Source organism: Bradyrhizobium sp. NBAIM14 (genome assembly GCF_020193895.1).
Lineage (GTDB): Bacteria > Pseudomonadota > Alphaproteobacteria > Rhizobiales > Xanthobacteraceae > Bradyrhizobium > Bradyrhizobium yuanmingense.
The window spans coordinates 55,759-112,048 of record NZ_JADYVQ010000015.1 but is presented as its reverse complement, the minus strand read 5'-3'; the positions used below and the strand labels follow the sequence as shown (position 1 = coordinate 112,048).

Annotated in this window: 50 protein-coding genes, 1 tRNA gene and 1 pseudogene (1 of these 52 cut by a window edge); 29 read left to right on the top strand and 23 right to left on the bottom strand. The window is 65.6% G+C overall.

The genetic code is table 11. From position 1 onward, the window contains the following. Window positions 1-501: 501 nt before the first annotated feature. Complete coding sequence (locus I6F28_RS27735) at window positions 502-840, bottom strand: hypothetical protein (RefSeq protein WP_225142176.1); 339 nt, start codon at window positions 838-840, stop codon at window positions 502-504. 16 nt (window positions 841-856) lie between these two features. Then, window positions 857-1,363, bottom strand: coding sequence for a hypothetical protein (locus I6F28_RS27730; RefSeq protein WP_109145267.1), 507 nt, complete (start codon window positions 1,361-1,363; stop codon window positions 857-859). A 146-nt stretch (window positions 1,364-1,509) separates the two neighbouring features. On the opposite strand from I6F28_RS27730, the gene I6F28_RS27725 reads away from it, so the two are divergent. Beyond that, a complete protein-coding gene (locus tag I6F28_RS27725) occupies window positions 1,510-2,316 on the top strand; it encodes a lytic murein transglycosylase (RefSeq protein WP_225142174.1) in 807 nt (268 codons plus the stop codon). A 146-nt stretch (window positions 2,317-2,462) separates the two neighbouring features. On the opposite strand, the gene I6F28_RS27720 is transcribed toward I6F28_RS27725, so the two are convergent. Further along, complete coding sequence (locus I6F28_RS27720; RefSeq protein WP_225142172.1) at window positions 2,463-3,290, bottom strand: SDR family NAD(P)-dependent oxidoreductase; 828 nt, start codon at window positions 3,288-3,290, stop codon at window positions 2,463-2,465. Window positions 3,291-3,411: 121 nt separating this feature from the next. Between I6F28_RS27720 and I6F28_RS27715 the strand changes: the two genes are divergently transcribed. The 4 genes from I6F28_RS27715 (at window position 3,412) to I6F28_RS27700 (ending at window position 7,009) form a co-directional block, all read left to right on the top strand. Then, the gene (locus I6F28_RS27715) at window positions 3,412-3,786 is read left to right on the top strand and encodes a response regulator (RefSeq protein ID WP_036009616.1); all 375 of its coding nucleotides are present in this window, start codon (window positions 3,412-3,414) and stop codon (window positions 3,784-3,786) included. A 44-nt stretch (window positions 3,787-3,830) separates the two neighbouring features. Continuing rightward, entirely contained in the window at window positions 3,831-4,442 is a 612-nt protein-coding gene (locus tag I6F28_RS27710; RefSeq protein ID WP_225142169.1) for a LysE family translocator, read from the top strand. Between the two features lie 707 nt (window positions 4,443-5,149). After that, complete coding sequence (locus I6F28_RS27705; RefSeq protein ID WP_225142167.1) at window positions 5,150-6,349, top strand: GGDEF domain-containing protein; 1,200 nt, start codon at window positions 5,150-5,152, stop codon at window positions 6,347-6,349. Between the two features lie 33 nt (window positions 6,350-6,382). Continuing rightward, the gene (locus tag I6F28_RS27700) at window positions 6,383-7,009 is read left to right on the top strand and encodes a peptidoglycan recognition protein family protein (protein WP_225142166.1); all 627 of its coding nucleotides are present in this window, start codon (window positions 6,383-6,385) and stop codon (window positions 7,007-7,009) included. A gap of 120 nt (window positions 7,010-7,129) precedes the next feature. Here I6F28_RS27700 and rpoH read toward each other — a convergent pair whose 3' ends face one another. Together rpoH and I6F28_RS27690 are read right to left on the bottom strand one after the other, a co-directional pair. After that, a complete protein-coding gene (gene rpoH / locus I6F28_RS27695) occupies window positions 7,130-8,029 on the bottom strand; it encodes an RNA polymerase sigma factor RpoH (protein WP_036009602.1) in 900 nt (299 codons plus the stop codon). Window positions 8,030-8,247: 218 nt separating this feature from the next. Further along, window positions 8,248-9,255, bottom strand: coding sequence for an RluA family pseudouridine synthase (locus I6F28_RS27690; protein ID WP_225142164.1), 1,008 nt, complete (start codon window positions 9,253-9,255; stop codon window positions 8,248-8,250). On the opposite strand from I6F28_RS27690, the gene I6F28_RS27685 reads away from it, so the two are divergent. The 3 genes from I6F28_RS27685 (at window position 9,254) to I6F28_RS27675 (ending at window position 11,665) form a co-directional block, all read left to right on the top strand. Then, a complete protein-coding gene (locus I6F28_RS27685; protein WP_225142161.1) occupies window positions 9,254-9,598 on the top strand; it encodes a hypothetical protein in 345 nt (114 codons plus the stop codon). The two genes, I6F28_RS27690 and I6F28_RS27685, sit on opposite strands and share 2 nt — an antisense overlap. A gap of 57 nt (window positions 9,599-9,655) precedes the next feature. After that, window positions 9,656-9,730: transfer RNA gene (locus I6F28_RS27680), tRNA-Glu, on the top strand. A gap of 117 nt (window positions 9,731-9,847) precedes the next feature. Then, complete coding sequence (locus tag I6F28_RS27675) at window positions 9,848-11,665, top strand: DEAD/DEAH box helicase (protein ID WP_225142159.1); 1,818 nt, start codon at window positions 9,848-9,850, stop codon at window positions 11,663-11,665. A 320-nt stretch (window positions 11,666-11,985) separates the two neighbouring features. On the opposite strand, the gene I6F28_RS27670 is transcribed toward I6F28_RS27675, so the two are convergent. From I6F28_RS27670 to I6F28_RS27655, 4 genes are all read right to left on the bottom strand, one after another. Next, window positions 11,986-12,405, bottom strand: coding sequence for a CBS domain-containing protein (locus I6F28_RS27670; protein ID WP_036009620.1), 420 nt, complete (start codon window positions 12,403-12,405; stop codon window positions 11,986-11,988). A gap of 177 nt (window positions 12,406-12,582) precedes the next feature. After that, complete coding sequence (locus I6F28_RS27665) at window positions 12,583-13,053, bottom strand: aminoacyl-tRNA deacylase (protein ID WP_036009608.1); 471 nt, start codon at window positions 13,051-13,053, stop codon at window positions 12,583-12,585. Between the two features lie 189 nt (window positions 13,054-13,242). After that, entirely contained in the window at window positions 13,243-14,226 is a 984-nt protein-coding gene (locus I6F28_RS27660; RefSeq protein ID WP_051056989.1) for an alpha/beta hydrolase, read from the bottom strand. Between the two features lie 155 nt (window positions 14,227-14,381). Beyond that, complete coding sequence (locus tag I6F28_RS27655) at window positions 14,382-14,813, bottom strand: hypothetical protein (RefSeq protein WP_057027741.1); 432 nt, start codon at window positions 14,811-14,813, stop codon at window positions 14,382-14,384. Window positions 14,814-15,650: 837 nt separating this feature from the next. Here I6F28_RS27655 and I6F28_RS27650 point away from each other — a divergent pair. The 3 genes from I6F28_RS27650 (at window position 15,651) to I6F28_RS27640 (ending at window position 19,094) form a co-directional block, all read left to right on the top strand. Beyond that, complete coding sequence (locus I6F28_RS27650) at window positions 15,651-17,216, top strand: amidohydrolase family protein (RefSeq protein ID WP_275945381.1); 1,566 nt, start codon at window positions 15,651-15,653, stop codon at window positions 17,214-17,216. A gap of 3 nt (window positions 17,217-17,219) precedes the next feature. Next, window positions 17,220-18,149 (top strand): CobW family GTP-binding protein, encoded by a 930-nt coding sequence (locus tag I6F28_RS27645; RefSeq protein WP_225142157.1) that lies wholly within the window; start codon window positions 17,220-17,222, stop codon window positions 18,147-18,149. An 87-nt stretch (window positions 18,150-18,236) separates the two neighbouring features. Further along, complete coding sequence (locus tag I6F28_RS27640) at window positions 18,237-19,094, top strand: DUF1989 domain-containing protein (RefSeq protein WP_524536122.1); 858 nt, start codon at window positions 18,237-18,239, stop codon at window positions 19,092-19,094. Between the two features lie 37 nt (window positions 19,095-19,131). Here the strand turns inward: I6F28_RS27640 and I6F28_RS27635 are convergent, their stop codons facing one another. Continuing rightward, window positions 19,132-19,509 carry a tautomerase family protein gene (locus I6F28_RS27635; protein ID WP_109145972.1) on the bottom strand — a complete coding sequence of 126 codons (378 nt, stop codon included), beginning with the start codon at window positions 19,507-19,509 and terminating at the stop codon, window positions 19,132-19,134. A 158-nt stretch (window positions 19,510-19,667) separates the two neighbouring features. On the opposite strand from I6F28_RS27635, the gene I6F28_RS27630 reads away from it, so the two are divergent. Further along, a complete protein-coding gene (locus I6F28_RS27630) occupies window positions 19,668-20,267 on the top strand; it encodes a TetR/AcrR family transcriptional regulator (protein ID WP_036009632.1) in 600 nt (199 codons plus the stop codon). Between the two features lie 3 nt (window positions 20,268-20,270). Here the strand turns inward: I6F28_RS27630 and I6F28_RS27625 are convergent, their stop codons facing one another. Both I6F28_RS27625 and I6F28_RS27620 read right to left on the bottom strand, forming a co-directional pair. After that, window positions 20,271-20,741 carry a hypothetical protein gene (locus tag I6F28_RS27625; RefSeq protein WP_225142242.1) on the bottom strand — a complete coding sequence of 157 codons (471 nt, stop codon included), beginning with the start codon at window positions 20,739-20,741 and terminating at the stop codon, window positions 20,271-20,273. A gap of 14 nt (window positions 20,742-20,755) precedes the next feature. Then, on the bottom strand, window positions 20,756-21,151 hold the full coding sequence (locus tag I6F28_RS27620; RefSeq protein WP_225142154.1) for a hypothetical protein: 396 nt from the start codon (window positions 21,149-21,151) through the stop codon (window positions 20,756-20,758). Between the two features lie 399 nt (window positions 21,152-21,550). On the opposite strand from I6F28_RS27620, the gene I6F28_RS27615 reads away from it, so the two are divergent. From I6F28_RS27615 to I6F28_RS27595, 5 genes are all read left to right on the top strand, one after another. After that, entirely contained in the window at window positions 21,551-23,233 is a 1,683-nt protein-coding gene (locus tag I6F28_RS27615) for a methyl-accepting chemotaxis protein (RefSeq protein WP_225142153.1), read from the top strand. Between the two features lie 12 nt (window positions 23,234-23,245). Next, the gene (locus I6F28_RS27610) at window positions 23,246-23,917 is read left to right on the top strand and encodes an aspartate/glutamate racemase family protein (protein WP_225142152.1); all 672 of its coding nucleotides are present in this window, start codon (window positions 23,246-23,248) and stop codon (window positions 23,915-23,917) included. Window positions 23,918-24,064: 147 nt separating this feature from the next. Next, complete coding sequence (locus I6F28_RS27605) at window positions 24,065-25,786, top strand: AMP-binding protein (RefSeq protein WP_225142151.1); 1,722 nt, start codon at window positions 24,065-24,067, stop codon at window positions 25,784-25,786. 8 nt (window positions 25,787-25,794) lie between these two features. Next, a complete protein-coding gene (locus I6F28_RS27600) occupies window positions 25,795-29,100 on the top strand; it encodes an acetyl-CoA carboxylase family protein (protein ID WP_225142150.1) in 3,306 nt (1,101 codons plus the stop codon). Between the two features lie 96 nt (window positions 29,101-29,196). Further along, window positions 29,197-31,050 (top strand): sigma-54-dependent Fis family transcriptional regulator, encoded by a 1,854-nt coding sequence (locus I6F28_RS27595; RefSeq protein WP_225142149.1) that lies wholly within the window; start codon window positions 29,197-29,199, stop codon window positions 31,048-31,050. A 174-nt stretch (window positions 31,051-31,224) separates the two neighbouring features. Here the strand turns inward: I6F28_RS27595 and I6F28_RS27590 are convergent, their stop codons facing one another. Continuing rightward, a complete protein-coding gene (locus I6F28_RS27590) occupies window positions 31,225-31,779 on the bottom strand; it encodes a flavin reductase family protein (RefSeq protein WP_036009648.1) in 555 nt (184 codons plus the stop codon). Window positions 31,780-31,894: 115 nt separating this feature from the next. Then, a complete protein-coding gene (locus tag I6F28_RS27585) occupies window positions 31,895-32,992 on the bottom strand; it encodes an LLM class flavin-dependent oxidoreductase (RefSeq protein ID WP_157284997.1) in 1,098 nt (365 codons plus the stop codon). Window positions 32,993-33,209: 217 nt separating this feature from the next. Between I6F28_RS27585 and I6F28_RS27580 the strand changes: the two genes are divergently transcribed. The 3 genes from I6F28_RS27580 (at window position 33,210) to poxB (ending at window position 36,618) form a co-directional block, all read left to right on the top strand. Further along, the gene (locus I6F28_RS27580; protein WP_225142148.1) at window positions 33,210-34,124 is read left to right on the top strand and encodes a 2-dehydro-3-deoxygalactonokinase; all 915 of its coding nucleotides are present in this window, start codon (window positions 33,210-33,212) and stop codon (window positions 34,122-34,124) included. Window positions 34,125-34,139: 15 nt separating this feature from the next. Then, window positions 34,140-34,772: a 2-dehydro-3-deoxy-6-phosphogalactonate aldolase gene (locus I6F28_RS27575; RefSeq protein ID WP_225142147.1), complete on the top strand. Its 633-nt coding sequence runs from the start codon at window positions 34,140-34,142 to the stop codon at window positions 34,770-34,772. A gap of 109 nt (window positions 34,773-34,881) precedes the next feature. Further along, entirely contained in the window at window positions 34,882-36,618 is a 1,737-nt protein-coding gene (gene poxB / locus I6F28_RS27570) for a ubiquinone-dependent pyruvate dehydrogenase (protein WP_225142146.1), read from the top strand. A gap of 2 nt (window positions 36,619-36,620) precedes the next feature. On the opposite strand, the gene I6F28_RS27565 is transcribed toward poxB, so the two are convergent. Together I6F28_RS27565 and I6F28_RS27560 are read right to left on the bottom strand one after the other, a co-directional pair. Continuing rightward, window positions 36,621-36,980 carry a hypothetical protein gene (locus I6F28_RS27565; protein WP_225113897.1) on the bottom strand — a complete coding sequence of 120 codons (360 nt, stop codon included), beginning with the start codon at window positions 36,978-36,980 and terminating at the stop codon, window positions 36,621-36,623. A gap of 68 nt (window positions 36,981-37,048) precedes the next feature. Further along, window positions 37,049-37,957: a PaaI family thioesterase gene (locus I6F28_RS27560; protein ID WP_225126717.1), complete on the bottom strand. Its 909-nt coding sequence runs from the start codon at window positions 37,955-37,957 to the stop codon at window positions 37,049-37,051. A gap of 136 nt (window positions 37,958-38,093) precedes the next feature. Here I6F28_RS27560 and I6F28_RS27555 point away from each other — a divergent pair, with 136 nt between their 5' ends. Continuing rightward, the gene (locus I6F28_RS27555) at window positions 38,094-38,414 is read left to right on the top strand and encodes a hypothetical protein (RefSeq protein WP_036009675.1); all 321 of its coding nucleotides are present in this window, start codon (window positions 38,094-38,096) and stop codon (window positions 38,412-38,414) included. Between the two features lie 232 nt (window positions 38,415-38,646). Here I6F28_RS27555 and I6F28_RS27550 read toward each other — a convergent pair whose 3' ends face one another. Beyond that, a complete protein-coding gene (locus I6F28_RS27550) occupies window positions 38,647-40,119 on the bottom strand; it encodes an amidase (RefSeq protein WP_225142144.1) in 1,473 nt (490 codons plus the stop codon). A 116-nt stretch (window positions 40,120-40,235) separates the two neighbouring features. Continuing rightward, window positions 40,236-41,345 (bottom strand): cyanuric acid amidohydrolase, encoded by a 1,110-nt coding sequence (gene atzD, locus I6F28_RS27545; protein WP_225142143.1) that lies wholly within the window; start codon window positions 41,343-41,345, stop codon window positions 40,236-40,238. 242 nt (window positions 41,346-41,587) lie between these two features. Here atzD and I6F28_RS27540 point away from each other — a divergent pair, with 242 nt between their 5' ends. After that, a complete protein-coding gene (locus tag I6F28_RS27540) occupies window positions 41,588-43,924 on the top strand; it encodes a Tex family protein (protein WP_225142141.1) in 2,337 nt (778 codons plus the stop codon). Window positions 43,925-43,963: 39 nt separating this feature from the next. Here I6F28_RS27540 and I6F28_RS27535 read toward each other — a convergent pair. Continuing rightward, window positions 43,964-44,320 (bottom strand): annotated as a pseudogene (locus I6F28_RS27535) (response regulator transcription factor); the annotation flags it as partial. Next, window positions 44,317-45,183 (bottom strand): S1C family serine protease, encoded by an 867-nt coding sequence (locus I6F28_RS27530; protein ID WP_225142139.1) that lies wholly within the window; start codon window positions 45,181-45,183, stop codon window positions 44,317-44,319. The pseudogene I6F28_RS27535 and the gene I6F28_RS27530, both read right to left, overlap by 4 nt. A gap of 191 nt (window positions 45,184-45,374) precedes the next feature. Between I6F28_RS27530 and I6F28_RS27525 the strand changes: the two genes are divergently transcribed. The 4 genes from I6F28_RS27525 to I6F28_RS27510 all read left to right on the top strand — a co-directional run bounded on the left by I6F28_RS27525 (window position 45,375) and on the right by I6F28_RS27510 (window position 51,004). Beyond that, window positions 45,375-46,340, top strand: a complete 966-nt coding sequence (locus tag I6F28_RS27525) for a VOC family protein (protein WP_036009665.1) — start codon at window positions 45,375-45,377, stop codon at window positions 46,338-46,340. Between the two features lie 63 nt (window positions 46,341-46,403). After that, window positions 46,404-47,279, top strand: a complete 876-nt coding sequence (locus tag I6F28_RS27520) for a dihydrodipicolinate synthase family protein (protein WP_036009666.1) — start codon at window positions 46,404-46,406, stop codon at window positions 47,277-47,279. Window positions 47,280-47,446: 167 nt separating this feature from the next. Next, window positions 47,447-48,553, top strand: a complete 1,107-nt coding sequence (locus tag I6F28_RS27515; protein ID WP_036009668.1) for a S1C family serine protease — start codon at window positions 47,447-47,449, stop codon at window positions 48,551-48,553. 126 nt (window positions 48,554-48,679) lie between these two features. Then, a complete protein-coding gene (locus tag I6F28_RS27510) occupies window positions 48,680-51,004 on the top strand; it encodes a xanthine dehydrogenase family protein molybdopterin-binding subunit (RefSeq protein WP_225142137.1) in 2,325 nt (774 codons plus the stop codon). A 213-nt stretch (window positions 51,005-51,217) separates the two neighbouring features. Here the strand turns inward: I6F28_RS27510 and I6F28_RS27505 are convergent, their stop codons facing one another. Genes I6F28_RS27505 through I6F28_RS27495 form a run of 3 tightly spaced genes read right to left on the bottom strand, consistent with a single transcriptional unit; the run spans window position 51,218 to window position 54,436 of the window. Then, on the bottom strand, window positions 51,218-52,414 hold the full coding sequence (locus tag I6F28_RS27505) for an acyl-CoA dehydrogenase family protein (protein ID WP_225142135.1): 1,197 nt from the start codon (window positions 52,412-52,414) through the stop codon (window positions 51,218-51,220). A gap of 13 nt (window positions 52,415-52,427) precedes the next feature. Then, the gene (locus tag I6F28_RS27500; RefSeq protein ID WP_225142133.1) at window positions 52,428-53,576 is read right to left on the bottom strand and encodes an acyl-CoA dehydrogenase family protein; all 1,149 of its coding nucleotides are present in this window, start codon (window positions 53,574-53,576) and stop codon (window positions 52,428-52,430) included. A 5-nt stretch (window positions 53,577-53,581) separates the two neighbouring features. Further along, the gene (locus tag I6F28_RS27495) at window positions 53,582-54,436 is read right to left on the bottom strand and encodes an enoyl-CoA hydratase (protein ID WP_036009680.1); all 855 of its coding nucleotides are present in this window, start codon (window positions 54,434-54,436) and stop codon (window positions 53,582-53,584) included. A 143-nt stretch (window positions 54,437-54,579) separates the two neighbouring features. Here I6F28_RS27495 and I6F28_RS27490 point away from each other — a divergent pair, with 143 nt between their 5' ends. From I6F28_RS27490 to I6F28_RS27480, 3 genes are all read left to right on the top strand, one after another. Next, window positions 54,580-55,188: a LemA family protein gene (locus I6F28_RS27490; protein WP_036009681.1), complete on the top strand. Its 609-nt coding sequence runs from the start codon at window positions 54,580-54,582 to the stop codon at window positions 55,186-55,188. Window positions 55,189-55,319: 131 nt separating this feature from the next. Continuing rightward, window positions 55,320-56,234 (top strand): TPM domain-containing protein, encoded by a 915-nt coding sequence (locus I6F28_RS27485; RefSeq protein ID WP_036009682.1) that lies wholly within the window; start codon window positions 55,320-55,322, stop codon window positions 56,232-56,234. Window positions 56,235-56,239: 5 nt separating this feature from the next. Next, a protein-coding gene (locus I6F28_RS27480; RefSeq protein WP_036009684.1) for a TPM domain-containing protein crosses the window boundary here: on the top strand, window positions 56,240-56,290 show its 5' portion. 447 nt of this gene lie beyond the right edge of the window; the window shows 51 of its 498 coding nt (coding positions 1-51); the start codon lies at window positions 56,240-56,242; the stop codon falls past the right edge of the window.

Here is a 56,290-nt window from a genome sequence, read left to right as displayed (position 1 = left end):
CTTGTCCTCGATCAGGACGCCGCAGTCAAATGACTTTCGGGATTGTGACCTTCGCGATCGTCGCCACGCCCTTCAATAAACGGCGGGCCGAAGCCCGCCGTTTATCTTTTCAGCGTCGCCCGGGGCTGGCAGGGCGACAACCTAAAATAGAAGGCTATAGAAGGCGCGCCGCGATGGCAAGGTAAATCGTCGCGCGACGATGTCGCAGCAGGCGCATCAGATATGCAGTTGATGGATATCGCGATTTCCCACAATTTCGAAAATCAGATGCTTTGGATCCTCGAAGTACTTTGTTCATCTTGCTGCGCTCTCGGAAGGCCACGAGAGCGCGCGGGCGTCAGCGTCTGGAGTCTTGCGATGTTGGCACCATACCACTGTTTTGCCCGACGGTCAACGTTGATTCGGAAAAATCGCAAAGATCACATCAAGACTTCTACTGTGCATGGGGTTGTTTTTGCGGTTTTGTTTCGGCGCCGACGCGCACGCTTCGCGCTGCGCGCCTCAATCCCGCCGGCGGTGCACCAGCTCCTGCACGGCGAGCCGCGATCCCCGTCCGCCGCCTTTGTTGCTACGCTCCTTGCGTCCCTGCGCCATGATCGCGCTGCCCATCGCGGCCGAGCCGAAGGTGATGAGGAAGGAAGCGAGCAGCAGCACGAGCGCAATGGCAGGTGCGCGGTCGGCGAAGATCAGCTCCCGCAGATGCCCGGGATTGAGCCAGAGCAGGCCGCCGACCAATAGCACGGCGGCGCAGGCGCCGATCGCGAGATTGATGGCGAGCAGGCGAAATAGCGGGATGCGGAGGAGCGAGCGGGTTGATGGAGGCTGCTGGCGATTGGGCATGGCGATGACGTTCCCCTCACGCCGCCGGCGCGGCGCGCGCGGCCTGCTGTCGCTCCATCATGGTCTGCCACAACGTCGCGATGCTCTGTTGCGTCTGCGGCGCGATCAGGCAATGGCCCTCATTGTCGAAGCCGCAGAACCGCACGGAAGCGTCCTTCTTCACCTCGGTTAGCGCCTGGTTGATCATCTCGAGACACGTCATGACCTCGCTGACGTCCGAGAGGCGCGTGTGATGCAGGAGGTCCATCAGGCGGAACGTCATCACCGCGGGGCGGCCGAAGCTGATGCCGGGGCGGCCGAGCTCGAACAGCACGTTCACGGCCGGAAGCGCGCCGCGGATGTGCTCGAGCACGCCGGCCATGTCTTCCACGCTGCAGGCGACGAGGTGGGGGACTTGCGGCGGCGCGGCCGCCGGCGTCCGTGGCGCAAGGCCGAGCGCGGCGATCACCTCCTGCTCGATCCATTGCCGCACTGGTGCTGGCGCATTGCGGATCTGCTCGGCGCTCAAGGTTATTCCGGTCATGTGTGGTTCTCCTGCTCGGCTCAGTCTAGAAAGCACGGCGTGAGACGGTTTGATGCGGATCAAGCCTTGTGCTTTGACGCTCACGGCGTTCCCGGGCATGATCCGCGCGCTGCTTCGCACTGGAATTCTCTGGGGGATTGCTCCACATGCCGAGACTGCTTCTCGCTGCCGCCTTCATCTTGTCTTTGGCCGGCGGATCGGCGCAGGCCGCCCGCTGCGGCGGCGACTTCAACGGCTTCATCGCCAGCATGGCGCAGGAGGCTCAGGCCGCCGGCGTCTCGGCGAGCGTGACCAATGCGGCGCTCGGCGGCGTTGCGCCCGACCCTGCGGTTCTCGCCTTCGACCGGCGCCAGCGCTACACCTTCAACAAGACCTTCGAGCAGTACGTCTCGACCCGGGTCGGCCCCGGCCGCATCAATGGCGGGCGCGCGATGCTGCAGCGGCATGCCGCGCTGCTCTCGCGCGTCGAGCAGAAGTTCGGCGTGCCCCGTTATATCCTGGTCGCGATCTGGGGGCTGGAGAGCGATTTCGGCAAGGGCGACACCGGCAAGCTGCCGGTGGTCCGCACGCTGGCGACGCTCGCGCATGATTGCCGCCGCACCGATCTGTTCCAGGGCGAGCTGCTGGCCGCGCTCAAGATCGTGCAGCGCGGTGACCTGCAGCTGCGCGACATGATCGGCGCCTATGCCGGCGAGATCGGCCAGACCCAGTTCCTGCCATCGTCCTACATCAAGTACGGCGTCGATTTCGACGGCGACGGCCATGTCGATCTCCGCCACAGCATCCCCGACGTGCTCGCCTCGACCGCGAACCTCCTGCACACGAGCGGCTTCAAGATGGGCCAGCCTTATGGCGAGGGAACGCCGAACTTCGAGGCGATGCGCGAGTGGAACAGGGCGGTGGTGTACCGCAAGACCATCGGCTATTTCGCCGATCGGCTGATGGGGCAGTGACCACATCCTCGGTGTCATCACCCGCGAAGGCGGGTGATCCAGTATTCCAGAGACGGCGCGGCTAGAGCCGAGAAGCCACGGCGTACTGGATTCCCCGCCTTCGCGGGGAATGACAGCGGTGGGTGTGGAGGCCGTTGCGCTCCTGGCTACTTTTCTATCCCCTTCGCCAGCCGCCGCTGCAGCGGCGCCCAATAGGTTCCCGGACGGAAGCGCTGCAGCAGGTCCATGAAGCGGGCGTCGTTGCCGATCAGGATGCGCGGCTCGTTCCGCTCGATGCCCCTGATGATGCGCAGTGCCGCGTCCTTCGGCGAGGTCTTCGCCGCGTTCTCGAACCGCTCGATCGATTGCGCGCGGCGGGCATTGTCGGTGACGCCGACGCCGGTGCGGGCGTTGCGCGCGATCGCGGTGGCGATGCCGCCGGGATGCACGACCGACAGCTTCACCGCGCTGCCCGCGACGCTGAGCTCGTGCCGGACGCTCTCCGAGAAGCCGCGCACCGCGAACTTCGCCGCGGCATAGGCCGATTGGCCCGGCGGGGCGATGATGCCGAAGATCGAGGAGAGGTTGACGATGTGGGCCTCACTCATCGTCTTCAGGTGCGGCAGGAAGGCGCGTGTGCCGTGCACCACGCCCCAAAAATTGATGTCGAACAGCCAGTCCATCTGGGCCTGGTCGATCTCCTCGAACGTGCCCATCAGCGCAACGCCGGCATTGTTGACGACGATGCCGAGGGAAGGATGCGCGGCGACCGCCTCGCTTGCGAACTGCGCGATGTCGCTCGGCTGGCCGACGTCGACGCGATGCAGGCTGACCTTGCGCGCTGTTCCGATCTCCGCCGCGAGCGCCTTCAATCCACCCTCGTCGCGATCGGCCAGTGCGAGGTCGCAGCCGCGTTGCGCGAGCTCGATCGCCAGCGCCCGGCCGATGCCGCTCGCGGCTCCCGTGATGGCGGCGGCGCCCCGAATCGTCGTCATGAGTTCCCCCGTCAAGTCCCCGATGATGGAACTATGAATTACTTTTTTTTGAAATGAAACCGAACCCACGTCCGCCTGGGTTTTTAACATCCGTTATGAGGGCATGCATTGGGAGCCGCCGATGGGACAAGCGACGCCATTACGCGCGACAGCGCTGATCGTTGAAGACGACGCCATGCAGCGGGAGATGCTTTGCGTCCTCCTGGAGGAGAGCGGCTACCAGGTCATCCAGTGCGAAAGCGCCGAGGCCGCCGAGCGCGTGCTCGACAAGAACGCCGGCGCGCTCTGCCTGATGCTGACCGACGTCCAGCTGGCCGGCCGCATGAACGGCGTCGAGCTCGCGCATGTCGCCAAGGACCGCAATCCGAAGCTCGACGTCGTCGTCACCTCGGGCCGGCCCTTGAAGCAGGCCCTGCCCGACGGCGCCAAGTTCTGGGCCAAGCCCTGGGCGCCGCTCGACGTGCTGCGCGAGGCCGAGATCGCTCAGCTGTCCTGACGCGCCCGCTTTCTCGCAGCGCGCTGCGGTGATAAGGTCGGCCCATGACCTGGTCCTTCCTGCTCACCTCGCTCATCGTCGTCGCTTCCCCCGGCACCGGCGTGCTCTACACGCTCGCTGCGGCGCTGACCCGCGGTTCGCGCGCCAGCGTGGCGGCCGCCTTCGGCTGCACGCTCGGCATCGTGCCGCACATGGCGGCGGCGATGCTCGGTCTTGCCGCCGTGCTCCACACCAGCGCGCTCGCCTTCGCCGCGCTGAAATGGTGCGGCGTCGCCTATCTGCTCTACATGTCCTGGCAGGCGCTGCGCGAGACCGGGGCGCTGGCGGTTGGCGGCGACATCCGCGAGCGGTCGAGCAGCCGCGTCATCGTCACCGGCTTCCTGATCAACATCCTCAATCCAAAACTGTCGATCTTCTTCCTCGCCTTCCTGCCGCAATTCGTCGCGGCGGACGAGGCCCATGTGCTGGCGCGCATGCTGGAATTGAGCGGCGCCTTCATGGTGATGACCTTCGCGGTGTTCGTCCTCTACGGCTTCTGCGCCGCCGCGGTGCGCGAGCGCGTCATCTCCCGCCCGGCCGTCATGGCCTGGCTGCGCCGCTCCTTTGCCGCCGGCTTCGCCGCGCTCGGCGCCAAGCTGGCGTTGTCGGAGCGATAGCTTCTTCTTTACCTCTCGAAAGGTCTCGTCATGCCCGGGCTTGTCCCGGGATCCACGCTCTTCGGACTGTGCGGCAAGGCGTGGATGGCCGGGACAAGCCCGGCCATGACGCTGTTAGAGCGGGTACACTTCGAACTCTCGCACAATAAAAAAGCGGGCCTTGCGCCCGCCACCTTCGATCGACCCGACGCCCGGGCGGAGCTCACTCCACCCGGGCAAAGAAACAGAAGCCTCGTTACTTCTTCTTCGCCTTCTTGGCCTTTTTCGCCTTCTTCTTCGCCGCCTTCTTCGCTTTCTTAGCCATAGTATCCTCTCAAGGGTTAATGGTGGAACGCGACACGAGGGTGCTCGGCGGAGGGCCAGCCTCGCAACATCCTCGACGACAAACTCAGCAGATTCGGAGCCGGCTGCCCCGCGTCGTCACATCCGTGTCATCCTGTTATCCACAGCTCAGATGCACTTTCGGGTGATTTTTGGCGCGAATCCGCTCCACGCGTCAGCACGGCCATCGGCCGCGACAGCCTTAACGATCCGGCAATAGCCGCGTGCCGTTCATGAATCCAAAACCAAGGGCGCGTTTTCGCGAGCCGCAGTGAGACTCCATTAAGCGCAACCATCGCATTGTCTTCCGCAAGAAAACGGGGATGGGTCATGGACGGACGGCTGCCGGGATCGGGGGGCGGGACGCTGCGCGTGCTGTACGCGTCATGCTGAACGTACCGACATTGTGGACGGTCTTCGTCGTCAACTTCCTGGCGCTCGGCGTGATCTGGGCCTACGTGACGCGTTCCTATCCGAATTTCGCGGCTGCGCGGTTCTGGATGGCATCGGCCTTCGTCGGTGCCGCCGGCGCGATGACGGCCTTGATCCGTCTGTTCGTCGCCTCTCCGCTGCCGCTGCTGCTCGGCGCCGGCGGTGTCATCGCTGCGAGCTGCCTTGCCGCCATGGGAATTCAGCGCTTCTACGACCGGCCGGTCTCGTGGCGCCTGATGACCGCGACAGGGTGCTTGAGCCTTGCCGGCGTCGTGCTCTTCATGGTTGGATTCGAGCACATGCAATTGCGCATGCTGAGCTACACGCTCGGTCAGGCCCTGCCGCTGGTGCTGGCGCTGCGTCTGTTGTTGTCGCCGGAAGGCCGCGTCAGTCCGGGCGCCAAGCTGTCCGGCATCGTCATCCTCAGCATCATTGCGATTCTGCTCTCGCGCACCGCGGGCAATCTGCTTGGCTATGATCTCTCGGCGCGCGCCGGCGGCCAGGCCCATGCGATCATGGTGCTCGGGCTGCTGTTCCTGTCGATGACCCTTAATTTCGGCTTCCTGCTGATGGCGATGGACAGCTTGCGAGGCGAGGTCGCCGACCTCGCGTTGCTCGACGATCTCACCGGCGTTGCCAACCGGCGGCATCTCTTGCAGCGCCTGACCGAGGAATGCGCCCGTTCGGAGCGCAGCGGTGAGCCGTTCTCGCTGCTGGTGATCGACCTCGACGGCTTCAAGACCATCAACGATACCCATGGCCACGCCGCCGGCGATGCCTGCCTCAAGCACTTCACCTTGATGGCGCAGACGCGCTTGCGGCCCGGTGACATGCTCGCCCGCACCGGCGGCGACGAGTTCTGCATCGTGCTGCCGTCCTCGTCCCTGCGCGAGGCGGCCGCGATCGCCCGCCGCGTGCTCGAGGTCTGCCGTCAGGATGCCGCCAGCTGCAGCGGCCGCGACATTCCGATCGCGATCTCGATCGGGGTTGCCGAGTGGGACCGCGGCATCGGGCAATTCCCGGACCGCCTGATGGCCAATGCCGACCACGCCCTCTATGCCGCCAAGAAGAACGGCAAGAACGATTTTGCGGTCTATGACCCCGCCCCGCCGCTATCGCCCGAGTCTGTCGGGACGGTGAGGACATTCGCGTAAAGCCTGTTAGGCTTGGGTCGCATTGGACCCCGCATGATGATATTTCGCCTGCTCGCGGCCGCGTTAGCCGCTCTCCTTCCGATCGTCCCCGCCGCTGCTGCGGATGCCGAACTCGCCAGGCTCGCGCGCGCCTCCGGCACGCCCGACATCCCCGGCTTGAAGATCGTCTGGCTGGCGCCGTGGGGCGAGGTCCGCAACGCAAAACCCTGGCGCAACATCATCGTGCACCAGACCGAGGGACCGGCGGGCTCGGCCCGCGGCGGCGCGCAGGCGCAGGCGAAGAACCCGACGCGGCGCGGCGTCACGGTCTGGGTCGAGACCGACGGCACGGTCTATTGGGCGGTCGCCGAGAACCTCGTGCCGACCCACGGCGACGGCGCCAACCGCAACGACAACAAGTACATCGACAACCGTCCGACCTACCGCCAGGTGGTGCGCGACAATTCGATCGGCGTCGAGTTCGCCGGCAATTATCCCGACGTGACGGCGGGGCCGACGGAGGCACAGGTCGCGGCGTGGAAGATCCTCGTGAAAGTGCTGCGCGCGCGCTACGACATCCCGCTCGAGCGGGTCTACGCGCACAACTGGATCGACTACAAGGACGCCCGCTATTGCGAAGGCTGCACGCTCGCGACGATGGCAAGGCAATGGGGGGAGTAGGCGGTGTGCCCACACGCACCGCTATCGGGCGCAGTTCGCATCCCACCAACAAAAAGCCGGCGTTGCCGCCGGCTTTTCGTCTCTTTCGATCCGCCAATCTCTGGCGCTGAGCCGCCGCGCTTAATGCGCGGCTTCCAGCGCGGCCTGTTCGGCCTTTGCGATCGTGCCCTTGACCGCGGACTGCACCTTCTCGAAGGCGCGGACCTCGATCTGGCGGACGCGCTCGCGCGACACGCCGAACTCGGCAGCAAGGTCTTCCAGCGTCATCGGCTCATCGGCGAGGCGGCGGGCCTCGAAGATGCGGCGTTCGCGCGGGTTGAGCACGCCCATGGCGCCGTTCAGCGCGTCACGGCGGTGATCATACTCCTCGTGCTCCGCCATCATGGCTTCCTGGTTGGGCGTGTTGTCGACCAGCCAGTCCTGCCATTCGCCGGCTTCGCCATCGTCGCGGATCGGTGCGTTGAGTGACGCATCGCCGCCGAGGCGGCGGTTCATGTCGATCACGTCCTGATCGGTGACGCCGAGGCGCTTGGCGATCAACTTGACTTGGTCGGGGCGGAGATCGCCTTCGTCCAGCGCGTTGATCTTGCTCTTCGCCTTGCGCAGGTTGAAGAACAGCTTCTTCTGGTTCGCGGTGGTGCCCATCTTCACGAGCGACCACGAACGGAGGATGTACTCTTGAATCGACGCCTTGATCCACCACATGGCGTAGGTGGCGAGACGGAACCCCTTCTCGGGTTCGAATCGCTTCACCGCCTGCATCAGGCCGACATTGCCTTCCGAGACGACCTCGGAGATCGGCAGGCCGTAGCCGCGATAGCCCATGGCGATCTTGGCCACGAGGCGGAGATGGCTGGTGACGAGTTGGTGTGCCGCGTCGCGATCGTCATGCTCACGCCAACGCTTGGCGAGCATGTACTCCTCCTGCGGTTCCAGCATCGGGAATTTGCGGATCTCGGCGAGGTAGCGAGAAAGGCCGGATTCTCCATTGAGGACCGGCAAAGCAGCGGTACGGGCCATAGTGCGCCCTCCAAAAGGTTCAGGCCCCCGATAGCGGCGGGCCAGGCAGACGACCGCTGTGTTAAAGCCGGCCGTAGCTGCGATGTTCCGCGTTGGTCATTTCAACGCAGACGCAATATACCCCATCGGGGGTCAAAAAGGGAAGGATTGCTGACGTCACGTCCCCGTGTGGCAGCTATAACTTTTTGTAATGTAAAGGCTTTCTGAAGCGGCCTGCGTCATAGCGCCGCCTTGAGCGCACGTTCCAGGAGAAGCAAATCCTCCGGCAAAGGCGCCTCCCAGTGCAGTAATTCTCCCGTCCTCGGGTGCTCCAATACCAGCAGGTAAGCATGTAAGGCCTGCCGCCCCAGCGCCGCCAAAGCTGCCTGCGACTCGGGGCCGAGCTGGTTGGCCTTGGTCTTGAAATGCGGGCCATAGACGGCATCGCCCATCAGCGGGTGGCCAATATGGGCGAGATGGACGCGGATCTGATGGGTGCGGCCGGTCTCGAGCTCGCAGGCGAGCAGGGCGGCGACGCCCTTGCCGTCGCGTCCATGAAAGCTCTCCAGGATTTCCCAATGCGTCACCGCCTCGCGGCCACCCTGGCGCACGGCCATCTTCTCGCGTGCATGCGGATGCCGGTCGATCGGCGCCTCGACGGTGCCGCGGTGCCGGTTCGGCACGCCCCAGGCGAATGCCATGTAGCCGCGCCGCATCGCGCCGGTGCGGCCGTGATCGGCGAATTGCGCCGTCAATGAAGCGTGGGCGAGATCGTTCTTGGCAACCACCATCAGCCCCGTCGTGTCCTTGTCGAGCCGGTGCACGATCCCGGGCCGGCGCACTCCGCCGATGCCGGAGAGCGAGGCGCCGCAATGGGCGATCAGCGCATTCACCAAGGTGCCGGTCTCGTGGCCGGCCGCGGGGTGCACGACGAGGCCCTTGGGCTTGTTGAGGACGACGATGTCGTCGTCCTCGAACACGATATCGACGGCGATGTCCTCCCCCTTGGGCTCGGCGGGCGCCGCTTCCGGCACGTCGATTATGATCGTATCGCCGGATGCGACGTGATAAGCGGGGTCGCGGACCGCGGAGGCCTTCAGGTGCACTGCGCCCGCCAGGATCAGGGCTTTCAGCCTCGATCGCGACAGCTCCGGCAGGCGCGCCGCCAGCACGCGGTCGAGCCGGGCCGAGCCCTCGGAGCCTTCGACCACAACCTCCAACCTTTGCGCTGACCCAGGGCTTTCCATGACGACGTCTGACACCGCTGTTCCCGAACCGACCCCCGAGCAGGCCGCGCTGTTCGCGCGGGTGCGGCGGATGATGCTGATCGCGGGGTTGACCACGGCGCTGGCGTTCTGCGCCGTGCTGATCGCGGTGGGCTACCGCCTTTTCAAGTCTGAGGGAAGGGCGGTCGAAGCGGCAAGCGATGTCACTGCCACCCTGCCCAAGGGCGCCAGAATCGTCTCGACCGGGGTCGCCGGCGACCGCCTCGTAGTGACGCTGGATCTCGGCGGAATCATCGAGATCCGCACCTTCGATGCCCATACCCTGAAGTCGACCGGACGGCTGAAATTCGCCAATGAGCCGTAAAACGCCCCTCGGGGTCCTTGCGGCGGACAAATTTCGAGGCTATTGGCTAGCCCTCACGCTCCCTTCGTCTAGCGGTTAGGACGCGGCCCTCTCAAGGCTGAAACAGGGGTTCGATTCCCCTAGGGAGCGCCAGCTGATCCTAAGCCATTGAAAACCTGCACACTCTAGGCGACCATGTCAGCCTGGAGAGACCGCCCTGTTGCACTTTGCCTCACAAGGTGGTCCGCAAATGGTGCTCGCGGTCGTGACATGGCTATCCTGATCCCGAGTCTCGGCTTCGCGCGCTTCGACAGCCGTGGTGAGCTACGACTGGCGGAACGATTGAAGGACTTCCTCGAGGAGAACGCCGTCGTTTGGCACAACCTGCCTGTCGGGCCTCGCAACCGGCATCCGGACTTCATCATCATTCATCCCGCGAACGGCCTGCTCGTGCTCGAGGTGAAGGATTGGCGCCTGGAGACGATCGTGTCGGCCGACAAGACGAAGGTCGAGCTGCTGACCAGCCGTGGTGAGGTGCGGGAAAGCAATCCGCTGGAGCAGGCTCGCAAATATACATTCGAGGTCGTGCGCACGCTGGAGCGCGACGGGCAATTGTTGTTTCCGCCGGGACATCGCCTCGCGGGCCGGTCCATCGTTCCGTTCGGCTTCGGGGCCGTGTTCACTAACATCACCCGCAAGCAGTTCGATCAGACCGATCTCAAGGAGGTGTTCTCCGAGCATCTCTGCCTGTTCAAGGACGAGATGACCGAGGGCGCGGACCCCGAGGAATTCCGATCGAGATTGTGGCGCATGGTTCATCCGTGTCTCGAAGAGCCGCTGTCCATGCCGCAATTCGACCGCATGCGCGCGCTGCTGTTTCCGGAGGTTCGGATACGACAGATTGCCCTGCCTCTGGACGATGCGCCTCGCGCCGATTCTTCGGATCGGACGCTCGCGGTCATGGACCTTCATCAGGAGCAGTTCGCGCGCAGCCTGGGCGAGGGGCATCGCATCATTCGCGGCGTCGCCGGATCTGGCAAGACCCTGATCCTCGCTTTTCGCGCCGAGTATCTGGCACGTGCGGCGGCAAAGCCGGTGCTGATCCTGTGTTACGCCAACGGCATCGCCGGCCGGCTTGAAGATGCCATGCAGAGCAGGGGCGTTGAGGACCGCGTTCAGGTTCTCACCTTCCACTCGTGGTGCTACCGGATGCTGCGGACGTACGGGATTGCCGCCCCATCCGAGCGAGACTATCCGGACTACGCGGAGCGCCTGGCTGCGAGCGTTTCAGAGGTCGTGAAGGCGGTCGATCACGGCCATATCCCGGCGGAGCAGTACGACGCGGTCCTGATCGACGAGGCGCACGACTTCGAACCGCAATGGCTCGCGCTTGCGGCCAAGATGGTGAACCCGCGCACCAAGGCGCTGATGGTCGTCTACGACGATATCCAGGCTATCTATAAGGGGCGTGAACGGCCGGTCTGGAGCCAGCTCGGCATTGAAGCAAAGGGCAGAACGACCGTACTGAAGGTGAACTATCGCAACACCGCCCAAATCGTTGCCTTCGCGAGACGCTTCGCCGCGGACGTCATCGGCGCTCCCGGCATCACGGCCGACGACGAGCACGCCATCCTGCTGCCCGAAGATGCGGGTCGGCAGGGACTGGAGCCGGATGTGCGGCGGTGCGTGAGCATCGAGGCGGAAGCTCACTGCGTTGCCGAGTGGTTTCTCGACCGTAAGAAAGCCGGCTACGAGTGGTCGCAGATGGCGTGTCTCTACCCGGAGCACTGGATCGGCGGACGGGTTGCGCAGATTCTCGCCGGGCATGGTGCGCCGATCGACATCGCCAAGGACAATCGCAACCGGGTTTCGGTCAAGCGGGTCGCCGTGCGATTCCTGAGCATGCACAGCGCGAAAGGGCTGGAGTTTCCCTGCGTCGCCATCGCCGGCTTGGGCCTGCTCGGCCGCCACGGCGAGACCGTCGAGGAATGTGTCCGGCTGACCTATGTCGGGGTGACCCGGGCAACTCACGAGGCGCTCCTGACGTATTCGAGCGAGTCGGCATTGGTGCAGCGCTTGATCGCGTAGCCCGACGCCGCGCAGGCGCTCTTTCACGCGGTAGTGCAGTCGATCGAGCGGAGGATCGCCCGCTGCACGTCCGCATTCGAAAGAAACACATCGTGGTAGGTTGCGCGTCGCAGCGTCATCGATGATGACGTGATCGAGTGAACGGGCCTTGCATCCATTCCGGCGCAACTTGCATTCACTCCGGCGCAAAATGAGCCGCATCGCGTCGTCGCTTCTGCGCCGCGCGATAGTTGCACCACGAGCGCATGACTCGGGCTCCCACTCAACCCTATTCGGGGGGATCGCGAGAGGAGCCGTGGCCATACGTTTTGGCGGTAACTTCAGTGATGCGCCGAAACGCTTCTGACGGTCTCGGTGAGCATGTCACCCGATGAGGAATGGCTGACGTCACCCAGGCTGATGATGCCGACCATCCGCTTGCTCTTGTTGATCACCGGCAGCCTGCGGACCTGCAGCTTCTCCATATGATGCATCGCCTTGGCGAGGTCATCGTCCTCGCGGCAGCAATGGATGCCCTCGGTCATCACGTCACGTGCCGTCGCGCGGCCGGCATCGAAGCTGTGGCTCGCGAGTCCTTTGCAGACGATGTCGCGGTCGGTCACCATTCCGACCAGCTTGTCATCCTCGCCAATCGGAATGCAGCCGATGTCATGTGCCCGCATCAGTTTGGCAATCTCGGTGATTGGGGTGTCGGGGCTGACCCAGTCGACACCCTTGTGCATCACGTCTTTGACTTTCATGGCGAGCCTCCGTTCGTGGGTTTCAAGTGCGTTGATGCAGCGGCACCCCCATCTTCCGAACTCCGACCAGACAAAGCGCAGACACTTTCGCCGCCACCCTGCGGAACGGTATGACGGCGAACTTGCGGCTAGAGTTCCCGCCCAGGGCCGCAAGGACAATGGGCGGCGCACAGGTCCTCAGTCATGCGCGCTGAAGCGGCCGTGCGGTGCGTTGGCCGTCAGGCGCGCAAACTGCGCGTGACCCATGTGAAGCAGCGTCTCATGATCGCCGGCTTCCATATAGATATCCGGCTGTGCCTCGAGGCTGTCGTCGACGATGATATCCAATCCGTAGCATTTGCCGACGGCAGGAACTGCACCGTGTGCACAGTCGCTGAACAGCCGATTGATCTCGGTTTCATTGGCCATGTGGACATTGTCGCCGAGGCTTGTCCTCAGGTCGGACAGGCGGAGGTGATGCGATGCGGGCAAGACGGCCAGCATGTATCCGCCGTCGCGCCGCAACACGATGCCCTTGGCGAGGCGGTCGCCGGAGATATGGCATGCCTGCGCCGTTCGGGCGGACGTCATGCTGAGTTCGTGCGGGATCACCTCGTACTGGATGTTCTCAGCGGCGAGGTATTTCTGGAGGGTGGGAGCAATGGCCATGGCATCACCTCCGATGCGGAATGGAAACCATCCACCGTGAGGCGATCCTGCAGACTCTCGCCGTTCGATGGGCGGCTGCCTGACTAGCTACCCAACATAGGTCTTCCATCCGCAAGCTGCAATGCAATTCCCCTCGGAGCCGCAACGGGTGTGGGCAGGAGCAGGCTTTTCGCGTGGCTCGGCGCTCTCCTACGCCGTCGTGCCGTCGATCGAGCGGCGGATCACCCGCTGCACTTCCGTATTCGACAGGAACAAATCGTGGTTGATGATGCCCCAGCCTTCCTGGGAGGCATCGACCACGCGCACACCGAGCCCTGCGATGGCGGCCTTCTCGGCCGCGCCGACGCGGGTCATGCCGCCGGCGAGCTGCCCCGACAGCGCCAGTGCACGATCGTTGGTCGAGGCGATCACCGTGATCTTGCCGGCGAGAGGGCCGATGCGCTGGATCGCCGACGAGAACACGTCCATGTCGATGTCGGGCGCGGCAAACACCACCGCGCCAATCTTGCTCGTCACCGTGTCGCCGTATCTCCCATGGAGCTGGCGCAGGCTTTCGAGGGTCAGCATGGTTCCCATGCTGTGGGCGACGATGTGCACGCGCCCCGCCCCCGGCGCCGACACCAGGGCAGAGAGCACGCGCTCGAAATTGTCGCGCGACCACATCGCGCTGTCGCGGTCATAGGCGTAGTCGAACAGTCCTGCCTTGGAAGGCCAGGAGAACGCCATGGTCCGGCCGCGGAACTTGATCCCATCGGAAAGGTGGGCTGCATCCAGCACCGCCGTCTCGAATGTCTGCTTGAAACCGTGCACATAGATCAGCACGTCCCCGCCGCCGGCCTGCGCAGCGAGATCGCCGGCGTCGGCCGGGACCGGCTCGATCCGGTCGAGACGCCAGTTCTCGAGTCCGACCGAGGCGAGGGAAAGCCGGCTCTCGTCCGGCGCCGTCAGCTTCGCCCGCGCGACCGTCATGCTCGTCGCACGCTCCGGCCCGAACCAGGGTTTTGCGCGGCCGCCGTTCACGGGCTTGCGTGTGGTGACGACAAGCAACGTCGGATCGACGGAGAGCGAGGAGGCGTCGAAGCGCGCGCCGGTCGCACCGAGGCCAGCGCATCCGCCAAGCGCCAGCGCGCTACCCGTCGACAGGAGACCGCCGATGAGAGCGCGGCGCGACATGGAATGATTTGTTTGGAGAAGACGTCGACCTATCACTGGGAACCCATGGGAACTTTGCCCCCGACAGCCGCCCCATCTGCTCTCTGAATGACAATGGGGGCGAGATCGCGGCGGAGCCGCCTCGCGCATGTCGTGGCCTTCAAGTGAATGGCGGGTCAGTCGACGATCTCGATTGCCTGAATCTCGCACCAATCGCGCAATGCCCGCTCCCTCGCCTTGTTGCGGTAGTCATGCCAAGCATCGATCGCTCCCCGTCGGGAGAGCAGGCCCTTGAACTTCTGATAGGCGCCGCGTTTGCTGAAAATATAGCGAACGTCGTCCAGATCGTTCGGCAGGAACTCGCGGACGAAGGCAATCACGAGAGGCTTGCCGAGGTCGAGGTCTCGTGAGTTCGGGATCTGCAAGTATTTGGTCTCGTCCTCGATATCGTCAGGCAGTTCGTCGTCCTCGAGCTCCTGGAGGTCGTCCTGATCGAACTGGTAGTAGATCTTTCCTGTCTGCCTGCAGACGAAGGTGCGGCACTCCACAACGCCGCTGATGTCGGCGAACTCAAAAGCCTGGAGGATGTCTCCGAATTTCACGCGCATTGGACACCTTGCCAATGGACCGACGCCGCAATGTCTGCAATCGGCCCGAACAGTATAAGCGGATCGTCCTTCGAGGCAATGAACCCTCGCCGTGTCCAGAAGGCAACTGCCCCGGCGTCGACGGCAGAACACACCGATCCGCTGTCAACCCCTCCCGCCAAAAATATTCCACTTTACCGAAATTCGGATTTGTCGTATGTGTCGGCCATTCCAGCCCACCAAGGGGCGGTCGTACGTCGTTTCGAGCGCGGGCTGGAAGTTGCGGTGGACGCGGGCGGCGTTAAAGGCGGAGCTTGCGCGTGCAGGGCGAGATGAACCTCGTGAGCATGCGGGACCCGCGAAGACGAACGGCGCCCCTGCGTACGGCGAAACCGTGTGGTCCTGGCCGTCGTTGCTACGGTCGAGCCTTGGCGAAGACGTCATCGCGTCAACCGGCGCGGTGCCGTGACTTTTGCGGAGGTGAGGGAGGCCAGAAGGAACTCGGCTCCCGGGAGAGCGCGGCATAGGCCGTCAAACCATCGCGCAGGGAAGGCCTGGTTTCGGCTGCCCTGTGTCTCCCCTGTGCACTGCGTGTGCATTCGTTCAGCGCAGGGGTCTTATGGGTGCCAGCTGGCGCCCGGTCTTCCCTGCGCCCTTTCCTTGAGGGGTGTGTGAAGCGGAGCATAGCTCGGGCGGATCAAGCCGCGAGAACGCGAGGGTATGCCGATTGGATCGGCGGATTGACGCAGCGGCATTGTTGGGCTCCGGTCCGATACACTTCCTGCGTTCACCGGCCTCACTTGCAAGCATGCTGCATCGGCATCAGTGGTGGTGGTCGTTCTCACGAGAATATGCACTATGCGCGCCGATGCGCCTCCGAAGCTGCTGCCGGGCCTTCGGAAATTCTGGCAATTTGCTTTTCGGAGTGACGAGATGAGCGGTTTGGTGGTCTCTGGCGGCCGGGTGGTGGATCCCGCGAGCGGGATGGACGCCGTTGGGGATGTGGCGGTCGTGGACGGCAAGATCGCCGCCGTCGGCACGGGCCTCGGCGGCGCCGAGCGGGTGATCGACGCCACCGGCCTCGTGGTGGCGCCCGGCTTCATCGATCTGCATGCCCATGGCCAGTCGATCCCGGCCGATCGCATGCAGGCGTTCGACGGCGTCACGACCACCCTCGATCTCGAGGCCGGCGTGCTGCCGGTCGGGTCCTGGTATGAGCGCCAGGCGCGAAAGGGCCGCGTGCTGAATTATGGCGCGGCCACTAACTGGGCCTTTGCCCGCATCGGCGCGATGACGGGCTCCAACGCGGAGAGCTCGCTGGAAGCGTTCGGCAACGCCATGCGCGACCGCCGTTGGATGGACAATGTCGCAACCGATGCGGAGGTCTCGGGCATTCTCGAGCGTCTGGCCCGCGGCCTCAACGAGGGCGGTATCGGCATCGGCATCCTCAACGCCTATGCGCCCGGCGCCGGCGTGCAGGAGCTGACCGCAGTGTGCCAGCTGGCCGCGAAGCAGGACGTCCCCACCTTCACCCATGTCGCCTTCATGTCGCGCATCGATCCCGAGAGCGCAGTGGAAGCCTATATCCGCCTGATCGGCTATGCCGGCGCCACCGGCGCGCACATGCACATCTGCCATTTCAACTCGTCGAGCAAGACCGACGTCGAGCGTTGCCGCGTGCTGATCGAGAAGGCGCAAGGACAGGGCCTGCCGATCACGGTCGAGGCTTATCCTTACGGCACCGGCTCGACCGTGCTGGCCGCGGCCTTCTTCAGTGATCCCCAGTTCGTCGAGCGCAACGGCACCGGTTACGATTCCGTGCAGCGCGTCACCGACGGCTACCGCTTCCATGACCGCGAGGAGCTCTTGAAGGCGCAGGCCGAGGAGCCGTCCTCGCTGGTGCTCTGGCACATTCTCGACACCGAGAACAATGCGCACCACCGCGACCTGCTCGATATGTCGGTGCTGTATCCCGGCGGCGCGATCGCCTCCGACGCGATGCCGTGGACGCTGTCGGACGGCTCAACCTACACCGGCGATGCCTGGCCGCTGCCGGATGATGCGACCTCGCATCCGCGCTCGGCCGGCTGCTTCACGAAGTTCATCCGTGAATGGGTGCGCGAGCGCAAAGCCGTGTCGTTGCTGGAAGGCGTGCGCAAATGCGCGCTGATCCCGGCGGAGATCCTCTCGCAGAGCACGCCGGCGATGCGCAGCAAGGGCCGGCTCGCCAAGGACGCGGATGCCGACATCGTCGTGTTCGACTACGAGAAGCTCTCGGACCGTGCGACCTTCACCGCGATGAACCGGCCCTCTGAGGGCGTCCGGCATCTGGTCGTCAGCGGCCAGGTGCTGATCAGCGACGGCATGCTCGATGTGACCGCGCGGCCGGGCAGGCCCGTGCGCCGCCCAATCGTCGAGGGCTGATCCATGGCGGTCCCCATTCTCCTGGTGACGGGCTTCTTGGGGGCCGGCAAGACCACGGTCGTCAACCATCTGCTGGCGCATGCGGAGGGGCGGCGGATCGCTGCCGTCGTCAACGATTTCGGCGCCATCAACATCGATGCGGAGCTGATCGCGGGCGCGAGCGACGGCGTGGTCAGCCTTGCCAATGGCTGCATCTGCTGCTCGCTCGAGGGCGATCTGCTCCGCACGCTTTCGACGCTGCTGCGGCGTGATCCCAAGCCCGATTGTATCGTCATCGAGACCAGTGGCGTTGCCGATCCCGCTGACATCGTGCGCAACCTGATGGACCCCGTGATCCTGCGCGAGGCGCAGCTGGAGACGGTGCTTTGCGTGTTGGACGCAGGGACACCGCCTTCGGCTCTGGACGACGCGCTGATGCGGTCGCAGCTGCGCGTCGCCGATATCGTGGCATTGAGCAAGCTGGATCTGGCGGGCGCGGGCGCGGGGGTGCGGATGCGTGACGCCATCCGCGCCCAGCGCGTGCCCGCGGTGGTGGTCGAGGCACAGCACGGCGAGATTCCGCCCGCGCTGCTGTTTCCCGCCGGTGCCGACCGCGCTCCGGCGCCGCGCGAGGTGGGACCGAAACGGCCGGCGGAGGAGCGCTTCGAGGCACTGAGCTGGACCTCGGATAAGCCGGTCTCGCTGCCGCGCCTGCAGCAGGCCATCAGCCGCCTTGCGCCGAAGCTGGCGCGCGCCAAGGGCCTGTTCGAGACGCTCGAGCAGCCCGGCCGCACGATGGTGTTTCAGTTCGCCGCCGGCCGCGCGACCCTGGCGCCTGGCGATGCGCCGACACCGGGCGCGGCGCGGACGCGCATCGTCTTCATTGCCGAGCTTGGCATGCTCTCGAAGGCGGAGCTCGATGAAGTCATGGAGGCGTGCGTTGCCGGCGGCTGAGGTGAGGGGTAGGGTCAACCGCTTCCGCCATTAGCCACCACCTCTCCTCTTGCCGAGTCGATCCGAGGCCGAACTATGCCGCCAAATATGCCACTCGCCCCCGCTGATGCCGCCTCGCGCCGCGCTGCCAAGCCGGCCATCGTCTATCCGGCCGGGACGATGCCCGGGCCGGATATGGCTACGCTCGAAGCAGCCCGCCGTGCTGCGGTCAAGACGCACGAGCTTGTCGTGCCGCCACGCGATGCCCGTGCCTTTCGCGTGGCGCGCGGCCAATTCTTCCGCATCGTCAGCATCGAAGGCCCGCAGGTCGGCGACCTCAATCTCTGGAACGCGGACGATCTCTCCGAGCGCTTCTTCAGCGGCAAGACGCGGGCGCTCCATGGTACGCATGTCGGCATCGGTGACCGGCTCTGGAGCAATATGCCCTATCTTCGGCCGATGGCGACCATCAGCCACGATACGCTTGGCTGGTACGGCTTCGACGCCGACGGTGCCGGCATTCACGATGTGATTGGCACGCGCTGCGATCCCTATACAAATCTCCTGCTGAACGGCACGGCCTACGATTTTTGCTGCCACTCCAATCTGTCCCGCGCCCTCGCCATCGAATTGAAGGCGGATCCGGCTGCAGTGGAGCATCATGTCCACGACGTGCTCAACGTCTTCATGTGCACCGGCTTCACCAGGGACGCGCATCAATATTTCATGAAGGCAAGTCCGGTCCGCCCCGGCGACTTCATCGAGCTCTTCGCGGAGATCGACCTGCTCGGCGCGCTGTCGGCCTGTCCGGGTGGAGACTGCAGCGCAACCCATTCCAGCGATGCCGCGGCATGCCATCCGCTCAAGATCGAAATCTTCGAGCCGGATCGAACGGCCCTGAAAGGCTGGACCTGGCCTACCCCGAGCGCGTATCACCGTCACCACGGTGCGTATGCGGGACGCTGAATCTCAGTCTTCGACCGGCAATCCGTCGCCGTGCACCTCACGCGAACTGCGCGATGCCGTGACCGACGGACCAGTTCTCCTTGGGCGCGTCGAGCACGTTGACGAACACGTCCTCGGGCCTGATCCCCGGGTTCTCGCCGAGCAGGTCGGCGATCCGACGATACAGCGCTTTCTTCTGCTCGGCCGTACGCGAGGCGAACACGGTGATCTGGATCAGCAGGGCGTCTTCGCTGCGCTCGACGCCGTAGGCATTGCCGCAGCGGAAGTTGGCCGGCTCATGCTCGGTGATGGCCATGAACGCATCGCCTTCGGGCACGTTCAGGGCCTCGCGCATCGCGCGGTAAAGTCCGTCCAGAATCGCCTGCCGGTAGCTTTGCGGCTTACCGGCGCGCATCGAAATGTGGAGGAGAGGCATCACGCGGCCCTTTGCATGCGGCCCCGGCCGACACGGCGATGTGAACGCCGCCGGCTCGGCCAATTGAGAAAAACGGACTATTAATCTCGATCAGTTTTTGACACGATGTCGAGAAAGCATGTTCTTGACGGCATGTCAAATACTTTGCGGAGCCAAGCTTGAGACCGCGCGAGTTCGATCATGACGAGGTCCTGCGCATTGCGTTCGATCAGTTCTGGCGCAAGGGCGTGCGCGGCACCTCGCTGTCCGACATTGCGCGCGATGCGGCGGTCCAGCGCGGGAGTCTCTACAATGCCTTCGGCAGCAAGGAGGCGCTATTCCTGCAGGCCTATGAACGCTACGCGGGGGATTATCTCGCCAAGCTGCAAAAGGCACTCGGGGCAGGTTCCTTGCGCAAGCGCCTCACCGCGTTCTTCGATCTGACCATCACCAATTTCCGTTCGGGCACACCGCCGCGCGGCTGCCCGACGACGCGCGGGCTGATGGAGCTCGGCGGCGCCGAAGGCGAGGGGCTCGACGACAACGCGCGCCAGGCTTTTGCGAACCTGATCTCGCGCATCACCGCACTGCTTCAGGACACGTTGGCCGCTGGCGCGGCGCGGGGCGAGTTCGACGGCAATCCCGCGGCTGCGGCGCTGCAGATCGTCACCGTGACGCGCGGCCTCGCCGTGCTCGAGCGTGCCTTCGGGGACGAGCCCCAATTGCGCAAGATCGCCGCGCACACGATCGATCTCGTGCTCGGCAGGAATGGCGGATAGGTGTCAGCACAGCGCGAGCGCGTTGACCGCGCGTGTCGCCGCATCCTCCTTGCCGGAGCCAACGACCCGGCCAACGATGGATTCGAGCTCGCCCGGCTGCTTGCGGCGCGCGGCGGCGAGCAGCCGCATCAATTCTGCCTCGTCCTTGGAAAGTCGCCTGCAGGACGGCGGCATGAAGCAAAGCTCGCAGGGCCGGCCGCTGCGCAGGATTCGGACGAGGGCTGCGGCCCGCGCGACCAGCAGCGGGCTGTCGGCAATGCCGGGCGCTTCCTCGGCAAAGCGATAGGCCGCTTCCCAGCAATCCGATGCGCCGGTCGCATAGGCCGCTCCGATGAAGCGGAGCAGCGCCAGCGCGAGGCGGGAAAAATCATCGTAGCTGTCGATGTCCGGCCGGGTCGCAAACGCGTCTTGGAGTGGACAGAGCAGCGGCTCGCCCGCGTCCGACGTCGGCGCAGAATCGCAATTGGCCAGCATCGTGAACGATCGCGTCAATGCAACGTCGCGCTGCCGACGAACCAGCTCTTCATCGCCGAAATTCCGTCATGCGCGACAGAAGGCTCGTGCCGGTCGGGCAGGACGAGGCCGGCCATGCGGAAGATCGTCGCAAGCCCCAGGACCGGCGCGAGCGCCCAATCGGCGCCGATCGGCGGCAGCCAGCGCTCGAACTGCTCGCGCGCGACATCGACGCGGTCCTGCTGGGCCGCGGCAATCGCGCGCAAGATTCCGCGCTCGCTGTCGGACATGCGCGGACAGGTGGGGCAGTGCACTTCGATCGCGGTATGCGCGGTGCAGGCAAAGATCTCGATGATGGAATCCAGCGACAGCACGGCATCGCCGACGCGAAAATGGTCGTACACCTGCTGGATATCGGCCGCCGTCGGCACGGCGCTTCCGCTACGAGCCTTCGCCCGGAATCCCCAAATGAAGAGCCGCTCCGCTGCGCTCAGCGCAGCAAGGTCGACGGGCCTCGTAGATGTCGATCGATGCATTGTGCCTCTGGCCTCCGGCTGCGCTCACGCCAGCGCTGGCGCGGATGATCTGCGCCGATCGTTCTGCCAGAGAGCTCTCCAAGTCAACGCGCGGAGAGGCGATGTCGAGGTGTTCTAGATTGGAAGATTTCGTATCTCGGATGAGGTCGGTCTCGCTTGTTTCGTGGCCATACGAGCGTGTCGGCATCGCTCTCCGCGAAATTCCGGGGTTTCGGGAACCCGGATGCCTTAAAGCTTTGCTAAGGGACACGGGATAATCTGGCATATCAGCCCTTCCAATTCCTGTGAGCACCGATGATTTTCTCCCGCATCAGTTTCAAGCTGGTCCTGATTGTCGGCATCAGCCTCCTCGGCATGATCGCGCTGGCCCCGATCGCCCTTTCCACCCTGCGCGCGCAGATGGTCGCCGACCGCCAGGCCAAGACGCAGCACATGGTCGATATCGGCTATGGCATCCTGGCGCATTTCCAGAAGCTCGAGAGCGAAGGAAAGCTCTCGCGCGAGCAGGCGCAGGCCGGCGCCATGGCTGAAATCAAGAGCCTGCGCTACGACAAGGTCGAGTATTTCTGGATCAACGACATGACCCCCAAGATGGTCATGCATCCGATCAGGCCCGAGCTCGACGGCAAGGATCTCTCCGGGATGAAGGATCCCGCCGGCAATGCGCTGTTCATGGGCTTCGTTGACGTCGTCAACAAGCAGGGTGCGGGCTTCTACGGCTACCTCTGGCCGAAGCCCGGCTTCGACCAGCCGGTCGGGAAAATCTCCTATGTGAAGGGCTTTGCGCCCTGGGGCTGGATCATCGGCACCGGCATCTATCTGGACGACGTCGATGCCGCCTTCCGCCAGAACGCGATGACCTTCGCCTATATTTGTCTCGCTGTGCTGGTCGTGGTGCTCGGCGCCTCCTTCCTGATCGGCCGCAGCGTCACCCGGCCGCTGGCCCGGATCACCACGCTGACCGAGCGCCTTGCCGCCGGCGACAGCGCCTTCGACGTGCCCTACACCGACCGCCGCGACGAGGTCGGCGGCCTCGCCAAGGCGCTCGCCGTGTTCAAGGACAATGCATCGGCGGTGAGCCGGATGCATGCCGAGCAGCAGGAGCTGAAGCAGAAGGCAGACGAGGAGAAACGCAAGACCATGACCGATCTCGCCGGCAAGTTCGAGGCGAGCGTCCAGGCCGTCGTTCGCGACGTGTTCGACGAGGCCCGCGCGATGCAGCAGGCCGCGCAGGGCATGTCGGAAACCGCGAACAAGGCGAGCGACCGTGCGAGCTTCGTCGCCACCGCGTGCCAGCAGGCCTCGAGCAACGTGCAGACGGTGGCCTCCGCCGCGGGCGAATTGTCAGCCTCGATCGCCGAGATCAGTCAGCGCGTGGCACAGGCCGCGACAGTGGCCGACAAGGCCGCCGCCGACGGCCAGCGCACCAACGATACCGTGCAGGGCCTTGCCGCCGCCGCGCACAAGATCGGCGAGGTCATCGACCTCATCAACCAGATCGCCTCGCAGACCAATCTGCTCGCGCTCAACGCCACCATCGAGGCGGCGCGCGCGGGCGAGGCCGGCAAGGGCTTTGCGGTGGTCGCGAGCGAAGTGAAGTCGCTGGCGAGCCAGACCGCGAAGGCGACCGACGAGATCGGCGCGCAGATCACCGCGATCCAGGCCGAGACCAATCAGGTCGTCGGCAACATCGAGAGCATCCGCGCCACCATCATGGAGGTCAACGAGATCTCCTCGTCGATCGCCGCCGCGGTCGAGGAGCAGGGCGCCGCGACGAAGGCGATCGCGCACAGCGTGCAGGAGGCGGCCTCCGGCACCGACCAGGTCTCGCACAACATCTCCGGCGTCACCGATGCGACCGCCGAGACCGGACAGGCCGCCGGCCTCGTGCTGCAATCGAGCGGCAGGCTGACGCACAAGCTGCAATCACTGCAGGACGAGGTCAGCGCCTTCGTTGCGGGCGTGCGGGCGGCTTAGTATGACGGGAGGATGGGCCAGAACTCCGATCGACGCGCGCGCATCCTCCTGATCAATCCGAACAGCAACGAGGCGACCACCACGATGATGGTGGCGATCGCAAGGTCCGCTGCCGCCGATGGTTTCGACATCGTCGGCGCCACGGCAACGCGTGCGCCCACAATGATCGTCTCGGCGGACGCGCTGGAGGCGGCTGCGCTGGAGGTCGAGGAGATCGCGCGTCTCCGTGGCGGCGAGTGCGACGGCGTCATCGTGTCGGCATTCGGTGATCCCGGTCTCGCCGGGATCAAGGCGGCGATGAAGCTGCCCGCCGTCGGCATCGGCGAATCCGCGATGCTGGAAGCCGCCGGGAACGGTCGCCGGTTCGGCGTGGCGACCACGACGCCGTTGCTGAAAGCGAAGATCGATGCATTGCCTGATACGCTGGGCTTGCGCGCGAGCTACACGGGCACGCGCTTCGCCGACGGCGATCCGCAAGAGCTGATGCGCGATCCGGCGCAGCTGCGCGCAGCGCTCGCCGGCGCGGTTGAGGCCTGCATTGTGCGAGACAGAGCGGAAGCGGTCATCATCGGCGGCGGGCCGCTGGCTGAAGCGGCGCGCGAGCTTCAGCCGATGTTCGCGGCGCCAATCATCGCCCCGATCCCATCTGCCGTGCGACGGATCATTCGTCTCGTCGCGGCGTAACCTCCGGTTTTTCCGCGCCGCGGCATCGGCCGTGCTGCGGAAAACTGTTTTCCTTGACATCAACTCTGTGGTGCTCGACGTGTAACGAGGTCGAGCGATGCTGCCTTGCGTCCCTCGCGAAAGGAAAAGCAACACGGGAAGGACGTCATGAACACGGGCCTCGACGAGAATGACTACCTCGCCACCTTGCGCGGCCTGTGGGACAAGGCCTGGCCGAAGGGCCTGCCGCGCTCGCCGAACTATCTGCACGGCGAAGTTCCCCTGACGGAATATCTGCGCACCTGGGCAAAGCGGAGTCCGGAGCGGCCCGCGGTGATCTTCTACGGGCATGTGACCACCTATGCCGATCTCGATCAGAAGAGCGATCGCTTTGCGGCGCTGTTGCAGGCAAAGGGCGTGCGCAAGGACGATCGCGTCGCCGTCTTCCTGCCGAACTGCCCGCAATTCCACGTCGTGTTCTTCGGTATCCTGAAGCTCGGCGCGATCCACGTCCCCATCAGCCCGCTGTCGCGCGCGTTCGAATTGTCCTACCAGCTCAACGACACCGAGGCCGAGGTGATCGTCGCGCTCGACCAGCTCATGCCTATCGTTGATCAGGTCCGCGGCGAGGTGCAACTGCGCGAGATCATCGTCACCAGCTTCGCCGACGTCGTGCCGGCGGCGCCTGCGTTTCCCGCGCCGGACTCGATCCGCACGCCGCGCGTTGCGGTCTCCGGCGCAACTGATCTCCTGCCGGCGCTCGCGGCACTGCCCGCACCGACCCCGCTGCCGCCGCCTCACCTCGATGATGTCGCCGCGCTCAATTACACCGGCGGCACCACCGGCATGCCCAAGGGTTGCGTCCATACCCATCGCGATATGGTCTACACGGCCGCCGCCAATTACGGCATCTCGTTTCCCTCGGATGAGAGCAGCGTGTTCCTGTCGTTCTTTCCGGAGTTCTGGATTGCTGGCGAGAATTCCGGTCTGATCTTCCCGCTGTTCTCGGGCGGCACGCTGGTTCTGCTCGCGCGCTGGGACGCTGTCGGCGCGATGGCGGCGATCGACAAGTATAAGGTCACGATGACGGCGATGCCGGTCGACAGCGCGGTCGAGATGATGGACCATCCGCGCTGGAGCGAGTTCGACCTGTCGTCGCTGCAACAGGTGCGCGTGGTCTCCTTCGTCAAGAAGCTCAACGCCGGCTATCGCAGGCGCTGGAAGGATCTCACCGGCACGATCCTGATGGAGGCGGCCTGGGGCATGACCGAGACCCACACTTCCAATACTTTCACCGCTGGCTTTCAGGACGGGGATTTCGACCTCAACAGCCAGCCGATCTTCGTCGGCCTGCCGGTCCCCGGCGCCGAGTTCAAGATCACCGATTTCGAGACCGGTGCGCTGCTGCCGCTGGGAGCCGAAGGCGAGATCCGCGTGCGTACGCCGTCGCTGCTCAAGAGCTACTGGAACAAGCCCGAGGCGACGGCGGAATCGCTCGTCGACGGCTGGTTGCGCACCGGCGATATCGGCACCATCGACAAAGACGGCTTTCTGCACTTCCTCGGCCGGCGCAAGGAGATGCTGAAGGTCAAGGGCATGAGCGTGTTTCCGCCGGAGATCGAGGCGTTGCTGGGGCAGCATCCGAAGGTGCTGGGCTCGGGCGTGATCGGCCGTGATGATCCGGACAAGGGCCCGGTGCCGGTTGCTTACATCCAGCTCAAGCCGGAAGCGATCGGTACGGTCTCAGAACAGGAACTGCGCGCCTGGTGCGCCGAGCGCATGGCCGTCTACAAGGTTCCGGAAGTCCGCATTATCGATGCGCTGCCATTGACGGCAACGGGCAAGGTCAGGAAGCAGGACCTCATTCCAAATCCTCCTGCCGTCCAGTGAGAGAGACGATGTCGTTCAAGAAGCTCCTGATCGCCAATCGCGGCGAGATCGCCATCCGCATCGCACGGGCGGCGGCCGATGCCGGCATTGCGACGGTCGCCATCCATCCCGCCGACGATGCGCTGTCGCTGCACGGGCGCGTTGCGGACGAGGCGATCGAGATCCCCGGCCGCGGCGCACGGGCCTATCTCGACATCGAGGCCGTGGTGATGGCGGCCAAGAGCGCAGCTTGCGATGCCGTGCATCCCGGCTATGGCTTCCTCAGCGAGAACGCGGCATTCGCGAAAGCCTGCGCCGACGCCGGAATCACCTTCGTCGGGCCGAAACCGGCTGCGCTCGAGCTGTTCGGCGACAAGGTTGCGGCACGTCAGCTGGCCAAACGCTGCGGCGTGCCGATCATTGCCGGCACCAGCGGGCCGTCGAGTCTCGAGGAGATCACGGCATTCTTCACCTCGCTCGGCAGCAATGCTGCGATCGTGATCAAAGCGATGGCGGGCGGTGGCGGCCGCGGCATGCGCGTGGTGGAGAACGCGTCCGATCTTTCGGAAGCCTATGCGCGCTGCCAATCCGAGGCCAAGGCGGCGTTCGGCTTCGAGGGCGTCTATGCCGAGCGGCTGATCCGGCAGGCGCGCCACATCGAGGTCCAGATCATCGGCGACCGCCATGGTGCGATCTCCCATCTCTGGGAACGCGAATGCACCATCCAGCGCCGCCACCAGAAGCTGATCGAGGTGGCGCCGAGCCCGTCATTGAGCGATGCCCTGCGCGGCCGCATCATCGAAGCGGCAAAGCAGCTGGCGGGCGCCGCGTCTTACGATAATCTCGGCACGTTCGAGTTTCTGGTCGACGGAACCGCCGAGGAAAGCTTTGCCTTCATCGAGGCCAACCCGCGTCTCCAGGTCGAACACACCGTGACCGAAGAGGTGCTCGGCGTCGATCTCGTCCGCGCCCAGCTCGCGGTCGCCGCAGGCAGCACATTGAGCTCGCTCGGTCTAGCGCAGGCGTCGATCCCGAAGCCGCGCGGCCATGCCATGCAGCTTCGCGTCAACATGGAAACGCTGGACGTGTCAGGCGCCACGCATCCGACCGGCGGCGTGCTCGCCGTGTTCGAGCCGCCGTCGGGCCCCGGCGTGCGCGTCGATAGTTTCGGCTATGCCGGCTACAAGACCAGCGCGGCCTTCGACTCGCTGCTTGCCAAGGTGATCGTGCACACGCCGAGCGAGGCCTGGCATGACGTCGTCGCGAAAGCCTTGCGTGCGCTACGCGAGTTCCGGATAGATGGCGTCGTCACCAATATTGCCTTCCTCCAGTCGGTGCTCGCGCATCCCGATTTCAGGACCAACCGCATCGCGACTGATTTCATCGACCGCAACATTGCCAGGCTCGTGGAAGCATCGGATGGTGCCGCCAAGCCGCTTTACTTCGCCGCGGCAGAGCGCGGCGCCGGTCACAGCGCGGAGGTGCACGTCGCGCCAGCCGTACCCGAAGGCACGGTGATGGTCGCGGCCCCCTTGCAGGGAACCATCGTCACCATCCAGGTGAAGAAAGGCGAGATCGTCCGCCCCGGCCAGCAACTCGCCGTGATCGAGTCCATGAAGATGGAGCACCTCGTCATGGCCGAGCAGGGCGGGCGGGTGACAAAACTCGTCGCAGGTGACGGCGTCACGCTGATGCATGGCGAGCCGATCCTCTATCTCGAGCCGCTCGATGTCGCCGCCGACAGCACAACGGCAGAAGCCGACATCGATCTCGACCATATCCGTCCCGATCTTGCCGAGCTGATCGCCCGCCAGGCCAACACGCTCGACGAGAACCGCCCCGCTGCGGTCGAGCGCCGCCGCAACACCAACCAGCGCACCGCGCGCGAGAACGTCGCCCAGCTCGTCGACGACGGCTCGTTCATGGAGTACGGCAGTCTCGCGATCGCGGCGCAGCGCCGCCGTCGCAAGCTCGACGATCTCATCAAGAACACGCCGGCGGACGGCCTTGTCATGGGAGTCGCCACGGTCAATGCCGAGAAGTTCGGGCCCGAAGGCGCGCGCTGCATCGTCGTCGCCTATGACTACACCGTGCTCGCGGGCACGCAGGGCCACATGAACCACAAGAAGATCGACCGCATGCTGACGCTGGCGGAAGACTGGCGCGTGCCGCTGCTGTTCTATGCCGAAGGCGGCGGCGGCCGGCCCGGCGACACCGACCGGCTCGGCATGACCGGCCTCGACGGGCCGTCCTTCGTGCAGTTCGCGCGGCTCTCGGGCCTTGTGCCTGTCGTCGGCGTTGTTTCCGGCTATTGCTTCGCCGGCAACGCCGCGATGCTCGGTTGCTGCGATGTCATCATCGCCACCAAGAACGCTTCGATCGGCATGGGCGGTCCTGCCATGATCGAGGGCGGCGGCCTCGGTGTCTATCATCCGGCCGAGGTCGGCCCCGTATCATTCCAGTCGCCGAACGGCGTCATCGACATCCTGGTCGAGGACGAGGAGGAAGCGACCCGCGTCGCGCAAAAATATCTGTCCTATTTCCAGGGTGCGGTGGCGGATTGGGAGGCTGCTGACCAGCGCCTGCTCCGCCGCGCCATCCCCGAGAACCGCCTGCGCGTCTATGACATCCGCAGCGTGATCGACCTCGTCGCCGACAAGGATTCCGTGCTGGAGCTGCGCCGCGACTACGGCGTCGGCATGATCACCGCGCTCATCCGAATCGAAGGCAAGCCGTTCGGCCTGATTGCCAACAATCCGCGCCATCTCGGCGGCGCAATCGATGCCGATGCCGGCGACAAGGCTGCGCGTTTCCTCCAGCTCTGCGACGCCTTCGATCTGCCTGTTGTCTCGCTGTGCGACACGCCCGGCTTCATGGTCGGCCCCGAGGCGGAGAAGACCGCGATCGTGCGCCACGTCTCACGCATGTTCGTGACCGGCGCCAGCCTCACCGTGCCGCTGTTCGGCATCGTGCTGCGCAAGGGCTATGGTCTCGGCGCACAATCGATGATCGGCGGCGGCTTCCACGCCTCGTTCTTCACCGCGGCCTGGCCGACCGGGGAGTTCGGCGGCATGGGCCTGGAGGGCTACGTCCGCCTCGGCTTCCGCAAGGAGATGGAGGCGATCGCCGATCCCGAGGAGCGCGAGACCTATTACCGCAACAAGGTCGCCGAGCTCTATGCCAACGGCAAGGCGGTCTCGATCGCCTCCGTGTTCGAGATCGACAACGTCATCGACCCGGCCGAGACGCGGCGCTGGATCATGGCGGGCTTGCGCACGGTGCCGAAGCCCGAGCCGAGGACGGCGAAGAAGCGGCCGTGCATCGACACGTGGTGAGGGCGGTGCAGCAATAGCTGCTTTCCCGGTTCCCGATTGACATCCCCGCCCTTGCTGCCAGACTTTGCACAATAATACAGGGTGGAGACGTCCGCGATGGCCAGCCTCTCGGCCTCGAACCATGTCGCCCGTGTCTTGTCCGTCGCCAATCATGTGGCCGACGTCGATGCCTCCTCGCGGATTGCGAGTTCCTGGCGGCGCTGCCTCGTCAACCACAAGCTCGATCCCGCCCGCCAGGGCCCACCGCAGACGCTCACCGAAGCCGAAATCCGCCATGTCGCCGAGCCGATGGAGGAGACGATCCGGCTCGTCACGCCCGAACTCGACGATCTCGCCCGTGTGCTGCACGACGCCGGCTACTGCGTCAATCTCGCCGATGTCAACGCGACCATGCTGTTCAGCCGTCTGCCGGGCGAAGCCGATGCAAGGATGTTTCTGGATTGGAAGATCTACACCGGCTCGAACTTCGCCGAGGCTTGCGAGGGCACCAATGGGCTCGGCACCGCGCTGGCCGAGCAGAAGCCGATCCTGGTGCATCGCGACGAGCATTTTCGGGCGCAATGGCACATGTTCTCCTGCGCGGTGGCGCCGCTGTTCGATCCGGTCGGCCGGCTCGCCGGTGCCGTCAACATCACCTCCTGCCGTGAGGATCTGGAGCGCGCCGCGCATCAGCTTGCACTCGCGGTGACGATGGAGGCGACGCGGCGGATGGAGGGTGCGATCTTCCGCGGGCATTTCCGCAATGCCTGGATCGCCACCGTGCCCGGTGACGGCGGCAGCGGCCTCGTCGCCTATGATGACGACCGCCGTATCGTCGGGGCCTGCCGCTCGGTGCGTGCGCTGCTCGGCCTCACCGACGGCATGATCGCCTCCGGCATCGACCTGTCGCGCTATCTCAAGTTCGACCATCACGCTGCGCGTGGCAGCGGCGAGATCGTCGAGCTGCGCCATGGCGACGGCCGTCCGTTGGGGCAGGGGCATGTTGCTCCGCCCCTGCGTGCGAGATCGCATGCGCCGCGCCGCGATGCGCAAGTCGATCGCTTTGATGCGTTGCACCGGCTCGCCGGCCGCGACCCCGGCCTGATCCGAAGCGTCAAACGGCTGCGGAGCATCGGCGATCACAATCTGCCGGTGCTGCTGCATGGCGAGACCGGCGTCGGCAAGGACGTGTTCGCGCGGGCTATTCACGGTGCGAGCAACCGCGCGCGCAACAATTATGTCGCGCTCAATTGCGCGGCGATGCCGGAAAGCCTGATCGACGCCGAGCTGTTCGGCTACGAGGCGGGCGCCTTCACCGGCGCGCGGCGCGAGGGTTCGAAGGGCCTGATCGTGCAGGCCGACGGCGGTACGCTGTTCCTCGACGAGATCGGCGACATGCCGATCGGCTTGCAGACGCGCCTGTTGCGCGTTCTGGAAAACCGCGAGGTCTGGCCGCTCGGCGCGCTCAAGCCCGTCACCGTCGATATTCGCCTGATCAGCGCCACGCATCGCGATCTCGGCCGCATGGCGGAAGCGGGGGCCTTCCGCGCCGACCTCTATTTTCGCCTGCGCGGCATCGAAGTGCGCCTGCCCGCCTTGCGCGAGCGCGCCGACCGCGACGACATTATCCGCCAGATCGCGCGGGAGGAGGCGCCGAGCTGCCGGCTCTCGGAGGAGGCATGGTCGCAGCTCGCGGCCTACCCGTTCCCCGGCAACATGCGCCAGCTCCGCCACGTGCTGCGGCTCGCCGGCTGCACGGCGGAAGATGGCGTCATCACCGATGCCGATCTCGATCTGCCGCCGTTTGGCGGACCGACGGAGCCTGATCTCGAAGCAGCCGAGCGTGCGACGATTGTCGCGGCGCTACGTAAGCATGATGGCCGCGTGACGGAAGCCGCGCGCGCACTGAAGCTCAGCCGCGCGACGCTCTATCGCAAGATCAAGCAGCTGAAGATCGAGACGACGCAGTAGCTCTTTCTTCCCCTCTCCCCTTGTGGGAGAGGGTGGCTCGCCGCGCCGCGGCGAGACGGGTGAGGGGTCTCTCTCCGCGTATGACTCTGGTGAGTTTGCAGAGAGATACCCCTCATCCGGCGCTTGGCGCCACCTTCTCCCACAAGGGGAGAAGGAAGAAAGCGAGCACTCGTCCTACGAAAAATCCGTCCAGCTCAGATGTCGTGCGTCGAGATCGCCGATCGTCACGTTCTCGCGGAGTTCTCGTGGCGTGTGGAAATTGCTGCGCAAGTACACGAGCGGCGTGACGGCAGCGGAATGCGAGGCGCTGCGGACCTCGCCGACGAAGATCGAATGCGTCGTTGTCTCGAACTCCTGCGCCAGCACGCAGTCGAACGCGGCCACCGCGTCCGCCAGCACCGGTGCGCCGGTCACGCCACGCGTCCATTGCCCGAAGGCGAAGCGATCGTCGCCGTCGACGCCCTTCTGGCCGCTGAAGGTGAGGGCGAGCAGCGCGTGATCCTCATGCAAGAAGTTGATGGCGAAAGCACCTTCCTCCCGGATGCGGGCATGGGCGCTGGCGTTGCGGTTGACGCAGACGATCAGCGAGGGCGGCTTGTCCGACAACGAGCAGGCCGAGGTCACCGTCAGCCCCGTGCGCCTGCCGTGCTCGGCGCCCACCGTGACCAGCGCTACCGCGCCGGCACATTGGCGCATCGCCTGCTTGAAGTCCTTCGCGTCCACCGTCACGCGGAAATCTCCCAGAATAGAAGCGGGTGCGGCACGATCGCGCCGCACCCGGCGCCAAGAGTCTAGCATGATCTCTTCGGAAAACCGCTATGCACTTTTCCGGATCATGCTTGCGTCAAGCCGCCTTCTTCGCGGAGCCGAGATGCGCAAGGCGCGGCATCACCTCGTTCTTCAGCAGCGAGAGCGAGTGGTGCCAGGCCTCGGCCTTGTGCTTGTAGTCGAAGCCGAACACGAGTAGCACGCCGAAGCCGCCGACCTCGTCGTAGATCTTCTCGATCTTCTCGGCGACCGTCGCGGGCGAGCCGACGATCCAGTTCCGCTTGGCGCAATATTCGACCGTGACGTCGCTGTCTGGCACATCGGGCGCGTGCTTCAGATAGTCCTTGAAGCCGAAATGCCCGAGCAACGGCAGGAAGTACTCGCTCATCATTCGGCCCATCATGTCGCCGGTCGAGAGCTTCCAGGCCTCTTCGTCGGTGTCGGCGACGAATACCTCGCGCACCAGGCGCCAGTCCTGGCGGTTTGGCTTGCGGCCGGTCTTGGCCGCCCCGATCTCGACCGAGTCCCAATGGCTCGAGACATAGGCCGGGTTGAGGTTGAGGCTCATCGGGATGAAGCCGCGCTCGCCGGCGAGCTTCAGCGTGTCCGAGTTCTTGGAAAGGCCAGCAACGCCGATCGGCGGATGCGGCGCCTGCAGCGGCTTGATATGAGGCTTGAGGAAGTCGAACATCGTGTCCGGCTTGGTCACCGTCCAGTACTTCCCCTTGTGGGTGAAGGGTGCAGGCTCGGTCCACAGCTTCAGGATGATCTCCAGCGCCTCGCGTGTCATGTCGCGGTTCTGCCCGCTCATGCCGTCGACGTTGAACATCGCCCAGTCGCTCGGTAGCCCGCTCGCCGCCACGCCGAAATTGAGCCGGCCTTCGGAGAGATGGTCGAGCATCGCGACGCGGTTGGCGAGCTCGGCCGGGTGGTGATAGGGCAACAGGAAGCCGCCCGGTCCGATGCGAAGCTTCTTGGTTTGCATCAAGGCCTGCGCGATCAAGAGGTCCGGCGTGGGATTGGGTTCCCAAGGCGCGGTGTGGTGCTCGCCGACCCAGGCCTCCTGGTAGCCAAGCTCGTCGAGCCAGCGCATGACCTGCAGGTCCCAGTCGTTGCCTTCCTTGAGGCCGCACTCCGGCGGATGCGAGGGCATCGTGAAATAGCCGATCTCCATGGGTTTCCTCATCTGATGTTGACGCGTCTTGTCGCGCGTTGACGGAGTTGAGTGACGAAGTGTCAGCAAGCGGTGTGCCAGCGCGGCGAAGCCTCAAATTCAAGAGAAAAGGCTGGTTTGCCCGCGCAATAGCCGGTATCTCGACGGGAGCCTGCCGGACATCGTCTCATATGTCGCGAGACGGCGTCTTGGCCATGAGACGAGGACGAGACTTGAAATGACCGAACCCGCCTATGTCGCGGTGGACTGGGGCACCAGCAGCTTCCGGCTCTGGCTGGTCGATCGCGCCGGTCAGGTGCTGGCCGAGCGCCGCAGCGGCGAAGGCATGCTGGCGGCGGCGAAGACCGGCTTTCCCGCGGTGCTGCAAGCGCATCTGGCCGCGGTCGAAGCGCCCGCGCATCTGCCGGTTCTGGTCTGCGGCATGGCCGGTGCCAAGACCGGCTGGGTCGAGGCCGGCTATGTCGACACGCCGGCACGGCTCTCCGCCGTCCTGCAACAGGCCGTGCGTGTCCCTGGCGAAGCGTGCGACATCCGCATCCTGCCGGGTATCGCCCAGCGCGATGCCAAGGCGCCGGACGTCATGCGCGGCGAGGAGACGCAGTTGCTCGGCGCGCTCGGCCTCGATGCCGCGGGCGAGGCGCTGGTCTGCATGCCCGGCACGCATTCGAAATGGGTTCGGGTGAAGGACGGCACGGTCGAGCGCTTTTCCACCTTCATGACCGGCGAGCTGTTCAGCGCTGTCTCGCGCGAGACGATCCTGTCGCTCGCAGTCGCCGGTGCTGATGACGCCGAAGACATCGCGAGCTTCAAGGCGGCCGTGAAGGCCGCATTCGCCGCCCCGGCCTTCGCCGCCAACCTGCTGTTCACCGCGCGGTCGCGCCAGCTTCTGTTCGGCGGCACGCCGGCCGCGGCGCGCGAGACGCTGTCGGGCACGTTGGTCGGCGTCGAGCTGGCGGCGGGCCTCTCCGGCACGGTGCCGCAAGCGGGCGTCCAGCTGATTGCCGCGGGGCGGCTTGCGGTGCTGTATCGGCTGGCATTCGAGGCGCTCTCGGTAACCGCAAATCCGGTCGATGCGGATGAAGCCGTCCGCCGCGGCCTGTCGATGGCGGCAGCCGCGATCTGGACGAAGTAGAAAGGACTGCGAGAGATGAGCGTTCCCTTTCCGCCGATGCAGCGGCCGCTGGTCGCGATCCTGCGCGGCATCAAGCCTGAGGAGACCGAAGCGATCGTCGGCGTCTTGGTCGAGGCCGGCATGACCGCGATCGAGATCCCCCTGAATTCACCCGATCCGTTCCGCTCGATCGCGCTTGCCGTGAAGCTCGCGCCATCAGGCGTGTTGATCGGCGCCGGCACGGTGCTGACGACGGCAGATGTCGATCGTCTCAACGATGTCGGCGGCAGGCTGATGGTGTCGCCCAATGTCGACACCGAAGTGCTGGCGCGCGCGCATCAGCATCGCATGGTGACCATGCCCGGCGTGTTCTCGCCGACCGAGGCGCTGCTGGCGGCGCGCGCGGGCGCGTCGGGCCTGAAATTCTTTCCGGCGAGCGTGCTCGGCGCTGCCGGCATCGCCGCGATCCGTGCCGTGCTGCCGGCAGGCGTGATGATCGCCGCCGTCGGCGGCGTCTCCGACCAGAATTTTGTCGAGTACATCAAGGGCGGGGTGACCGCCTTCGGGCTCGGCTCCAGCCTCTACAAGCCAGGCATGACGGCAACAGATGTCGCAGCCCGCGCAGAGGTGACAATTGCCGCTTACGATCGGGCAATTGAGAAAGATTGAGCCGACAATAAACTAGCCGTAATCCTGACTTGGTCTATTCTGCCATATGGTGGCGCGATGCCGACATGCGCGCATCGTGTTATGCGACTGGCTGAATCAGGAGACCGACATGGCGATCAACAACGTGGCCGATCTGTTCGTGGCAACGCTCGAACAGGCCGGGGTCAAGCGCATCTACGGCATCGTCGGCGACAGCCTGAACGCGCTCACCGAGGCGCTGCGCCGCCGCGGCACGATCGAATGGATTCATGTCCGGCACGAGGAGGTCGCGGCCTTCGCGGCGGCCGGCGAAGCCGAGATGACCGGGAGCCTCGCGGTCTGCGCGGGCTCCTGCGGCCCCGGCAATCTGCATCTGATCAACGGCCTGTTCGACGCGCATCGCAGCCGCGTTCCCGTGCTGGCGATCGCGGCGCAGATCCCGACCGCCGAGATCGGCGGCGGCTATTTCCAGGAGACGCATCCGCAAAACCTGTTCCGCGAATGCAGCCATTATTGCGAGCTGGTGTCGGACCCGAGCCAGCTGCCTTTCGTGCTGGAGAATGCAATTCGCGCGGCGGTCGGCTTGCGCGGCGTTGCCGTCGTCGCGATGCCCGGCGATGTCGCGTTCCGGAGTCCTCCGAAGCGCGCGCTGTCGACGACGCGTGGCCTTGCACTGGCTCCGCCGAAGGTCGTGCCGCAAGCGGATGAGCTGCAGGCGCTCGCGGATCTCCTCAACGGCGCCGAGCGCATCACGCTGTTCTGCGGCCGCGGCTGCGCCGGCGCGCATGCGCCTTTGATGCAACTCGCTGAAGCGCTGAAGAGCCCGATCGTGCACGCGCTCGGCGGCAAGGAGCATGTCGAATACGACAACCCCTATGACGTCGGCATGACCGGCTTCATCGGCTTCTCCTCGGGCTACGCCGCGATGCACGCCTGCGATGCACTGGTGATGCTCGGCACCGACTTCCCCTACAAGCAGTTCTTCCCTGATGATGCGAAGGTCGCGCAGATCGATATCCGCCCGGAGAATCTGGGGCGGCGCTGCAGGATCGATCTCGGTCTCGTCGGCGACGTCAAGCTCACCATCGAGGCGCTGCTGCCGCTGCTCAAGACGAAGACGCAGCGCAAGCATCTCGACGACGCCGTCGCGCATTACAAGAGGGCCCGCGAGGGCCTCGATTCGCTAGCCAAGGGCACGCCCGGAGCCAAGCCGATCCATCCGCAATATCTCGCCAAGGTCATCAGCGACCATGCCTCCGACGATGCCGTCTTCACCGCCGATGTCGGCACCCCGACGGTGTGGGCGGCGCGCTATCTCGACATGAACGGCCGCCGCCGGCTGATCGGCTCCTTCGTGCACGGCTCGATGGCCAATGCCATGCCGCAGGCGATCGGGGCGCAGGCTGCGCAGCCCGGGCGCCAGGTCATCTCGCTCTCCGGCGACGGCGGCTTCACCATGCTGATGGGCGACCTGATCACGCTGACGCAGGAGAAGCTGCCGGTGAAGGTGGTCGTCTTCAACAACGGCGTGCTCGGCTTCGTCGCGCTGGAGATGAAGGCGGCGGGCTTCGTCGACACAAATGTCGACCTGGAGAACCCGGATTTCGCCGCGATGGCGCGCGCGATGGGCATCTTTGCCAAGCGCGTCGAGGATCCCGGCGAGCTTCCGGGCGCGATGAAAGAGATGCTGGCGCACAATGGGCCGGCGCTGCTCGACGTCGTCACCGCCAAGCAGGAGCTGTCGATGCCGCCGACCATCACGGCCGAGCAGATCAAGGGCTTCAGCCTCTGGGTGCTCCGCGCGGTGATGAACGGCCGCGGTGACGAGGTGCTCGACCTCGCGAAGACGAACCTGTTGCCGCGGTGATATCAGCCGGCGCGGTGGTTCACCTCTCCCCGCCGAGGAGAGGTGAACGTCTGCCAGTGCAGCACGACGCCGATCAGCATCGCCGGCACGAAGCCGAGCGCGATCAGGAAATGCGGCAGCTGCTTCGGCGAGATGAGGGCGATGGCGATATCGGAGATCAGCCACAGCGCTGCGAACATCACCGCAAAATCCGTTCGCGGGCACCGCAGGTAATAGAACACGGCGGTGATGACGATGGCCGGGCCGATCGCGATGCCGATCATGATCGCGGTCAGCTCCTTCGGCGTCAGCGTGTCGAGCACCATCGATGCCAGCAGCCAGAGTGCGGCGAACATGGCAACGATGTCGAGCGGATGCCGCAATCCAATTCCTCTGGCGAAAGGCGCGCTATCGTTGGGGCCGGAGCTGCGGCCGTCAAGTCAAAATGGGCTTATTCCTCGTCACTTCCAGGCGTCGGGCGCAGCATGAAGTGACCGAAAGCGGTGGCGATCGGCCTCGTCGCATCGTCCTGCCAGGCCCGCGCCTCGAAGGCGACGATACGTCGGCCCTGCTTCACGATCGAGACGTCGGCAAACGTGTCGAGCGCGCGTCCGGAGCGCAAGTAGTTGACGGTGAGGCCGATCGGCTTGGGCGGTGCGCTAGCGCCGAGCTCCCGCGCCACGCCGATGATGGCGGTGGTCTCGAGGAAGGCGCCCGTCATGCCGCCATGGATCGCCGGCAGGATCGGATTGCCGATGATCTGCGGCGAGAACGGCATCGTCAGCGTGCCGTCATCGTTGACGCGGATGCCGAGCGCGCGCGCGAACGGGCTGCGCGCAAAGGGCCCGTCCGGATCCTCCGGCGCCTCCAGCGTCGGGATGCTGCGCGCATCCATCCGGCGGTCGGCGAGCATGTTGGTGCGGTTGGCGCCGATCATGAAGCAGGCGGTCGCGGTCGCGACCGGATCGTCCTCGGACTCCTGATAGGCGGTGGAGCGCACGAAGGCGATCGAGCGCGTGGTGCGGTAGCAGACCGAATGCGCTTTGATGTCGAGGCCGGGCGTTGCCGGCTTCTGGTAGTCGATGCGCAGATCCAGGGTCGCGATCGCGCGGGTGCCGTCGAGCGCAAGTTGCACCGCCATGCCGCAGCTCTCGTCCAGCATCGCGGTGACGACGCCGCCATGCAGCACGCCGGTCGCGGTGTCGCCGACGAAGACCGGTCGATAGGGCAGGCTGGACCAAGCCTCGCCAGGTGCGAACCGGTCGAGCTGGAGCCCGCTGATATGGCCGTAATCGGAGCGGCGGCCCTTGATGGCCTCGGCGAGTTCCTCGAAGGCAAGCGTGGTCGGCGTGGTGCTCATGGGGACCTTCTAGACCAGTGTCGGGCCTCGCGCAAAATCCCGAATGAGCCCCGCATGGGACGGTTTGGTCTCGACAGGGCGCGCCGAAGCGTCGATGTTGGGCGCTTCGTTCGTCGATGAACTGCAAGGAGCGCCCATGGCCGACCCCGAAACGCCCTCGACCGCCCAGGGGCCCGTCACCATTTCCACCTCCAGCGCCGAGCGGGCGCCGATCATCTATTTCGACGGCGCATCCTGCTTCGGTCACCACAACGGCGCGATCCAGATCGAGCTTGCCGCAAACCTGTTGATGCCGGTCGGCGCTGCCGTCAGGGTCGACGTGGTCCAGACCGCGCATCTGCGTTGCAGTGTCGCCGCAGCACTGGCACTGCGCGAAGCCCTCGAAAAGGCGCTCGCGATGTATCAGCAGGGTCAGAAGCAGCCGGTGGCGGAGGAGATACCGGCGGTCAAGAACTGAGGCTGTTGCGATCGCGTATCGATGCGATCGCACACTTGCTAAAGCGAGATCCATGCCACGGGCTCGCTGCAACCTCTCCCGCTTGCGGGAGAGGTCGCGCCGAAGGCGCGGGTGAGGGCTTTCTCCTCTAGGGGATTGTCCCATCGCGGAAACACCCTCTCCCCAGCCCTCTCCCGCAAGCGGGAGAGGGAGTGCACCTCCGCCGTAGCGATCGAACTGATCTCATCACGCTCTAGTAGCCTACATGCACCTTCGGTTTCTTGCCGCCGTTCCACTTGCCGTCGAGCGCGCGCTCGATCTGGGCGGCGAGCTGCAGCAATAGGCCGTCATTGGCCTGCTTGGCGATCGCCTGGATGCCGAGCGGCAGGCCGTGGTCCTGGCTTGCCATCGGCATCGAAATCGCCGGCATGCCGCAGAGATTGGCGAGCGGCGTGAAGGTGAAGAAGCGCCACAGATTGTCGAACCAGTCGCGCACATCAGGATTGTCCGAGATGGTGAGATATTCCCTGGTGCCGACCTTCGGCGTCGGCAGCGCCGTGATCGGCGTCAGGATCACGTCCCATTGCTCGAAGAAGCTGCCGAAGCCGCGCGAGGTCGTGTTGAACACGGCCTGCATCTTCGCCCGCTCGGCAAAGCTGGTGTGGCGCCCGGCTTCCCAGATGCGGATGTTCATCGGCTCGATCAGATCCTCCGGCGGCTTTTCCAGTCCGCGCGCAGCGAGCATGTTGGAGATCACCACCGCGAAGTTCGAGATGTAGCAGGTGGTCTGCGCCTCGAAGGCGGCCGGGAGGTCGATCTCCGGCAGCGCATAGTCGACGTGATGGCCGAGGCCTTCGAGGAAGCGTCCGGCCTTCTCCAGCTCGGCAGCGAGCTCGGGCGTCGCGGTGTAATTGCCCCATGTGTGCGACAGCGCGATGCGAAGCTTGCCGGGATCGCGCTTGATCATCTCGCAATAAGGCTGCGCCGTGGTCCAGAACGGCATGAACTCGCCGGGCGCAGGCCCGCGCGCATGATCGACGAAGGCGGCAGTGTCGCGCACCGAGCGCGACTGGCAGCCCTGGATCGAGACGAGGCCGGTCAGGTCCGACATGTGCGGCGCGAGCGAGAACACGCCGCGCGAGACCTTCAGGCCGATATTGCCGTTGACGCCGGCGGGAATGCGGATCGAGCCGCCGCCGTCGGTCGCATGCGCGATCGGCACCACGCCCGCGGCCACCATCGCCGCGCTGCCTGCCGATGAGCCGCAGGTGGTGTAGTCCGTATTCCAGGGATTGCGCGTGACGTAGACGGCAGGATTGTCGGCCGACGAGCACACGCCGAATTCTGGCGTCGTGGTGCGACCGATCAGGTTGAGCCCCGCCTGACGGAATTTGCCGGTGAGGAACGTATCGGCGCTCGCGCGATTGCCGCGCATCAGCAGCGATCCCATCTCCTGCAGCCGGCCCTTCATGGTCGGTCCGAGGTCCTTCATCAGGAAGGGCAGACCGGCGAACGGACCTGCGAGATTGGCGCCGTCCTTGGCGGGATCGGCGATCACGTCCTCGAACAGCTCGACCACGCCGGACAGCGCTGGATTGACCTTGGCAACGCCCGCGGCGGCCTGGCGCGCCAGCTCCTTCGCCGTCAACTCGCCCTTGCGAACGCGCCCCGCCAGCGCGACGCCATCGTGCTGTGCCCATTCATTCCAGCTCATCGGCAAAGTCATGAAGTCAAATCCCCTTAAGGCCGCGGCGTCACCTTTTTCGCAACGGCCCGCGTGAATCAACCGAGGCGCCACGAGGGGCAGGGTTGCGCCCGGCGGAGAGGTCGGGCTGCCGGCTATCAATCCGACAGTCGTGCGATCGCTGCAACCGGGCCGCCGCCGGCCGGCCCCTGATGCTCGGCGCCGCCGGACACGTAGACCGCGCCGGTGCCGGCAAGGCCCGCGATCAGGCCGCCGACCGCTGCGCGGGCGTGGCGTGTCGAGCTGATGTCAGTGTCTTCAAGCATGGTGTGGCGGAAGCCGCGCACGGTGCCGTCCGGCGAGGCCTCAGCCTTGGCGAAGATGTTGACGAGCGTGCGGCCCGCGGTGGTTTGCGGCGCAGCGCCGAGCCCGACACTGTTCAACGCCGATAGCACCGCCGCGGCGTCGATCGCATCCTCCATCACGGCATGGCCGATCTCGAACTCACTCGCTGAAGATGCCGAGTTGCCGAGCACGATGACGACGTTATGCATCAGCTCGATCCCCGACGAGGTCGAGGCCACCTTGGAGAACAGATCATAGCGCCGCAGCACGTCCTCATCGTCGAGGTCGGAGCCGATCTCGCCGAGCGCGACCGCAACGCCGAGCGCGGACGCGCCGCGCGAATAGGCCATTGAGCTGTAAGCGCTTGTCGTTGCCGTTGTGTTGCCGCGGGCGTTCGCCGCCGCAGCGCGCTCGCTGGTCAGCAGCGGGCACTTGATCTGAACGAAATGAACGTCCGCGGGATCGTTGATGCCGGCATCGGCCATTGCGGACTGCACGGCCTTCGCTGTCTCGGCGATTTGCGCGGCGCGGCCGAGTTCCTCGGGCAAGAAGTCCCGCGTGTGCGCCATGCCGATGCTGAGGCGCTTGCCGGAAAGGCCTGCCGGGCGCTCGGCCTCGCTGCGCGTGAACACCGTGATGTGCGGGCTCAGCACGCCCTCGGTGCCGCCGGACATCACGAAGGCGATACGCTGCTCGACTGCCTCCGCCGACAGGCCAAGCTTGGGTGCCAGCGCCGTACATAGCGCGGCCACCGCGTATTCCCGGGTAAAATCGTTGACGCCGCCGTTACCCTCGGTCTTGCCGAGAACGGCGAGGATCGAGGTGGGATCGATCGCGCCGGAGCCGATCAAGTCCATCAGGCCGGAGACGTCGCCGGGTCCCGTGGTGGCGATCCTGAAGACGCCGACCGATGTGGTACGCATGATTGGTCCTCGTGCGGAGAGTTCATTGGCCCGGCGGGAACAAGCAGGCGCGGAACGCGGGGCCGATGTCAAGTCGCCGCGCCCCCACGAATGTGGCGAGATCGCATCGGTCGGGCAAAAAATCCTCTGTCGACGGTTGCGCACCGCACCTTGATGAATCAACCTTGGTTGGTCCATAAGCGGCGTCCCGCGGCCGGTGGTTCGCCCCTGCGCCCGCGTGCTTGGATTAGAGGGAATCTCGCGTGGCAAACATCAACCAGAAAATTGCGCAGGAGCTTGGGGTTCGCGCCGAGCAGGTCGAGGCGGCGGTGACACTGCTCGACGGCGGCGCCACGGTTCCCTTCATCGCCCGCTACCGCAAGGAAGCGACCGGTGCGCTCGACGACGCGCAATTGCGAACTCTGGAGGAGCGCCTGGTTTACCTGCGCGAGCTCGAGGATCGCCGCAAGGCCATTCTCGAATCGGTCCGCGAGCAGGGCAAGCTCGATGCGGCCCTCGAGGCCTCGATCATGGCCGCTGACAGCAAGGCTCGCCTCGAGGACATCTATCTGCCGTTCAAGCCGAAGCGCCGCACCAAGGCGGAGATCGCCAAGGAAGCCGGCCTTGAGCCGCTCGCCAACCAGCTTATGGCTGAGCCCGGCAATGATCCGAAGGTCGTGGCGGAAGGCTTCATCAACGCCGAGAAGGGCGTCGCTGACGCCGCTGCCGCGCTCGACGGCGCCCGCGCCATCCTGGTCGAGCGCTTCGACGAGGACGCCGATCTGATCGGCGCCCTGCGCGAGGAGATGTGGACCAATGCGCGCATGGCCTCCAAGGTGCGCGACGGCAAGAAGACCGAGGGCGAGAAGTTCGCCGACTATTTCGATTTCTCCGAGCCGCTGACAAAACTGCCCTCGCACCGCATCCTCGCGATGTTCCGCGGCGAGAAAGAAGAAATTCTCGACCTGCAAATTCAGCCCGAGGCCGAGGCGCCGCCGCCGGGCGTGCCGAGCGCCTATGAATTGAAGATCATGAAGCGGTTCGGCATTGCCGATCTCAAGCGTCCCGGCGACCGCTGGCTGATCGATACCGTGCGCTGGGCCTGGCGCACCAAGATCCAGGTGCATCTCAATATCGATCTGCGCATGCGGCTGTGGAATTCGGCCGAGACCGAGGCCGTGCGCGTGTTCGCCTCGAACCTGCGTGACCTCCTGCTGGCCGCGCCCGCCGGCACCCGCGTCACCATGGGGCTCGATCCCGGCTACCGCACCGGCGTGAAGGTCGCCGTCGTCGATGCCACCGGCAAGGTGGTCGACACCACCGCGATCTATCCGCACGAGCCGCAGCGGCAATGGAACGAGTCGCTGGCGACGCTCGGCCGGCTCGCAATCAAGCACCGCGTCGAGCTGATCGCGATCGGCAACGGCACCGCCTCGCGCGAGACCGACAAGCTCGCCACCGAGCTGGTCAAGGGTCTGCCTGAGCTGAAGATGAACAAGATCGTGGTGTCGGAAGCCGGCGCGTCCGTCTATTCGGCCTCGGCCTTCGCCTCGGAGGAGCTGCCCGGCCTCGACGTCACCCTGCGCGGCGCGGTGTCGATCGCGCGGCGCCTGCAGGATCCGCTCGCCGAGCTCGTCAAGATCGAGCCGAAGGCGATCGGCGTCGGCCAGTATCAACACGACCTCGGCCAGGCCAAGCTCGCCAAATCGCTCGACGCCGTGGTGGAGGATTGCGTGAACGCGGTCGGCGTCGACGTCAACACCGCCTCCGCGCCGCTGCTGGCGCGCGTGTCGGGTGTCGGCTCCGGCCTCGCCCAGAGCATCGTGGCGCATCGCGACGCCAATGGTCCGTTCAAGTCGCGCAAGGCGCTCAAGGACGTGCCGCGGCTCGGGCCGAAGGCGTTCGAGCAGTGCGCGGGCTTCCTGCGTATCCTCGGCGGCGAGGATCCGCTCGATGCCTCCGGCGTGCATCCAGAAGCCTATCCCGTGGTGCGCCGGATTCTCGAAGCGACCAGGAGCGACATCAAGGCGCTGATCGGCAACAGCGACGTCGTGCGCACGCTGAAGCCGAAGGATTTCGTCGACGAGACCTTCGGTCTGCCGACCGTCACCGACATCCTTCGCGAGTTGGAAAAGCCCGGTCGCGACCCGCGCCCTGCGTTCAAGGCGGCGGTGTTCAAGGAAGGCGTCGAGGAGATCAAGGATCTCAAGAAGGGCATGATCCTCGAGGGCACCGTGACCAACGTCGCCGCCTTCGGCGCCTTCGTCGACATCGGCGTGCACCAGGATGGCCTCGTGCACATCTCGGCGATGTCGAGGACCTACATCAAGGATCCGCGCGAGGTGGTGAAGCCCGGCGACATTGTCAAGGTGAAGGTGCTGGACTTCGAGGTCGCCCGAAAGCGCATCTCGCTGACGCTTCGCCTCGACGACGAGGTCGGGCCTAAGAAGGACGCCCCCGGCATGCAGCGCGACAACAATCAGCGCAACGCAAGCCGCATGACGTCGGCGGCGCCGCGCAAGCAGGAATCTTCTGGCGGCGGCGCGCTCGCCGAAGCGCTGCGCCGCGCGGCGGAGAAGAACGGCGGCAAGCGGGTGTAGCGGCTGAGCGGCGCCGTTAGGGCTGTCAAAGCTCGACGCGCCGCGGCGCGCCGCATGCGCCACCGCATCGGTGCGGCCGGTGGCGTCGAGCTTGTCGAGCAACGAGCCGACATGGAATTTCACGGTGTGCACGGAGATGCCGAGCTGCCGTGCGATCATCTTGTTGGAGGCGCCCTCGGCCATCAGCGCGAGCACGTCGAGCTCGCGCTGCGTCAGCGCGATGTCCGCAGGCATGATGCGCGTATCGCGGGCGACGATCGTTGCGGCGGGCTGCTCGCCGGGCGCTGCGAGGCGAAGCCCGGCGACATTGCCGAGCAGGGCCGCGAGGCGATCGGCGAGGGCGGAATCGTCGATCTCAAGCGACAGTACGATCTCGGCCGTCTTGTCCTCGCTCACGCCTCCGGCCTTTCGCCGACCGTGACCTTGAAGCTGACCGGCTCGCCGCCACGGTGCACGGCGAGGTCGACCACCGCGCCGACGCTCGCAGGTCCCAGCGTCCGCGACAGCGCGCGCACGCCCGACAGCTTCTGGCCGTTGACCGCCACGATCACGTCGCCCTGGCGGATGCCGGCCGCGGCCGAAGGTCCGGCCTTGTCGACATTCATCACCATCGCGCCGATACCGTCGTCGAGCCGCACCGGCTGCAGCCCGAGGCCGAGATAACCGCGTGCGATGCGGCCGCGCGCCTCGAGCTGGGGCGCGACACGCTCGATCGTCGCGGTCGGGATCACCAGCACGCGCCGCGGCCCGAGCACGGCCATGCCGAAGGCTTTGCCCGATGCATCGAGCGCGAGGCCGCCCTGCTGGCTGCCGCGCAGGCGGACGTCGAGCTCGATCCGCGCATCGATGTCGCCGCCGCGCAAGGAACGCCAGCTCTTTCCGGATGCCGATACCATTCCAAGCGCCGCACTCGGTGTCTCCCGGTTGGTCGTGACCACGATCGACAATGTGCCCAGCGGCGGGACTGTACTTCCGAGCTTGACCGGCGCGACGGCGGCCTCCGTGCGCAACAGCGCGATATCGGTCGTGTGGTCACGGCCGACGATCGTGGCAGCGACCCGACTACCGTCGGCGAGGCCGATCTCGACTTCGCCCTCCTCGGCCAGCGCCTCGTCGGCGGTGACGATGAGGCCGGGCTTCCACGCAAAGCCGGTCGCGCGAGCGCGATGCGAATGCACGGAGACGACGGACGGCGCGGTGCGCGCCACAATGTCCGCGAGCGCGGACGACAGTGAGGGTAGGGGACTAAGATCAGTCATGGCGGGCTCCCGTAAGCTGTCCTCAATCTGGGATGCCGCGGGCGATTGCGAAACTGGCCGGGTGGCCAGGACCAGGACGGCCTCCGCAAGACCACGGCCGACGAATATGTGATTGGGAGCGCCTCACGGGAACGTGTAGCAATCCCAAAATTGGGCCATTTGGCCTCGAGGATTTCCAGCGAGCCCGACCGATGACCATCGACTTGACCCGCCGCACCCTGCTGCAGCTCGCCGGCGCCACCTCGCTCGCCATGGCCGCCGCAGCCGCGGCCCGTGCCGAGGGCACAGCGCAGGGCGGCGGCCCCACCTTTGCCAGCCGTACGCCGATGCGGGTCGGCATGGTGACGCTGCGGGTGAAGAGCCTCGACAAAGTCGCAGATTATTACCGCGATGTGATCGGGCTCACCGTGATGGAGCGCTCGGCGGCCACAGCCAAGCTCGGCACATCAGGCCTCACGCTGCTGGTGCTGGAGGCCCGTCCCGAAGCCGCGATTGAATCGCGCAGCGCCGCAGGCCTCTACCATACCGCCTTCCTGATGCCGACCCGCAAGGATCTGGCGCGCTGGCTGGTTCATGCCGCCTCGCACCGCGTGCCGTTGTCGGGCTTTGCCGATCATCTCGTCTCCGAATCCGTCTATCTCGACGACCCCGAAGGCAACGGCATCGAGGTCTATGCCGACCGCGACCCCTCGCAATGGCAATGGAGCGAGGGTAGCGTGAAGATGGCGACCGACGAGCTCAACATTCCCGACCTGTTGTCGCTCACCAATACGCGCGTTCCCGATTATGCCAAGGCGCCGGACGGAATGCGCATCGGCCACATGCATCTGCGCGTCGGCGATCTCGCCCAGGCCGAGAGCTTCTATCACGGCACCGTCGGCCTCGACCCGACTCGTCGCCGCAGCGGCGCCGCGTTCCTGGCGTCGGGCCGCTATCACCATCACCTCGGCATGAATGTCTGGCAGAGCCAGGGCGCCGGCCAGCGCGACGAGTCCACGACCGGTCTTGCCTGGTTCTCGCTGGTGATGGCGAAGCCGGAGCTGCTCGCCGCGCAGGAAGAACGGCTGCGCAAAGGCGGTGTGAAGGTCACGGCGCTTGCGGACGGGGTGGAGGCGATCGATCCCTGGGGCACGCGGGTGCGTCTGCTCAGGGTTTGATCGCCGGCGCCGGCATTGGTAATAGCCGTCAGCCGCAAACCAATCGACCGGGATCCGCGCCGCATGTCCGAATTCCACGGTGTCTTTCCGTATCTCGTCTCGCCCATCGATGCCGACGGCACGGTGCGAACCAACGTGCTGGCAAAACTCTGCGACGACCTGATCGGCGCCGGCGTGCACGGGCTGACGCCGTTGGGCTCGACCGGCGAATTCGCTTACCTGAACGCCGCGCAACGCATGGCGGTCGTGCAGACCACGATTGAGGCCGCGCAGGGGCGCGTGCCTGTTATCGCCGGCGTCGCCTCGACCGCAACGGCGGATGCGGTGGCGCAGGCGAAAGCCTGCCAGAAGTGTGGGGCCGACGGCATCCTTGCGATTTTGGAGGCGTATTTCCCCCTGGCCGATGCGCAGGTCGAATCCTATTTCCGCGCCATTGCCGATGCCGTCGACATTCCCGTCGTCATCTACACCAATCCGCAATTCCAGCGCTCCGATCTCACGCTCGACGTCATCGCGCGCCTCGCCGAGCATCCGCGCATCGGCTACATCAAGGATGCCTCGACCAACACCGGTCGGCTGCTCTCGATCATGAACCGCTGCGGGGACTCCTTGCGCGTGTTCTCCGCCTCCGCCCACATTCCGGCGGCGGTGATGCTGATCGGCGGCCGCGGCTGGATGGCGGGACCTGCCTGCATCATCCCGCGCCAGAGCGTGATGCTCTACGATCTATGCACGGCCGGCCGCTGGGACGAGGCCATGGCGCTGCAGCGGCGGCTGTGGCGGATCAACGAAGCCTTCGCCCGTTTCAATCTCGCGGCGTGCATCAAGGCCGGCCTTGCGATCCAGGGCTATGACGTCGGCGGCCCCGTCCCGCCGCAGGCGCCACTGACGGCGGATGCGCGCAAAATCGTGGAAACGGCGCTGCGCGAGCTGGAATAGCTCGCCACGCGGCAATATGCCCCGGCATCCGTGCCGGGCGCAAAATGGTCCATACCTGACCGAGAAACTTCCGCGCGTTTGCGACGTTGCTGCGTAAGCGAGATCCTGCCACTTCATGCATGTGCATCTCACAGCCCGCATTCAGCACAAGACACGGTGATCACCCAATGAATCGTCGCTATGCGATTGCCGCGGCAGCCTTCGCCGCCCTGCTGGTCGCGGTCACGGCCGCGAAGATCCTGCATGTCCCCGTCTCGTATGTCCCATGGGCCGCGCCCTCCGCACGTGCCGTCGAGCAGCGCGGGCCGCTGTGGGACGGCGAGAAGGCAACCATCGACATCTTCGAGCGCGTATCGCCGTCGGTCGTTCAGGTTGCGGCCAAGTCGGCGGCAAGTCCCCTCATGGGCGAGGAGAGCCAGGCCGGCGGCGGTGCTTCCGGCACGGGATTTGTCTGGGACCGCGACGGCCACCTGGTGACGAACAATCATGTTGTCGCCAATGGCGGCGAGATCGCCGTGCGCTTTGCCTCGGGTGAGGTGGCCCAGGTCGACCTGGTCGGCACGGCGCCCAATTACGATCTCGCGGTGTTGCGCATCCGCAGCGTGCGCCAGCTTCCAGCGCCGATCGCTCTCGGCAGTTCGAGCGACCTGAAAGTCGGACAATCCGCTTTCGCGATCGGCAATCCCTTCGGGCTGGATCAGTCGATGACTTCCGGCATCATCAGCGCGCTCAAGCGCCGGCTCCCGACCCATGGCGGCCGGGAGATCGCGAACGTCATCCAGACCGATGCCGCGATCAATCCCGGCAATTCGGGCGGGCCGCTATTGGATTCCGCCGGCCGGCTGATCGGCGTCACGACTGCGATCATCTCGCCCTCCGGATCGAACGCCGGCATCGGCTTCGCGGTGCCGGTCGATGTCGTGAACCGGATCGTGCCCGAGCTGATCCGCAACGGCCGCGTGCCGACGCCGGGCATCGGCATCGTGGCCGCCGGCGAGGATGTGTCGACCCGGCTTGCTGTCGAAGGGGTGATCGTGGTGCGGACGGCCCCCGGCAGTCCTGCCGAGCGGGCGGGGATTCGCGGCGTCAACTTTTCCACGGGAGCGGTCGGAGACATCATCACCGCGGTGGAAGGCAAGCCGGTGCGGCGCCTTGCCGACCTGACCGATGCGCTCGAGCAGGCCGGGGCCGGAAAGACCGTTCGGCTCACGGTCAAGCGCGGCTCGGACACCCGTGACGTGAATGTGAGCATTGTCGATATCGACAGGTCCTAGCCGCCCAATCCGCCCCTGCAAGGGGCTCTGACGCGCATCGCAGATGTGCCGGGGCTCGGTTGTCTGGCGCGCAAAATCGGTTAAAACCGCCGCCGTCGTTTTTCCCGATCTCGAGGATACAGCGGAATGAACATTCTTCCCGGCAATTTGCGTTTCGGAGCGGGGCAGCCCGTCAAGCGTTTGGAAGACCAGAGGCTGCTCACCGGGAAGGGACAGTTCATCGACGATAAGCCGGCCGACGGCGCGCTGTGGTTGCACGTGCTGCGCTCGCCGCACGCCCACGCCAAGATCGTCTCGATCGACACCAGCGCCGCGGCTTCGATGCCGGGCGTTGCCGCGATCTACACCGGCGCGGACTTGGTCAAGGACGACATCGGCACCATCCCGACGCTGAACATCTTCAAGCGCCCGGACGGCAAGCCGATGACCGTGCCGCCGCGCCGGCTGCTCGCCCATGAGGTCGTCCGCTATGCCGGCGAGGCCGTGGCCGCGGTGGTGGCCTCCTCGCGCGTGGAGGCGCAGAGCGCGGCCGAGGCGATCGCGGTCGAATACGATGTGCAGCCCGCGGTGGTCGATCCCGTCGAGGCGGTGAAATCAGGCGCGCCCGTGGTGTGGCCGGAGGCGCCCGACAACATCGTCGGCGCCATGAGCTACGGCGATGCCGCCAAGGTCGACGAGGCCTTTGCCAAGGCGGCGCACACCGTCGAGCTCGATATCGTCAGCCAGCGTCTCGTTCCGTCCGCGATGGAGCCGCGCTCGACCATTGCCGAGATCGACAAGAAGTCCGGCCGTCTCCTGCTGCACGTGCAGTCGCAGACGCCGGCCTCGACCCGCGACGTGCTGGCGGAAGCCGTGCTGAAGCGTCCCAAGGACAGTGTCCGCGTGCTGGTCGGCGACATCGGCGGCGGCTTCGGCCAGAAGACCAATCTCTATCCCGAGGACGGCATCGTCGCCTATGCCGCGACCAAGCTGAACAAGAAGATCCGCTGGCGCGGCGACCGCACCGACGAGTTCGTCGGCGGTACCCACGGCCGTGATCTCACGTCCACGGCGTCCTTCGCGCTGGATGACAAGGGCAAGGTGCTGGCCTATCGCGTCAAGTCGATCGGCTGCACCGGGGCCTATTCCTCGGGCGCGGCCAACATCATCCCGCTGGTGCTCGGGCCATTCGTGCAGACCGGCGTCTACGATCTGCCGCTGGTGCATTTCGAGGTGAAGTCGGTGATGACCCACACCGCGCCGGTCGGGGCCTATCGTGGCGCCGGCCGCCCCGAGGCGGTGTTCATCGTCGAGCGCCTGTTCGACGCCGCTGCGCGAAAAATCGGCATGGACCCGCGCGCGATCCGCAAGGCCAATTACATCAAGCCGGCGCAGCTGCCCTACACCAATGCGGCCGGCCAGGTCTACGATTCCGGCGCCTTCGCGCACATGCTCGACCGCGCCGTGAAGCTCGCCGACTGGGACGGCTTTGCAGCGCGCAAGAAGGCGGCGAAGAAGAAGGGCCTGCTCTACGGCCGCGGACTCACCTCCTACATCGAGTGGACCGGCGGCCGCGCTCACACCGAGAAGGTCAGCCTGCACGCGACCTCGCAAGGGCGCGTCGTGCTGCATTCCGGCACCATGGCGATGGGGCAGGGGCTGCAGACCACCTACACCCAGATGATCTCCGACACGCTTGGCATTGCCATGGACAAGATCGACGTGGTCCAGGGCGACACCGATCTCGCCATGGGCTTCGGCAGCGTCGGCTCGCGCTCGCTGTTCGTCGGCGGCACCGCGGTTGCGGTCTCCTCGAATGACTTGATCCAGAAGGCGCGCGAGAAGGCCGCGAACGTGCTGGAGACTTCGGTCGAGGATATCGAATATCAGGGCGGCATGCTCACCGTGGTCGGCACCGACCGCCGCATCAGCCTGTTCGATCTCGCCGAGAAGGAGAGCGGCGCCAGGCTCAGCGTCGATTCCGAAGGCGAGGTCGATGGTCCCAGCTGGCCGAACGGCACGCATATCTGCGAGGTCGAGATCGACCCCGAGACCGGCGTCTCCAAGGTCGTGCGCTACACCACGGTCGACGACGTCGGCGTCGCCGTGAACCCGATGCTGGTCACCGGCCAGATCCATGGCGGCGTCGCGCAAGGCATCGGCCAGGCGCTGTATGAAGGCGTGTCGTATGATGCCGACGGCCAGCTGCTGACGGCGAGCTACCAGGATTACTGCATCCCGCGCGCGGACGACGTGCCGCCGATCGTAGTGACGCTGGATGATTCCGCGCCCTGCCGCACCAATCCGCTCGGCGCCAAGGGCTGCGGCGAATCCGGCGCCATCGGCGGCCCGCCCTGCGTCACCAACGGCGTGATGGACGCGCTCGCCGAGCTCGGCATCACCCAGCTGAACACGCCCCTGACGCCGCAGAAGATCTGGCAGGCGATCCGGGACGCGAAGGCGGCGGGATAGGTGCGCTAGCTGTTGCGCAGGCTATTGCACCAAACTCAGCTCGTCGTCCCGGGGCGCGCAAAGCGCGAGCCCGGGACCCATAACCACAGGAAGTGGTTGTCGTGCGAAGCTGGCAACTCCGAGTCCCCATAACCACATCTTCCTGTGGTTATGGGTCCCCGCCTTCGCGGGGACGACACCGAGCGAGTGGCTCTATCCACGCCAGCCCGCCCGTCAAATCCCCAGCATCATCTTCGCGATGATGTCGCGCTGGATCTCCGAGGTGCCGCCGAAGATGGTGTAGGCGCGGCCGTTGAGATATTCCGGCATCACCGTCAGCATCTCCTCAGGGGTCGCCGGCTCGTGGTTGAGCTTGTAGAGCGGGCGCATCGGCTCGACGGCGAGGGCGTCATGGCCGATCACGTCGGCCCCTAACCGCGTCACGGCCTGGCGGATCTCGCTGTTGCGCAGCTTCAGGATCGACGACACCGCGCCGGGATTCTGGCCGGTCTGGAGTGCCGAGAGCACGCGCAGCTCCGTCATCTCGAGCGCGTCGATGTCGACCTCGACCTCGGCAATCCGCGTCGCGATGTCGGGGCTGTCGATGGCGCGGCCCGTGAGGTCGGACTCGGCAAGATCGGCAACCGCCTTCAATCCTTCGCGCAGCTTGGCCGAGGCGATGCCCGCGCCGCGCTCGAACTCGAGCAGATATTTGCCGTAGGTCCAGCCCTTGCCTTCCTCGCCGACGCGGTTGGCGACGGGCACGCGGACGTCGTCGAAGAACACCTGGTTGACCTCGTGGTCGCCGCCGATGGTGAGGATGGGACGGATGGTGATGCCCGGCGTCTTCATGTCGATCAGGATGAAGCTGATGCCGTCCTGCTGCCGCGGCCCATCGCTGGTGCGCACCAGCGCGAACATGCGGTTGGCGTGATGGGCGTGCGTGGTCCAGATCTTGGTGCCGTTGATGATGTAGTCGTCGCCGTCGCGCACCGCGCGCGTCTTGAGGGACGACAGATCTGAGCCGGAGCCCGGCTCGGAATAGCCCTGGCACCAATAATCCTCGCCGGAGAGAATCCGCGGCAGGTAGAAATTCTTCTGCTCGGGGCTGCCGAAGCCGATGATGACGGGCCCGACCATCTTCACGCCCATCACGTTGACGTTGGGCACGCCGGCGCGGGCGCATTCAGTCTCGAAGATCCAGCGCTGCGCCGGCGTCCAGTCGGGGCCGCCATATTCGACCGGCCAGCCCGGCGCGCCCCAGCCTTGGGCGTGCAGCGCGCGCTGCCAGGCCATGCCGATGTCGGGATCGGAGAACACCGATGGCGTCAGCGCGGTCGCGCGCTTCATTTCCTCGGTGAGATTCTTGGCGATGAAGCCGCGCACCTCGCTCTGGAAGGCGCGCTCCTCGGCATTGAACGACAGGTCCATGATGCGCTCCTTGTTAAGCAGAGATGGCCCTGCGGCTCACCTCGGCGTGGCGGGCATAGTGATGCGCGCTGCCGCCGAACAGCGTGTCGAACGCGACGAGGCGCTTGAAATAGGCGCCGACCTCAAGCTCCTCGGTGACGCCCATGCCGCCATGGAGCTGGATCGACTGCTCGCCGACGAAGCGCGCGCATTTGCCGATCTTCGCCTTCGCGCCCGAGGCTGCCCGGGCACGCTCGATCGGCGCGCTATCGGCCTTCAACGCCGCGCGCAGCGCCATCGAGCGGGCCTCGTCCACCTGCATCGCCATGTCGGCGAGGCGGTGGCGGATCACCTGGTTGGCGGAGAGCGGCCGGCCGAATTGTTTTCGGATCTTGGTGTAGTCGAGCGTGGTGTCGAGCAGCGTCTGCATGATGCCGACAGCTTCCGCACCGAGCGCGGCCATGGCGCGATCGATCGCCCATTCGATCGCGGGCACGGCGTCGCTGCCGTCGCCGAGCAGGGCGTCTTCCGGCAGATGCGCGTCGAACAGCTCGATGTTGCAGGCGCGTCCGCCGCCGAGACGCGGATAATCACTGATGACGAGGCCTGACGTCGTCGCCTGCACGAGGAACAGGCCGATCCGGCCCGAGGGGCCCCGATGATCGTGGATATGGGCGGAGACGATGATCTCGTCGGCGGCATGTCCGTCGAGCACGGCGATCTTGCTGCCGGAAAGGCGCCAGCCTTGTCCGGTCTTGTTGGCGCTGGTCGTGACCTTGGCAAGATCGAACCGGGCGGCGCGCTCCGAATGCGCCAGGGCAAGCTTCAGTGATCCGTCCGCCACCTTGGGCAGGCTCGCCTGCTTCTGCTCGCTGGTGCCGCATCTGGCGATCAGCGCGGCCCCGAGCACGACTGTTGCGACATAAGGTTCAGAAACCAGGCCCCGGCCGAAGGCCTCCATCAAGATGCCGATGTCGACCGCGCCGCCGCCGAGCCCGCCGAACTCTTCCGGAAGCGGCAGCGCCAGCCAGCCAAGCTCGGCGAACTGCTTCCAAACGGCCGGGCTGAAGCCGAGCGGATCATTCGCGATTCTGCGGCGGTGCTCGGCATCGTAGCTCTCGGCCACGAAACGTTCCGCGCTTTCGCGCAGCAACTTTTGCTCGTCACTGAGATTGAGATCCATCGCGTCTACTCCGCGGCGGCCGGCGGCTTGCGCACGGAGGGATGCAGGCCGGATGGATCGACGATCATGCCGAACTCCTGGAGATTGTGCGCGTGGCAGAGCTGATGCAGCGCGAAGGCCTGGTCGATCGCAGCCGGCTGGCCCATGACGTCGACCGAGCGGTTGACCGCCTCCTTGGTCAGCTTCAGCGCGAAGGACGGTTTTGTTGCGATCCTTCGCGCCAGCTCCAGCACGCGCGACGACAGCTCGGCGCGCGGCACGATTTGGTTGACCATGCCGAGCTGGTGCGCCTCCTGCGCGCTCCAGCTGTCGGCGGTGAACAGGAACTCCTTGGCCTTGCGTGGTCCCAGCTCCCAGGGATGCACGAACCATTCGACGCCGCACACGCCCATGGTGACGACGGGATCGCAGAACTGCGCATCGTCGCTGGCGACGATGAGGTCGCAGGCCCAGGCCAGCATCAAGCCGCCGGCGATGCACTTGCCATGCACCTCGGCAATGGTCGGCTTTGCCAGATTGCGCCAGCGCCGGGTGATCTGGAGATAAATTTCCTGCTCGCGGGCGAACCGGCCATGGGCGTTCGGCTCGGCAAAGCCACCCCAATTTCCGATCGGCGGGAAATCGACCCCAGCGGTATTCTTGTCTCCGGGGCGCAGGTCGTGGCCGGAGGAGAAGTGCGGCCCGTTGCCTGCGAGAATGATCACCTTGACCGCATCGTCCAGCACCGCCGCGTCGAAGGCGGCGTTGAGGTCGTAGGTCATTTGCAGGTTCTGCGCGTTGCGCGCCTCGGGCCGGTTCATCACGACACGGACGATCGCCGGCTCAGGCCGTTCCACGAGGATGGTCTCGAACGAGGACATCGCGTTCCCCCTGGTGTTTCCGCTCTTGTTTTGCCGGAGTTGACTATGTCGGCCGGTGCGAGGCAAGAGGCTTGCGTCAGCCTGCTGCTTTTCTCAGGCGCGCAATCTGATAGTTTGCGCCGGATTCCACCGGGAGAAATTTAATGCGCAAGATCCTGACCGTGCTGGCCGCCCTGGCCTCGCTGAGCCTGACCAATTGCGGCTACAACGCGATCCAGAGCGAGGACGAGCAGATCAAGGGCAATTGGTCCGAGGTCGTGAACCAGTATCAGCGGCGCGCCGATCTCGTGCCCAATCTCGTCAACTCGGTGAAGGGCTTTGCCCAGCAGGAGAAGGACGTGCTGCTCGGCGTCACCAATGCACGCGCCAAGGTCGGCAGCATTCAGGCGACGCCGGAGGTGCTGAACGATCCCGCCGCGTTCCAGAAATTCCAGGCCGCGCAGAGCGAGCTCTCCAGCGCGCTGTCGCGCCTCCTGGTCGTCACCGAGAACTATCCGCAGCTGAAGTCCGATGCCCTGTTCAAGGACCTGATGTCGCAGCTCGAGGGCACCGAGAACCGCATCACGGTGGCGCGCAACCGCTACATCAAGGCGGTGCAGGATTATAACGTCACCGTCCGCTCGTTCCCGACCAATCTCACCGCGATGGCGTTCGGCTACAAGGAGAAGCCGAACTTCTCTGTCGAGAACGAGAAGGCGATCTCGACCGCGCCGAAGGTGGACTTTAACGCGGCGCCGGCGCCGTCGAAGTAAGCGCGTCGTTTCGAATGCGCGCCCCACACTCCGCTGTCATTCCCCGCGAAGGCGGGGAATCCAGTACGCCGCAGCCTCTCCGCATCCCACGGGCGTCTCTGGAATACTGGATCGCCCGGTCAAGCCGGGCGATGACAGCGAGGATTTGGTGGGCGCATCGAGCGATCGCCTCTTTTGTGTTCGCCATCGCCCTCCTCCTCACCTTTGCCTTCCCCTCCCATGCCGACGTCGCCGTCCCCCAGCTCACCGGCCGTGTCGTCGATCAGACCGGCACGCTCTCCAGCAGCGACATCGCCACGCTCACGCAAAAGCTGCGCGACTTCGAAAACCGCAAGGGCAGCCAGATCGCTGTCCTGATCGTCGCGACCACGCAGCCGGAGACGATCGAGCAATTCTCGATTCGCGTCGCGGAGGCCTGGAAGATCGGTCGCAAGAAGGTCGACGACGGCGCGATTCTCGTCGTCGCCAAGAACGACCGGCATTTGCGCATCGAGGTCGGCTACGGTCTCGAAGGCGTGCTCACCGACGTCACCTCTCGGCGCATCATCGACGAGGCGATCACCCCCAAGTTCAGGAGTGGCGATTTCGCCGCGGGCATCAGCGCAGGCGTGGACCGCATGTTGCGGGTGATCGACGGCGAGCCGCTGCCGTCACCCTCGCGCAGCGTCAACTTCGCCCACAATAGTCTGGATGATCTGGCGCCGGTGTTTGCGGTGGCGCTGTTTGCCTCGATCGGCGTCGGCGGGTTCTTCCGCGCCATCCTGGGGCGGCTGCTCGGATCATTGGTGACCGGGGGCATCATCGCAGCGGTAACCTGGCTCATTCTCGGCTCCGCGGCGCTCGCGGCGGCTGTCGGCATCCTCGGCTTCATCGTCGGATTCATCGCCGATCTGTTTTCGGCGATCACGCCGGGCACGGGCCGCTCGCGCGGCGGCTCGTGGTCGAGCGGCTCCTCCGGCGGATGGAGTAGCGGATCGTCGAGTAGCGGCGGCTTCAGCGGCGGCGGCGGCAGTTTTGGCGGCGGCGGCGCCTCGGGGAGCTGGTAGCGATCATGAGCATCAAGCGCATTGCCCGACATCTCGTGCAGCATCACTGGCGGGCG

Coding starts and splice junctions, on each gene's coding strand:
- I6F28_RS27685 (WP_225142161.1), top strand. CDS start 9,254: ATGACGACGTCTGACACCGCTGTTCCCGAACCGACCCCCGAGCAGGCC.
- I6F28_RS27575 (WP_225142147.1), top strand. CDS start 34,140: ATGAGCGTTCCCTTTCCGCCGATGCAGCGGCCGCTGGTCGCGATCCTG.
- I6F28_RS27595 (WP_225142149.1), top strand. CDS start 29,197: ATGGCCAGCCTCTCGGCCTCGAACCATGTCGCCCGTGTCTTGTCCGTC.
- I6F28_RS27650 (WP_275945381.1), top strand. CDS start 15,651: ATGCGCGCCGATGCGCCTCCGAAGCTGCTGCCGGGCCTTCGGAAATTC.
- I6F28_RS27525 (WP_036009665.1), top strand. CDS start 45,375: ATGACCATCGACTTGACCCGCCGCACCCTGCTGCAGCTCGCCGGCGCC.
- I6F28_RS27615 (WP_225142153.1), top strand. CDS start 21,551: ATGATTTTCTCCCGCATCAGTTTCAAGCTGGTCCTGATTGTCGGCATC.
- I6F28_RS27705 (WP_225142167.1), top strand. CDS start 5,150: ATGCTGAACGTACCGACATTGTGGACGGTCTTCGTCGTCAACTTCCTG.
- I6F28_RS27610 (WP_225142152.1), top strand. CDS start 23,246: ATGGGCCAGAACTCCGATCGACGCGCGCGCATCCTCCTGATCAATCCG.
- poxB (WP_225142146.1), top strand. CDS start 34,882: ATGGCGATCAACAACGTGGCCGATCTGTTCGTGGCAACGCTCGAACAG.
- I6F28_RS27530 (WP_225142139.1), bottom strand. CDS start 45,183: ATGACTGATCTTAGTCCCCTACCCTCACTGTCGTCCGCGCTCGCGGAC.
- I6F28_RS27645 (WP_225142157.1), top strand. CDS start 17,220: ATGGCGGTCCCCATTCTCCTGGTGACGGGCTTCTTGGGGGCCGGCAAG.
- I6F28_RS27665 (WP_036009608.1), bottom strand. CDS start 13,053: ATGGCCATTGCTCCCACCCTCCAGAAATACCTCGCCGCTGAGAACATC.
- I6F28_RS27500 (WP_225142133.1), bottom strand. CDS start 53,576: ATGGATCTCAATCTCAGTGACGAGCAAAAGTTGCTGCGCGAAAGCGCG.
- I6F28_RS27560 (WP_225126717.1), bottom strand. CDS start 37,957: ATGAGCACCACGCCGACCACGCTTGCCTTCGAGGAACTCGCCGAGGCC.
- I6F28_RS27485 (WP_036009682.1), top strand. CDS start 55,320: ATGACAGCGAGGATTTGGTGGGCGCATCGAGCGATCGCCTCTTTTGTG.
- I6F28_RS27580 (WP_225142148.1), top strand. CDS start 33,210: ATGACCGAACCCGCCTATGTCGCGGTGGACTGGGGCACCAGCAGCTTC.
- I6F28_RS27555 (WP_036009675.1), top strand. CDS start 38,094: ATGGCCGACCCCGAAACGCCCTCGACCGCCCAGGGGCCCGTCACCATT.
- atzD (WP_225142143.1), bottom strand. CDS start 41,345: ATGCGTACCACATCGGTCGGCGTCTTCAGGATCGCCACCACGGGACCC.
- I6F28_RS27520 (WP_036009666.1), top strand. CDS start 46,404: ATGTCCGAATTCCACGGTGTCTTTCCGTATCTCGTCTCGCCCATCGAT.
- I6F28_RS27515 (WP_036009668.1), top strand. CDS start 47,447: ATGAATCGTCGCTATGCGATTGCCGCGGCAGCCTTCGCCGCCCTGCTG.
- I6F28_RS27495 (WP_036009680.1), bottom strand. CDS start 54,436: ATGTCCTCGTTCGAGACCATCCTCGTGGAACGGCCTGAGCCGGCGATC.
- I6F28_RS27730 (WP_109145267.1), bottom strand. CDS start 1,363: ATGACCGGAATAACCTTGAGCGCCGAGCAGATCCGCAATGCGCCAGCA.
- I6F28_RS27625 (WP_225142242.1), bottom strand. CDS start 20,741: ATGCTGGCCAATTGCGATTCTGCGCCGACGTCGGACGCGGGCGAGCCG.
- I6F28_RS27660 (WP_051056989.1), bottom strand. CDS start 14,226: ATGTCGCGCCGCGCTCTCATCGGCGGTCTCCTGTCGACGGGTAGCGCG.
- I6F28_RS27585 (WP_157284997.1), bottom strand. CDS start 32,992: ATGGAGATCGGCTATTTCACGATGCCCTCGCATCCGCCGGAGTGCGGC.
- I6F28_RS27675 (WP_225142159.1), top strand. CDS start 9,848: ATGGCTATCCTGATCCCGAGTCTCGGCTTCGCGCGCTTCGACAGCCGT.
- I6F28_RS27655 (WP_057027741.1), bottom strand. CDS start 14,813: ATGCGCGTGAAATTCGGAGACATCCTCCAGGCTTTTGAGTTCGCCGAC.
- I6F28_RS27690 (WP_225142164.1), bottom strand. CDS start 9,255: ATGGAAAGCCCTGGGTCAGCGCAAAGGTTGGAGGTTGTGGTCGAAGGC.
- I6F28_RS27550 (WP_225142144.1), bottom strand. CDS start 40,119: ATGACTTTGCCGATGAGCTGGAATGAATGGGCACAGCACGATGGCGTC.
- I6F28_RS27725 (WP_225142174.1), top strand. CDS start 1,510: ATGCCGAGACTGCTTCTCGCTGCCGCCTTCATCTTGTCTTTGGCCGGC.
- I6F28_RS27605 (WP_225142151.1), top strand. CDS start 24,065: ATGAACACGGGCCTCGACGAGAATGACTACCTCGCCACCTTGCGCGGC.
- I6F28_RS27600 (WP_225142150.1), top strand. CDS start 25,795: ATGTCGTTCAAGAAGCTCCTGATCGCCAATCGCGGCGAGATCGCCATC.
- I6F28_RS27640 (WP_524536122.1), top strand. CDS start 18,237: ATGCCACTCGCCCCCGCTGATGCCGCCTCGCGCCGCGCTGCCAAGCCG.
- I6F28_RS27510 (WP_225142137.1), top strand. CDS start 48,680: ATGAACATTCTTCCCGGCAATTTGCGTTTCGGAGCGGGGCAGCCCGTC.
- I6F28_RS27700 (WP_225142166.1), top strand. CDS start 6,383: ATGATGATATTTCGCCTGCTCGCGGCCGCGTTAGCCGCTCTCCTTCCG.
- I6F28_RS27670 (WP_036009620.1), bottom strand. CDS start 12,405: ATGAAAGTCAAAGACGTGATGCACAAGGGTGTCGACTGGGTCAGCCCC.
- I6F28_RS27635 (WP_109145972.1), bottom strand. CDS start 19,509: ATGCCTCTCCTCCACATTTCGATGCGCGCCGGTAAGCCGCAAAGCTAC.
- I6F28_RS27715 (WP_036009616.1), top strand. CDS start 3,412: ATGGGACAAGCGACGCCATTACGCGCGACAGCGCTGATCGTTGAAGAC.
- I6F28_RS27710 (WP_225142169.1), top strand. CDS start 3,831: ATGACCTGGTCCTTCCTGCTCACCTCGCTCATCGTCGTCGCTTCCCCC.
- I6F28_RS27735 (WP_225142176.1), bottom strand. CDS start 840: ATGCCCAATCGCCAGCAGCCTCCATCAACCCGCTCGCTCCTCCGCATC.
- I6F28_RS27720 (WP_225142172.1), bottom strand. CDS start 3,290: ATGACGACGATTCGGGGCGCCGCCGCCATCACGGGAGCCGCGAGCGGC.
- rpoH (WP_036009602.1), bottom strand. CDS start 8,029: ATGGCCCGTACCGCTGCTTTGCCGGTCCTCAATGGAGAATCCGGCCTT.
- I6F28_RS27505 (WP_225142135.1), bottom strand. CDS start 52,414: ATGGACCTGTCGTTCAATGCCGAGGAGCGCGCCTTCCAGAGCGAGGTG.
- I6F28_RS27490 (WP_036009681.1), top strand. CDS start 54,580: ATGCGCAAGATCCTGACCGTGCTGGCCGCCCTGGCCTCGCTGAGCCTG.